Raw genomic sequence first — 46,080 nt, forward strand, 5'->3', positions numbered from 1 at the left:
ATGAACGAGCGTGTGAATGACCGATGAGAGCCGGCTCATGCCCGGCTGATCCATATCGCCGACGTCGAGACCGAAAAAGTCGATCAGGCGCTTGTTGAAGAAGACCGGCTCGCCTTTCGGCGTCAGGCGTCTGATCTGAACCGGGACCATGTCCACGAGCTGCGAGAGTTCGCGTTCCCTTTCGCTGAGCGCTTCCACGCTCTGGCGCAGGGAAAGCACCGCCAGCTGATGCTGACGCGATATGGCGGCGACGATCAGCGCTGAGAAGGCCGAGATCGCCAGGAAAAGCTGCAGCATGACCTGATTGTGTTTCTGGGCCTCCGGATCGCCGGCGAATTGGCTGGCGCCGGTTATCGTGAAGACCGCGGTGATCAGGGCGAGGAGAGCGAGCGACACCGCCGCTCCCTTGAATTCGAAGCGGACCGCGGCCCAGAGAAGAGGCGGCATGATGATATAGGCGAAGGGAAGGTAGCCGCTCAGCGAAAGGGCTGCGACGCCGAGGAAGATCAGCGCCAGGACGGCCGCCTCCACCCATTGCCCGGTCGAAAGCTGGGTCTTGCCGCGCCAGCTGTGGAAGAGGACCAGCGCCAGCGGCGCCACGATCAGCACACCGGTCGCGTCTCCGATCCACCATAAGGGCCAGGCCGTCAGGAAGGATTGCGACTGGATGCTGAACCAGGCAAGCGTGGCGCTTCCGATGGTCGCGCTGACTGCCGGCGCGACTCCGGCGCTGATGACGATGAATGCGGTCACTTCCTGCAGTGTTTCGAGCCGAACCGGGGGCTTCAAGGTCCGGTTGACGAGCCACGCGGCGACCATCGCTTCGAGAGCGTTGCCGACATAGATCAGGAAGGCCGCGGTTTGCGGGCTGTGGAACCACAGGACATTGCTGAACATCTCGCCCAGGCAGCCCGCCAGTATCCACCATGGCCAGCTGGGCCGGGAAGCGAGGACGAGGGTCGCGATGAACAGCCCGCCCGGAGGCCAGATGGAAATGCCGGTTCCCGGCACGATCGCGAGCGACTGGGCGAAGCCGCAGGCGAGCACATAGGCGAGGAAGAAAAGCGCCAGACGCAGGAATGGCGGGCGGTGCGACCAGACCCTCTCTATCAACCGCTCCGGCCGGGCGGGCAAAGCCGGGGGATCGTCAATGTTTCCTGCAGCAGTTGTTTTCCATTTCGGGGCCGGCGCGCTCATGTTGGAACCGTAATCCTGGCGCACCACAACCGCAACTCATGGAAACCCATGCATTGCGCGGGATGTAGCCGGATTTCTCGGCCGCTGGCGGGCTCTTCCGCCTTTCCGATCAGGCATCCTAGACCTTGGGCTGGCTCCGCTATGCCCTGCGTCTCGGACGTCCGACCCCAAGCATGATGGAAGGCGTCCGGCGTTCCGGTCATTCTCCGTCCGCGCGGGTATGCGGACGATGCAACAGAGGAGACTGAGATGAAAATCATGGTAGCGGGAGCAAGCGGCCTCATCGGAACGCAACTGACTTCGGATCTGCGGCGCTCGGGCCACGACGTCACGGCCGCATCTCTGTCGCTCGGCGTCGATACGATGACCGGCAAGGGCCTCGAAGCGGCGATGACAGGCGCTGAAGTTGTCGTCGACGTGACCAATGCCGCATCCTTCGGCGACAATTCGGCGCTCGGTTTTTTCAAGGCTTCGACGAAGAACCTGCTCGCGGCCGCGGCGCAAGCCGGCGTCCGGCACTATCTCGCGCTTTCCGTCGTCGGCACGCCGCGCCTCGTCGAAAGCGATTATTTCCGCGCCAAAGCGGTGCAGGAAAACCTCATCCGGGCTTCGACCCGGCCTTACACGATCCTCCGCTCGACGCAGTTCTATGAATTCATCAACGGCGTGATCGACATCGGCGCCGAAGGCAACCTCTTCCGCTTGCCACCGGCCTCGATGAGGCCGGTCGCGGCTCGGGAAGTCGCGGCATTCCTGGCGGAACTGGCAACCGAAGATCCCTTAGGCGATATCATCGAGATCGGCGGCCCCGAACAGTTCGGCATCGACGAAATCGCCCGGATCTACCTCGCGGCGAACGAAGACCAGCGACAGGTGATAACCGATCCCTTCACCCCGTATTTCGGCGTCGAACTGACCGGCGACGTATTGCTGCCGCATGTCGGGGCGCGCGTGGCGAGGCAGAATCTCTCCGACTGGCTCTATCAGTCGATTGCGGCTTAACGGCCTCCTTGAAACTTGGCGATTGGCTTGGTTGTACCAAACTTCGGTTCTGATGGCGGAGCATGATGTCGTCCATGACAGGCATCCAGCCCGTGCCGCGCCCTCCGGGCGTCTCGCCACTATCGCGGCGCCTGCGCGCCATCGAAGATGTGCCGCGCCTTGGTTCTCGGCGCAGCGACGGAATGACGATCGACGAGCGAGCATTCCAGCTTCGTAATTGGATAGCGCTTGCCGGGAGTGGTCTGCAGGTTGAGATGTTCAATCGCCCACTGACCCATGGCGAGGTGCGGAAGGACCGAAGTGGTCAGCGCCGGTACGAGCTGTCGCGAAATTTCCTCGTCGTCGTAACCGACGACCGACATGTCCTGGGGAATGCGGAGCCCAGCATCTTTGAGCGCTTCGTAGCATCCCACGGCAGTGCGGTCGTTCTGGCAGAAGATGGCGGTCGGCGGTTCTTTCAGCGCAAGCAATTTCATCGTCGCGGCATAGCCGGCGCCGGCCGACCAGTCGCCTTCAATGACTAATTCCGGATCGAAGGGTATATCGGCGGTCGCAAGTGCACGGCGGTATCCCGTCAGGCGGTCTTGCGCAGCCTGCATCCAAATCTCACCGGTGATCGTGCCGATGCGATGGTGGCCGTGCATGATCAGATGCCGGGTGGAGCTCTGGCCCCCCGCGATTTCACTTGGCACCACGGCTGGAAAGGCATGATCAGCTGTGTAGCAGTTCAACAATACTATCGGGATCTTAAGCTCACAGACATAAGAAGGGAGCTGTATCTCCCTGGTATAGATTGTCATGTATATGAGCGCGGATATGCCCCCGCTCGTCAACGCTCTGATTGCTTTGGGCTCCATGACTGGATCACCCAGCGTCTGGGTAACCAGCAACACGTTGCCCGTGTTCCAAGAAGCTTGCCGGGCGCCCTCGATTGCGACGATTGCTTCCGGGCTGGTGGCGAGTTGATCCACGGCGAAACCGATGACGTTGTCGAGTCCCGAATAAGAGGCCTTCATGGTATAGCTTGTCCCCATGTAGCCTAGCGCTCGAGCGGCCTCCAACACGCGGTCACGGGTCTGCTGTGAGATGCGGGTGCCGGGCGTGTCGTTGAGCACGAAGGAGACGGCCGCCTGTGAGCAGCCGGCCGCCGCGGCGATGTCCATCATCGTCACGCGGGCGGGCTTGTCCATTGCAGGCTTCGTTTGGGTCCTAGGCTTTCGCATTCGCGGGAACAATCTCAGTTTGTGGCAGAAACAGCTTCTTGGCTAATTAATATTAGCATTCGTCCGAAAGTGCTGGCAATCGCGTTAATACTCACGTTGAATAACAAATAGTGGCGGAAAACTTCACTCTGATAGCTCCGTGATGAAATGTTTTGATGTGTATTGATAATACTATTTACTAATTAAGATTCTTGTATACCGTCAGGGAGCGATCGGAACCAATGCCACTTGTCGCGTTGCGACGGCCCTAGGAGGGGGCGCGCATTCGGCCGGCCGTGTATCGAAACGGGCTCGCGCGACTGCGGCCCCTCGGGAGGTATGCCATGAAACAGCTGAAACGGAATGCAGCCTTGTTCCTTGCCGGGCTGATACTGACTGCGGCGCCAATTGCAGTAGCCGATGCCGCCGACAAACCGACGCTTGCTTTCGTTGTCAACGGAGCGTCTGACTTCTGGAAAGCCGCCGAAGCGGGCGTGAAGAAGGCCCAGACCGAATTGCCTGACTACCAACTGGAGCTGAAGTACCCTGAGCAGGCATCAGTAGCCATCCAGCAGCGCCTGATGGAAGACCTGGTTAGTGCTGGCGTCAAGGGAATCATGGTTTCCGCGGTCGATCCCAAGACTCAGACTGAGGGCTTGAACAAGATCGGCTCACAGACAGCTCTCTTCACGACCGATAGCGATGCGCCGCAGACCAACCGTGTCGCCTATATCGGTTCATCCAACATCGACGCGGGTTTGCAGGCGGCCGAAATCGCGAAGAAGGCAATGCCGGATGGCGGCAAGTGCATCGGTTTTGTCGGGCTCCTCGGCGCCGATAATGCCAAGGAACGCATCCAGGGCATGAAGGACGGGCTTAAGGGCACGAAGATCGAGCTGACAGATGTGCGCGGCGACGATATCGATCAGACGCGCGCAAAAAAGAATGTCGAAGATGCACTGGTGGCCAGCCCGGACGTGACCTGCATGGTCGGCTTCTACTCTTATAACACGCCACGCATCTATGAGGCACTGCGCGACGCCGGAAAGCTTGGGCAGATCACCGTCGTCGGCTTTGACGACGATCCGATCACGCTCGGCGGCGTCAAGGAAGGCACGGTCGCGGCAACCGTAGTGCAGCAGCCGTTCGAATGGGCTTATCAGGGGATGAAGTTGATGGCCGCCTACCTCAAGGGCGACAAATCAGGCGTTCCCAGCAACGGCTTGATCATCATTCCGACAGTAGTCATCGGCAAGGATGACGTTGACAAATATGCCGCTGACCTGAAGGCCATGGCTGGAAAGTAATCCTCCTTTGCGGCGGGGGTGCTCCCCGCCGCAAAAGACGTTTCATGCCGCAGCACCAGCAGTCATGGACAGGCGATGAACCAGAGCTCAGACATCCCGTCACCGGACCCGCCTGCAACGCCGTTCCTTTCGCTTTCCGGCGTTGGCAAGACTTATCCAGGCGTTGTAGCGCTTGAGGGATTGTCGCTCGACATCGTGCCGGGAGAGGTCATCGGCTTGGTCGGCGAGAACGGCGCCGGAAAGTCGACGCTGATGAAAATCCTCGGCGGCGTGATCGCTCCGGATCGGGGCGTGATCCTGCTCGACGGCGCAGAACATCGCCACCTCACTGTGGAAGCGAGCATTGCATCGGGCATCGCCTTTGTGCATCAAGAGCTCAACCTCTTTGACAATCTCGACGTTGCCGCCAATATCCTTCTAGGCCGAGAGCCGTTGAAGGCAGGACCTTTTAAGTTTGTCGATCGCGCTCGACTTCGAGAGTTGGTGACCCCACTCCTGAAGCGCGTAGGGGCAAATTTTTCAGCCGACACACCTGTAGCCTCACTTTCCCTTGCCGAGCAGCAGATGGTGGAAATTGCCAAGGCGCTGTCCATCAAGGCGAGGCTTGTCATTTTCGACGAACCCACCTCCAGCCTGCCGCTGGCCGAAACCGAGCGGCTCCTGAACATCATCAAGTTGCTGAAGGCGGATGGTATCAGTGTAATCTTCATCTCGCACCGTCTCCACGAGGTCGAGCGGGTTGCGGACCGGGTGGTCGTATTGCGCGATGGCACGCTTGTGGGCACGCTCGCCAAAAAGGACATCGGCCACGACCAGATGGTCAAGCTGATGATCGGCCGGCTGCTCGCGGCCCGGACCGCAAAACCGCAGCGCTCGCCGGGTGCGGTCGCATTGAAGGTCAGCGGCGTGCGCACGGGTGCCTATCCCGGCCGTCCGGTTGACCTGGAAATCAGGTACGGAGAAATCCTGGGGCTTGCAGGCCTCGTTGGCTCAGGCCGCACCGAGCTTGCAAGGATACTTTTCGGCATCGACCGGAGTTACGGCGGAGCCATTCTGCAGGACGGACGCCAAATCAACATCAGTTCTGCTTGGGACGCCGTCGCTCGCGGCATCTTCCTGGTGCCGGAGGATCGCAAGCGCAATGGCATTCTTCTTGACCTCCCGATCGCTCAGAACATAACTCTCGCCGATCTTCCGAGGATTTCCCGCGGTTTCATGCTTTCGGCTGAGCGGGAGACTGCAGCCGCTGAAAAGCAGCGTGTTCGCCTCGGTATCAAGGCGCCTTCCGTGTCGACGCGAACCGGCACCCTGTCCGGTGGCAACCAACAGAAGGTGGTTTTGGCCAAATGGTTGTCGATGAGCCCGAGGGTGATGATCTTCGACGAGCCGACGCGCGGCATCGATGTCGGCGCGAAAAATGAGATCTATGGCCTGATGCGAGCGCTTGCCGATGCCGGTGTCGCCATCCTGATGATCTCCAGCGACATGGAGGAGGTGATTGGCGTTTCTGACCGCATCGCCGTCATGCACGAGGGCCAGATCGCCGGCGTTCTGGAAGAGGACGAATTCAGTCAGGAAAGCGTCCTTTTGCTTGCTGTTGGCAAAAGCGTAAAATAGCGGCTGCGGCCATGAGAAACCGATATCGGGGATGGAATCTCGAATGATCAAAAAAGATCTTGGACTGCTGCTTTTGATCGTCGTCGTCGGCATCGTCGTTGCCATCATCAATCCGCGCTTCTTGCTGCCGATCAACCTTGCGAACACCGCCAACCTGATCGGGCTGTTCGGCATCCTGTCGATGGGGCAGGCCTTTGTCATCATTACCGGCGGTATCGAGCTTTCGGTGGGCTCGCTCGTGGCGCTTCTCGGCGTATTGTTCGTCGATTTCGTTGCGGTACAATATATGCCCTGGGCGCTGGCGCTGCCGCTCATTCTCCTGCTAGGCGCAGTCATAGGCGCCGTGCACGGCTGGCTTATCACCCGGCTCAATCTGCAGCCCTTTGTCGTGACCCTCTGCGGCCTCTTGATCTATCGCGGGGCAGCGCGCTTCTATACGGCCGACGGAACGGCGGGGTTTGCCTTCGGGCAGAGTTTCCCAGAACTCGAATTTCTGACCGCCGGGCGGTTCTATGGCATTCCCGTCACCTTCATTGCTTTGATCATTATTGCCGTCGCCATGTGGCTGGTGCTGCATCGCTCCGTCTTCGGACGTTATCTCTACGCGGTCGGAAAAAACGAAGAGGCTGCTCGCTATTCCGGCATCCGGACCGATCGATTAGTTATGAGCGCCTATGTCATCTGCGGACTGCTTACGGCGCTCTCGGCGATCTATTTCGCTATGTACACGCGCTCGATCTCGCCCGCGAGCCATGGTCAATTCTACGAACTCTACGCGATTGCCGCCGCCGTGCTCGGTGGATTTTCGCTGCGTGGGGGTGAGGGATCGCTCGTCGGCGTCGTGCTAGGCACAGTCCTGTTGCAAGAGCTGCAAAATCTTGTGAACCTGCTCGGCATTCCGTCGTCGCTGAACTTCGCGGTCATGGGCGGCGTGATCCTCATCGGCGTCCTGATAGACCAACAATGGCATGCGATCCGCGCAAAGAGACGCCTCGCGTCCGCCGCACGACAGGTTGAATCCCGTCTTCCAAACGAAGGAAGCTTGCCGATGGTTGCAAACCGCGACTAGGACAGCCGGTGGCTATTTGCGGCTGCTCGTCGAGGATTAGACCATGACCATCAGCATGTTGCCGAGACGGGTATAGCGAGAATTGCTCGGGCCTGTCTGCCCAGCCGAGCTGCGTCGCAAAATCCAATGAATTTCATATGTATAACAAAATGAGGGCCCTTGCCTGCTCGGCATTCCGGGCTGTGCGAATCACCGCCGTCCGGTCGCCAAATCGCCTGGTTTCGGAGCCCCTTTGCCGGGCTTGATGCGTGGTTTTGGTTAAGCATTTGTAATTCAGTCACGAATCGCGGCATATAGTAACTGCGCAACTGAAGCGCTTTCGTTCAAAATTGCGCAGTTACGTGGGAAAGAGATCATGCAGCCGAGTCTTGCTCTTCAAGATGATCAAGAGCACCTTCCGTCGCTTCTGGCAACGGATGCGAGGGAGTTGTCCTATCAGCTTCAGCAGCATCAGGCCAAAATCTTTCCCCCGCTGTCGCAAAAGACGATCAGGACATTTTCTCCGGCGGAGGCCGCGGCTTTCATCGGCATCGGCGAAGGTTATCTCAGGCAGGTTGCGGCCGACGGCCATGGGCCCGATCCGCTGCCGAATGGCCGCAGGCTCTACAGCGCGATGGACATGGACCGGATCCGCCGCGTCCTCGACGAACGGAACGGAACGCCGAAATATGTTCCGTTCCGCAGGCCGGGCGAAAAGCTCCAGATCGTCTCCGTGATGAATTTCAAGGGCGGCTCGGGCAAGACAACGACCGCGGCCCACTTCGCGCAATTCATGGCGCTGCGGGGCTACCGCGTGCTTGCCGTCGACCTCGACCCGCAGGCCTCCTTGTCCGCGCTGTTCGGCCATCAGCCGGAATTCGACGTCGGCGAGGGCGAAACGATCTACGGCGCAATCCGCTATGACAATCCGCGCCCGATCGCCGATATCGTGCGCGCCACCTATACGCCGAACCTGCATCTCATCCCCGGCAATCTCGAACTGATGGAATTCGAGCATGAGACGCCGAAGGCCATGACGTCGGGCACGGCGGAGACCATGTTCTTCGCCCGCATCGGCGAGGTGCTGACCGATATCGAAAGCCTCTACGACGTCGTCGTCATCGACTGCCCGCCCCAGCTCGGCTTCCTGACGATGTCGGCGCTCTGCGCGGCGACCTCGGTGCTGATCACAGTCCATCCGCAGATGCTCGACGTCATGTCGATGTCGCAGTTCCTGACGATGACGAGCGAACTCATGTCCGTCGTCGAGAAAGCCGGCGGGCGCACCAGCTATGACTGGATGCGCTATCTCGTGACGCGGTTCGAACCGAATGACGGGCCGCAAAGCCAGATGACCGGCTTCATGCGGGCGATCTTCGGCAATCGCATGCTCCACAACGCCATGGTGAAATCGACGGCCGTCTCCGACGCTGGTGTCACCAAGCAGACCCTCTATGAGGTCGAGCGGTCGCAGTTCACGCGCGGAACCTATGATCGGGCGCTGGAGTCGCTGAACCTCGTGAATGGTGAGATCGAAGCGCATATTCGCTCCACCTGGGGAAGGAGATAGGATGGCGCGCAAGAACCTCATCGAAATTTCCGCACCGAACCCGGCAAGGGCCGAAGCGGTCGCGCCGCGCGACAATCGTCCGATTGCCGGCTTCGTGCCGCAGGAGCGCAGTGGCGGGCCGGTCGGCGGCATCACCAAGACGCTCGGCAACATCACCGAGAAGATGGAACGCGCCAGCGAGCTGGAACGGCAGCTTGCCGCCGGCCAGATGATCGTCGAACTCGATCCCGGCCTGATCGACGGTTCTTTCGTCAGCGACCGCCTGGCGATCGACGCGGCTGAACTCGCCGAGCTAGTCGAGCAGATCCGCGAGCATGGGCAGCAGGTCCCGATCCTCGTGCGTCCGCATCCGGAAGCCAAGGGCCGCTATCAGGTCGCTTATGGCCATCGTCGCCTGGCGGCCACGAGAGAGATCGGCATCAGGGTGCGCGCGGTCGTCCGCGATCTGACAGACGGCCAGCTGGTCGTCAGCCAGGGGCAGGAAAACAGCGCCCGGACCAATCTCTCCTATGTCGAGCGCGCCCTATTCGCGTCGCGGCTCGAGGAACGCGGCTTCGGCCGCGACGTCATCATGGCGGCGCTGAGCGTCGACAAGGCGGCGCTGTCGAGAATGCTGATCGTGATACGGCAGGTGCCCTTAGCGCTCATCAATGCCATCGGTGCTGCGCCTGATATCGGCCGGCGGCGATGGCTGGAACTGGGCGAGCGGCTGGAAAATGCCGATGCCGACAAGATCATAGCGGAGTTGTCCGCGGACGACGCGCGCAGGATTTCGAGCGACGAGCGGTTTCACCGGGCATTCGTTCTGGCAGCGAAAAAGGCTGCGGCACCGAAGCCGGCCGTGGTCAAATCCGAGGTCAGCGGCGTGCCGGTGACAGTCAAGAAAACAGCGTCCGGCGCCACCTTCGTCTTCGACAGCAAGACCGCGCCCGGTTTCGATCAATTCGTCCAGGAGCGGCTGCAGGGCCTGTTCCAGGAGTTCAAAAAGCACAGAGGAGCGTAGGCGCAAAAGAAAAAGGCCCCCAACGACGCCGTCGTGGAAGCCCTTCTCAGATCTTAAGCACATCGAGAATCGCATTTCCACGAATCACAGTCAAGCGTTCTTAGGCACCAAAGTGGTGGACGGTTTTCTTTTGCCTGAACGAAGGTGAAGGCAATGGAGAGTGGATATGTGACGACGCCCTTTGGGCGGCGGCCGATGTCGCTTGGCATGCTGGCAAGCCAGCAACTGGCCGAGACCATCGAGCCGGGAATGAGACGCAGCAAGTGGAAGCTGTTCAGGGCGATCTGCGAGGCGCGCCCGGCGCTCGGCGTGACCGATCGGGCGTTGACGGTGCTCGATGCGCTTTTGACCTTCTATCCCGATGACGAGATTTCCGAGGAGAAGGGCCTGATCGTCTTTCCCTCGAACGCTCAGTTGTCGCTTCGTGCCCGGGGAATGACGCCGGCGACACTGCGGCGGCATCTTGCCGTGTTGGTCGAGGCCGGCCTGATCCTGCGCAAGGACAGCCCGAACGGAAAACGCTATGCGCGCCGCGACAGGGCAGGGGAGATCGGTGAGGCTTTCGGCTTCAGTGTCGCGCCACTGCTCGCCCGCGCGGTCGAGATTGAAGGTCTGGCCGCCGAGGTGGTTGCCGACCGGGAGCTCATCCGGGCGACCAGAGAACGTCTCACCGTCTGCCGGCGGGATATCTCCAAGCTGATCTCGGCAGCGCTCGATGAAGCCGTACCCGGCGACTGGGAGCAGATGTCGCTGATGTTTCGCGATCTCGTGCGCAGGATTCCGCGCGTGGCAGGGGCCGGGGAATTGGCTTCACTGCTCGACGAGATGGGCCTGCTGCGCGACGAAGCCGTCAACCTGCTGGAAAGACATATAAAATTAAGAAAAATAAACGCCAATGAGTCTCAAATTGAGCGCCACAAACAGAATTCAAACCCCAACTCCACATCTGAACTTGAACCAAGCTTCGAACCGAAGCAGGGCGCGAAGCCGGCGGCCGATAACGACCCGATCGCCGGGCCGCAGGACGAGCAAAGATTGAAACATCCGGCATCTGCCGGCAGGAGATCCGGAGCAGCCGATCCGATGGCGGGTCATACGCTGAAATCCTTCCCGCTCGGCCTCGTTCTCCAGGCCTGCCCGCAAATTCTCGATTATGGGCCGGGTGGAACGATTGGCAATTGGCGCGACCTGATGTCGGCTGCGGTCGTCGTCCGCTCGATGCTCGGCGTCAGCCCCTCGGCTTATGAGGAAGCCTGCGCCGGCATGGGGCCGGAAAATGCCGCGACCGTAATCGCCTGCATTCTGGAAAGGGGCGGACACATCAATTCGCCCGGCGGTTATCTCCGCGATCTCACCCGCAGGACAGAGCGAGGCGAATTTGCGATCGGCCCGATGCTGATGGCGCTGGTGCGTGCAAATGGCGGAGTGCGGCGCGATGCCGGCTGATGGACTTCAGCGGCTACACAGTCGTGCATCGGGAGGTTGCTCTCATCAGCGCGGCGGCGCGGTACTTTCCCGCAGGATCAGTTCGACCGGCCATAATTCGTGGATCTCGTCTGCGGGGCGGCCGGCGATAAGCTGTAGTGTCAGTTCGGCGCAGCGTGTGCCCGCGGCGCGCATGGAGGATCGCGTGGTCGAGAGCGACGGGACCATATTCTCGGCCGTCAGATAGGGAAAGACGTCGTCATGGGCGATGACGGAAACATCCTGCCCCACCGTCATTCCGAGCGAACGGACGGCGCGGTAGACACCAAGCGCTGTCATCGTGGAACCGGCAACGATGGCGGTTGGCGCATTGGTACTCTCCAGAAAAGAGCGGGCATGACGAAAGCCGCTCTCGTCGGAGAATTTATCGCAGGCCATGAGGTTGGGATCTGCGGTGAGCCCGCGCTCCTGATGGGCTAGCCGAAAACCCTGTTCGCGATGGATCGAATAGGTCTTGCCCCGCAGGCCGTTGATCATCGCAATGCGCCGGTGCCCGAGATCGAGCAGGTGTTCGGTCACTCTGCGCACGGCATTTTCATTATCGATATCGAGCCACGCATGCACATGCTCGGTCTCCGAGCGGCCGTGAACCAGAAAAGGCACGCCCAAGCCGTTCAGCATCTCGATCCGCGGGTCTCTGGGGCGAGGCGAATGAATGATCACGGCGTCCACCCGGCGGCTTTCGACCAGGCGCCGGTAAGCCTGTATCTCGTCGTCGTCATTGTGCGCGGTAATCGGCGTGATGAGAATATCCGTGTCGGTCGTTTCCAGCCGCTGCGCCATGCCCGACACGAATTCAGCAAAATGAATTTCTCCCGAGCGCCCCATCATGACGCCTATCGCTCCGGCCCGCCCGGTCTTCAGCCGCACGGCATTGATATCGGGGCGATAGCCGAGCCGCATTGCTTCGCTTGCAACCCGGGCACGCGTGGTTTCGCTCACCTCCGGATAGCCGCTGAGTGCGCGGCTGACCGTCGTCGGAGAAAGACCAAGCTGCTTTGCAAATTCACGAAGTTTCATCGGTGTCTTCTTTGTCCCGGAAATCAATGGACGATGCGTTGGCGATGCGCAACGGCCAAGTGCCAATTCGGTGAAAATTGAAAACGTTTTCAATTATGTGGCTTTGAAACACTAGCTGTTGCTGCGGAATTTATGCCTTTAACCGTGCATTACGGCCGTTTTAATCATATAAATACAACCGGTAGAAGCAGTTTTGATGCCTTGACGTCGCCGAAGCCTTCTGTAATGGTCCGTTCGCCAAATCGATTTCAATTTCTGGGAGGAGATTATGAAAAAGTTTGCTCTGGCCTTGTCGGCGCTTGGCCTCGCTATCGCCGCCGGCCCCATCCATGCCGCCGAAATTTCGTTTGCTGCGAACACCACGGGGAAAAACGTCGAATTCCTGAACAAGCAGCTTGCGATTTTCGAGAAGGAGACCGGCAATCAGGTGAAGCTCGTCACCATGCCGTCATCGAGCAGCGAGCAGTTCTCGCAATATCGCTTGTGGCTTGCCGCGGGAAACAAGGACATCGACGTTTATCAGACCGATGTCATCTGGGCGCCGCAGCTTGCCGACCAGTTCATTGATCTCACGGAGGCCACCAAGGACGTAGCCGGCCAGTTCTTCCCGTCGATCATCGCCTCGCAGACCGTCAATGGCCGGCTCGTGGCGCTGCCGTTGTTTACCGATGCTCCGGCGCTGTTTTATCGAAAGGACCTGCTCGAGAAATACGGCAAGCAGCCGCCGAAGACCTGGGACGAGATGGCAGCAACCGCCAAGGAGATCCAGGACAAGGAACGCCAGGCCGGCCAGAAGGATCTCTGGGGCTACGTCTTCCAGGGCAATTCCTACGAAGGGCTGACCTGCAACGCACTGGAATGGGTGAAGTCGTCGGGAGGGGGCCAGATCGTCGAGCCGGACGGGACGATCTCGATCAACAACGACAAGGCGGCGGCGGCGCTCGAACGCGCCAAGGGCTGGATCGGTACGATCTCGCCGCCCGGCGTGCTCGCCTATCAGGAGGAAGAATCGCGCGGCGTCTGGCAGACCGGCAACGCCGTCTTCATGCGCAACTGGCCCTATGCCTATTCTCTCGGCAACGGCGCCGACAGCGCCGTGAAGGGCAAGTTCGACGTGATGACGCTGCCGGTTGCGGCCGCCGGCGACAAGCCGTCCTCGACACTCGGCGGCTGGAACCTGGCGGTGTCGAAATATTCGGAAAAACAGGAAGCAGCCATCGCGCTCGTGAAATTCCTGGCATCGAAGGACGTGCAAAAGGCTCGCGCCATCGAGCTGTCCAATCTGCCGACACTGACGGACCTTTATGACGACAAGGATGTCGCCGCCGCGCAGCCCTTCATGCCGAACTGGAAACCCATTTTCCAGGACGCGGTGCCGCGTCCTTCGGCGACGGCCAAGGTGAAGTACAACGAAGTGTCCTCGAAGTTCTGGACGGCAGTGCACAATACGCTGTCCGGCAGCGGCTCGGCCGCCGAGAACCTCGAGCTCCTCGAAGCCGACCTGACGACCCTCAAGGGCGACGCCTGGTGAGGAACGGGACCGGCGGCCGGGAGGTCGTCGGTCCAGTCTTCGCAGGGCTAAACGGGAAAGGCGTTTCATGACTGAAATCGTAGTTCCACAAGCAATTGAACCCAAGGTTTCCAAGCTCAGCGCCTCTACGGAGCTGCGATCAGAACGCATCCGATCGGCCTGGGTGTTCCTGGCGCCGACGCTGTTGATTCTCGCTATCGTCGCCGGCTGGCCGCTCTTCAGAACCATCTATTTCAGCTTTACGAATGCGTCGCTCAACGACCTTGGCAATGCTGAGTTCGTCGGCTTTGCCAATTATCTGTCGTGGGTGACGCTGAAGAGCGGAAAGACCGTCTATCGCGGCCTGCTTGCCGATCCAGTCTGGTGGAATGCTGTCTGGAACACGGCCAAATTCACTCTCCTTTCGGTGACGATCGAGACTGTGCTCGGCTTGATCGTGGCGCTGGTGCTGAACGCACAGTTCGTCGGGCGGGGCGTCGTTCGGGCCGCAATCCTCATCCCCTGGGCGATCCCGACCATCGTTTCGGCCAAGATGTGGGCCTGGATGCTCAACGACCAGTTCGGCATTCTGAATGATGTTCTGCTCGGCCTCGGCCTGATCAGCGAGAAGATTGCCTGGACTGCCAATCCGGAAACGGCGATGATCGCCGTGCTGATCGTCGACGTCTGGAAGACGACGCCCTTCATGGCGCTTCTGATCCTTGCCGGGCTTCAGATGGTGCCGGGAGATATTTATGAAGCGGCCAGGATCGATGGCGTCAATCCGGTCAAGGTTTTCTGGCGCCTGACGCTGCCGCTGATCCGGCCTGCCATCATGGTTGCCGTGATCTTCCGGATGCTGGATGCGATGCGCATCTTCGACCTGATCTATGTTCTGACGCCCAACAATGCGCAGACGAAGACCATGTCGGTCATGGCGCGGGAAAACCTGTTCGACTTCGACAAGTTCGCCTATGGCGCTACCGCCTCGACGGTGCTTTTCCTCATCATCGCTTCCGTCACCGTCCTTTATATCTGGCTCGGCCGCGTCAGGCTCGGCGGGGAGGAACGCTGATGCTGCTTTCCATCACCAAGAATACGCTCTTCTACCTGCTCGTCACGATCATCGTGATCATTGCGGTATTTCCGTTCTACTATGCGATCCTTACCAGCCTGAAGACCGGCACGGCCCTTTTCAAAGTCGACTATTGGCCGACCTCGATCTCCTTCGGCAACTATGCTTCCGTAATGGGGCAGGGCGGTTTCGTCCGCAGTCTTGCGAATTCCGCAATGATCGCCTGCGTCGTGGTATCGGCATCGCTGTTGCTTTCGATCACCGCTTCGTTCGCTTTGGCCCGGGTGCATTTCCGCGGACGGGCGCTGTTGATGCTGACAATCCTTTCGGTGTCGATGTTCCCGCAGATTGCCGTTCTTGCGGGCCTCTTCGAACTCATCCGCTGGATCGGCATCTTCAACACGCCCTTCGCGCTGATCTTCTCCTACATGATCTTCACGCTCCCCTTCACCGTCTGGGTGCTGACCACCTTCATGCGGGAATTGCCGATCGAGATCGAGGAGGCGGCGATCGTCGACGGCGCCTCGCCATGGGTCATCGTCACCCAGGTGTTCATGCCGATGATGTGGCCGGCGCTGGTGACGACCGGGCTGCTTGCCTTCATCACCGCCTGGAACGAGTTCCTTTTCGCACTGACGTTCACATCGTCCGATACGCAGCGGACCGTCCCCGTAGCCATCGCCCTGCTTTCGGGCAACAGCGAATTCGAAATCCCCTGGGGCAACATCATGGCGGCTTCGGTGATCGTCACCGTGCCGGTCGTCGTGCTTGTTTTGATATTCCAGCGCCGGATCATTTCGGGGCTGACCGCCGGTGGCGTGAAGGGTTGAGGGAGTAGGACATGGCAGAAATCCGACTGGAAAATATCCGCAAGAGCTTCGGCGCTTTCGAGGTGATCAAGGGCGTAACGATGGACATCCGCCGAGGCGAGTTCATGGTGTTCGTCGGGCCTTCGGGATGCGGCAAGTCCACGCTGCTGCGGCTTATCTCTGGCCTCGAGGACATTACCTCGGGAAACCTCTCCTTCGACAATGAGACCGTGAACCGGTACGCGCCTTCCAAGAGAGGGATCGCCATGGTGTTCCAGTCCTATGCGCTCTACCCGCATATGACGGTGTTCGACAATATGGCTTTCGGCATGAAGCTTTCCGGGAGCAACAGAGACGAATGCCGCCGGCGCGTCGAACAGGCCGCCGGCATGCTGCAGCTCTCACCCTACCTGGACCGTCTGCCGCGACAGCTTTCCGGCGGTCAGCGTCAGCGCGTCGCCATCGGCCGGGCGATCGTGCGCGATCCTAAGGTCTTTCTCTTCGACGAGCCGCTTTCCAACCTCGATGCGGCGCTTCGCGTCGCGACGCGGCTCGAGATCGCGAAGCTTCATCGCAGCATGCACGGCACGACGATGATCTATGTGACGCATGATCAGGTCGAGGCCATGACGCTGGCCGATCGGATCTGCGTGCTGAGAGACGGCGTCGTCGAGCAGATCGGCACGCCGCTGGAACTTTACGAAAGCCCGAATTCGCTCTTCGTCGCCGGCTTCATCGGTTCGCCGAAAATGAATTTCCTGTCCGGCGGGCTGGCGCAGCCCTATGACAGCCATACGATCGGTGTGCGCGCGGAGCATGTTCGCATCACGGCCGAAGCGCCGGTTTGGAGTGGCACGGTCATCCATTCGGAAATCCTCGGCTCCGACAGCTTCGTCTATGTGGACATCGGGGCGGATGAGCCGCTCATCGTGCGGGAGACGGGCGTCTCCCGTCACGAGCCGGGGCAGGCGCTTGGCCTTGCGCCGCTTGCCGGCCATGTCCACCGTTTCGACGGGTCCGGCCGGGCGCTGGAGCGGACAACGATGCAGGCCGCCTGATCTTCCCAAGATCGTATTCCTCACAAGACCCGATCCATCTAACTGCCAGGAGTGAACGACGTGACCATTCGCACCATCGTCTGGGGTGAAAACATCCACGAAAATATCAATGAGATCGTCCGGGGCATCTATCCCGAAGGCATGCACACGACGATCGCCAACGCGCTGAATACCGATCCCGCCATCTCCGCGACCACCGCGACGCTGCAGGAGCCGGAGCATGGGCTGAGCGAGGTCCGCCTTGCCGAAACCGACGTGCTGACCTGGTGGGGCCATAAGGATCATGGTGCCGTGTCCGATGTCGTCGTCGAGCGCGTCGCCAAGCGCGTCTGGGAGGGCATGGGCCTTCTCGTTCTGCATTCCGGCCATTTCTCCAAGATCTTCAAGCGGCTGATGGGCACGCCCTGCGCGCTGAAATGGCGCGAGGCGGGTGAGCGCGAGCGGCTGTGGACCATCAATCCGCGCCATCCGATCGCCGCCGGCATCGGCGAGCATTTCGAACTCGAGAACGAGGAAATGTATGGCGAGCAGTTCTCCGTGCCGGAGCCGCTCGAAACGGTGTTCATCTCCTGGTTCCAGGGCGGGGAAGTGTTCCGCTCGGGCCTGACCTGGCGGCGCGGCGCCGGCAACATCTTCTATTTCCGCCCCGGCCACGAGACCTATCCGACCTATCACGATGCCACGGTGCAGAAGGTGCTGATCAACGGCGTCAAGTGGGCCTATAACCCGCAAGGCGCGTTGACTGGTATTACCGACGCTCCAAATGTGCCGGTAGAGAAGGCACTGGAGCCGATCGTCGAACGCGGCCCGAAACTGCACCAGGCCGGCGAAGCCGGTTACCGCTGAATTCGATAAACGACCATGAGGACAGAAATGCGCTTGATCATTCTCGGAACCGGAGGATGGGCAAATACCCATGCCATGAATTTCTCGGAAATCGCCGGCGTCAAAATTGTTGCCGCCGTCGATACGGACGAGGTCCGGCTGCGGGCCTTCGCGCTCAGGCATGGCATCCCGCTCACCTTCACATCGCTCGATGACGCCCTTGCCTGGGGGGAGTTTGACGCCGTGACCAATGTCACGCCGGATCGCGCGCATTATTCCACGACGATGAAGATACTCGGCGCCGGCAAGCATGTCCTCTGCGAGAAGCCGCTTGCGGTCAATTATCGCGAGGCCAAGGAGATGGCCGACGCCGCGGCGGCATCCGGTAAGGTCACGATGGTGAACCTGACCTATCGCAACGTGGCGCCGCTTCAGGCAGCGCGAAAAATGGTGCTGGACGGCCGTCTTGGTGCGATCCGCCATTTCGAAGCCTCGTATCTGCAAAGCTGGCTGGTCTCCAAGGCCTGGGGCGATTGGACCAAAGAGTCGCAATGGCTTTGGCGCCTGTCGACGAAGCACGGTTCCAATGGCGTGCTGGGCGATGTCGGTATCCACATTCTCGACTTCGCGGTCTTTGCCGCAGGCAGCGACGTCAAGGCGGCGGCGTCGCATCTCAAGGTTTTCGACAAAAGCCCCGGGAACCGGATCGGGGAATACGACCTCGATGCGAATGACAGTTTCCTGATGATGGCCGAGCTGGAAAACGGCGCGGCTGGTGTCATCCATGCCACGCGCTGGGCGACCGGTCATCTGAACGAATTGCGCCTGCGCCTGCATGGAGACAAGGGTGCGCTGGAGGTGGTGCATACGCCCGAGGGTTCGACACTCAGGACCTGCGAAGGCGCCGACGCCGACAAGGCAATCTGGCGCAAGATCGAGGTCGAACCGGTCATCACTAATTTCCAGCGATTTGCAAATGCCGTGCGAGAAGGGCAGGCGGATGAGCCGGGTTTCGGCCACGCCGCCAAGCTGCAATTCGTTCTTGATCACGCAGTAAAGACGGCCGGCGCTTTGACCGAGCTTTAGAGCAATTCCAGGAAAAGTGCGAAGCGGTTTTCCGTCCGGAATTGCGTAAATCCAAAAGGTTAGAGCGGTTCTGCGCTTCCGTGAAAAGCTGAACCGCTCTAGACGGAGCCTCTAGCTGCGCGCCGGTCCAATTCGTCTTCGCTGATGCCGAAGTGTTCGAGGATGATGCCGACGTTGCGGCGATGTGACTTGAAATAGACGTCGAAGACATCGCCGATCAGCGGAACCGTCCCGCCGGCCGCATCGATGCCGAGATTGACGGCCATGCGCGCGAGCTTGTGATTGGGAACGCCGAGACGCCTGGCTTCATTGAGGATGTAGAGACCGATGAGCGAGGTGGCGACGTCGCCGACGGCGGGAAGGAGGCCGAGCACGGAATCCGCGCCGATCCGCACGCCGACGACGGGCAGCCTGACCGCCGTGTCCATCAGCCGGGCGATGCGGACGGCGCGCTGGATTCTTTCGCGCTCGATCGACGTGAGGCGTTTCGTGTTGGCGGAAGTCGGCATCAAATCCCCGCGGCTTCGGAGATCGTTGCCGCGGGAGGCTGGTGCAGCGAAGCTGCGGGTGTCACGATCATGATTTCCATTGCCGTGAAACGCCGCAGGCTCGATAAGGTTCGTCCGCGGCGTGAATCCGTCACGCCGCAACCGCCATCAGGCAGCTCTTTGCGATTTTGATCCGCTGACCGGCGCATCGATCTGAAAACGGCCGACCACCCCTTCCAGCGTCTGCGTCTGACCGCCGAGCGCGCGGCAGGCGGAGACGGTTTCCACGGCCATGGCGGCGTTGCGTTGGGTGACCTCATCGAGCGCGCTGACGGAGGCATTGATCTCGCCGATCGCTACGGCCTGCTCGGAGGAGACGGAAACGATGCGGGCGATGAGGCTGGACACCTGTTCGACCTGGCCTTCGATCTCCAGAAGCGCCTTGCCGGTGCGGTTGACGAGCTCCACCCCGGTGGACACCTGGGTCGAGGAGGTTGATATCAGCGCCCGGATTTCCTTGGCGGCATTGGCCGAGCGCAGGGCGAGTTCGCGGACTTCCTGTGCGACGACTGCAAAACCCTTGCCGGCCTCGCCGGCGCGGGCGGCTTCGACGCCGGCATTCAGCGCCAGGAGATTGGTCTGGAAGGCGATTTCATCGATGACGTTGACGATTTCGCCGATCTGGGCGGACGAGCCTTCGATCCTCTCCATGGCGGCGATCGCATCGCGAACGACGGCGGCCGAATGTTCGGCGCTGCTGCGGGTCTCGGCCATCATCCCGGTCGCCCTGCCGGCATGGTGCGAGGCGTCCTTGGTCTTGGCGTTCATCTCCTTCAGCGCAGCGGTGGCCTCTTCGAGCATCGCTGCCTGCTGCTCGGTGCGCGAGGCGAGGCTATCGGCCGCATTGGTGATGCCGGTCGAGGAAGTGCCGACCTGCCTGGAGGTATTGGCGATCTCGGCCATCGAGGCGGAAAGCGCGTTCATGCTGTCGTTGAACTTCGCGCGCAGGGTCTCGTAGGCGGCGGCAAAGGGTGTCGTGATCCGGCAATCGAGATTGCCGTGCGACAGCTGGTCCAGGCCGTATGTCAGCTCGTCGATAACGGTTTCGCGTGTCTGCTCCTCGGCCGCCTTTTCGGCCATCTGGCTGCGCTCGCGCTCGAATTCGGCATTGCGAAGCGCCGTTTCACGCTTCTGCGCGTCCTGGCGTTCCAGCGCATTGCGGCGGAAGACCGCGACCGCCTTGGACATGGCGCCGATTTCGTCGGAACGGTTGGCATAGGGAACTTCGGTCGAAAAATCGCCCTCGGCGAGATTGCCCATATAGGCCTTCATACCGTCGAGCGGCACGATTGCGCGGCGGCGCAGGAGATAGAGCCCCACCAGCAGCAGCGCGAAGGAGCCGAAGCCGGCCGCACCCGCATAGATCGTCCAAGTCACGATTTCCGAGGCTGCGTTCTTTTCCTCGCCCTTCAGGAAGGCGTCGGAATTGGCGACGAGTTTCTCCACGGCATCCTGGTGCGCATGGAAGGCGACGCGCAATTGCTCGATTGCACCGTGCGCCTTGTCTTCATCCTTTGCATTCAGCGCCGGGATGATCTCGCGGTTCATCACGTCCCAGAATGCGTCACCCTTGGCCAGCACGTCGTTTTCGAGTTCGTCCTTCAAAGCCTGCGGCAGCCGGGTGGTTTTCCAATAGGCGCGACGGTCGTCGTAAGCGGCCTTCAGATTTGCGATCTTCGCCAGGTTGGTTTCGCTGAGTTCGGGAAACTTGCTGGCTTCGAAGGAGAGCATGTAGGATTCGACCACGAAGAGCGGCGGCGGCAGAATATCGGCGATGAGATCCTTGCCGTAGACGACCTGCTCGTAGACCGGGCCGTTGACCTTCAGCCGTTCGAGCGCCGATTGCTGCAATCCGATCGACATGAAAAGACCTGCTGAAACGGCGACGCCGAACGCCACCAGGCTACGGGCAATAGTAAAAGACAAGGTCGACTCCGAATAATTTGTGGCGCCTGCGTGTTGAGAGGCCTGATTTACGTAGAGCATTATTTCGGAAGAACGCTGAGATATGGTTAATTCTTCTGACGTCAGAGCTCGGCAGGTTTTCCCAGCTTGCGGATAATCGTCCAAAATTGGGGTGGTTGGTGAATTCTCGAAGCCGTTTGTGGTATCAAGCCACCAATTGCCATCGTATGGCATGCGGCGAGGGCGCTATATCTGATTGCAGAGGAGATGAGTATGGCTGAACCTCAGCTTTCGGTCCGAAGCGCAAGGGCGCGTGATTTACGCGAGGCCGGTCATGAGCCGGCATCATCTTTCTACGCCAGGCTTTCACAGCAAAGCGGGGCGGATATTGACCTTGAGGCCGTCCACAAGGAGGGCCGGCAGGCGCATGAGGGCGTCGAGCTTTGATTTTTTCGATACCAACATTGTTTCGGAGATTTTGAGCAAATCGCCGATGAAGCGGTGATCGCGTGGCTCGTTCGTCATGACGCTGAATTGGCTTTGCCGAGGAGTTTTAATCCACGGCGCATTGGAAGCAGGAACCTAAATCCGGGCGGACGGGGTTTGTAAATTGCCGACGGCGCCTATCAGGCCAATCGCAGCAGCATGTCGTTGAGATTGCCGATCTCTCGCAGCAGTTCGACCAGCCTGTCGGTATCGCCCTGGCTGAGCCGGCCCGTTCCGCCGCTGGTGTTCCAGAGATCCTGAAATTCTTGGCTCATGGTGCGTGCGCTGCCCATGATGTCGATGATCTGGGCGCGGTTTTCCCAGGTTGCGACGACGACCGGTTCGTCCATTTCCACCGGCATGTCGGTTTCACGTTCCAGCAAAAACAATTCCTGCTTCCTTTTGCGCGATGACGGCTTGGTTTGGATGGCGCCATCGAAGCTGAGGGATGGGCCATTGCTGTAATTACTCAGGAACATGGGTTTGACAGTCTCAGAACGATTGAAAATCAAACGATTGGCTAGCGGGTATGGGGCGGAACCCGTTAGCCAATCGGCAAACCCTTCCCGGAATCACCCGAAGCAGGGGTCGCAGGAATAATAAATGGGAAATTTTCCCATTTGTCAACGCTTGTGATAGCGGTTTCAGCGCGGAGGCGGAGCCGGCGGCGGTGACCCGGGAGACGGTGATCCGGGAGGCGGGGCGCTCGGCGGTGGTGGCGGGCTAGCCCCGTCCGGAGGCGGAAAGCTGCCATCCGGTCCACCTCGACCGAAGGGCGAACCATTCGGCGGCGGCCGGTCCGGTAGGCCTTGCGGCGGTCGCGAACCAAATCCGTCAGGAACGCGTCCGCCCTGAAAACCCGTCATCCTGCTCGAATCGCGGACCGAGACATCGAAGAAGCCATGACCATCGGGAGACGGCGGCATCGAGCCGGAAGGCGAGGCGCCTCCGGTTCCAGAGCCTTGCCCGCTCCTGTCCGTGGGCCGGAAGGTCTCGACGTTGACGATGCCGTATTTGAGGCCCGGCACCACGGCTTCGGCCTCGATGCGCGTAATGATCAATCGGTCGGCAACCGCCTTCAGACGCACCAGCGTCTGTTTGTTGGCGAGATATCCATGGGTGCTTCCAAAGGAAAGCCGGCCGATCATCAGGCTCTTGCCGCTCTTCACCGGGACGCCGCGGACATGGGCGCCATCGGAAACGGAGCGGGGCTCGATGCGCCGAGCGACGATCGTGCCGTCAGGTTTGCGGATGCCGAAGACGGCGACATGCTTGCCCTTTCTGAGCCCCTTTGTCGCGACGCCGGTCGTGTCGATCGTCTGCGCCAATATGGTCAAGCTGGTCTTGCCCATCCTGTCGATGCGGCCCTGGACCTCGCTGACGATCGTGATGCGGGCGGCGCGCTTTCCTGTCAGCAGCACGCGCGCGACATGGCCGACCTTCATCGCGCTTGCGGGAACACGCCGCCCGTCGATCTCGACCGGCGTCGTCGCGCTGAACGGTATGTGGATGCCGTTGACGATGATGCTGCCAAAGCCCTGGATGGTGCCGACGATGCCGGTGCCGCCGATACCGTGGTCTTCATTCTCCCCGCCGCCCTGGATGGAGGTGCCGGACCCGCCGATCCCGTGGTCGTAAGCGCCGGTCGACTGCGCGGCGGCAGATCCCGGCTTCAGGATCTGAAGCGCTATGCCGGCCAGCAGAAACTGCCTTCTCGAGATCATCGGCGGGCTCATTCGTCCGCCTCCGTCTTGGAAGCAGCGTCTGCTTGGGAATCCGTCTCAACCTCTTCGGTCATGACATAGAGACCGGCGATCCAGCGGCTGCTGCCGCCGGGATCGTCCTTGATCGCCTGATGGGCGACCTTGTTGAGCTTCAGGAGCAGCGCCATGCTTTCCTCGCGCGCAAGCGCGTCGAGCCGGGCGGCGAGCGCCGGAGATATGCCGTCATAATGAACCGCACGCTCGAAATAGGGCGGAGGGTCGTTCAGCAGGTTGGTGACGGCCGCCTGCACGTGGTCGCGAAGGTTGCGGGTGAAATAATGCCGGCGGGCATCGTCGCCGGCATTCGGAACGATCGATGAGAGGTCGAGCCGGACCCGGCCCTCCTCATCGAGAACGACGATGCCTCGGTCCAGCCAGTCGTCCAGGATGGAGCGGGGGTGGACGTCCTTGGTGATGTCGCTCACCAGGCTCTCGAAGGACGGGCTGCCGTCGCTTGTGGTGCGGGGCAGGGCGCTCGGCCTGTCCTCGGCATCGCAATAGAGCGGGTCGGCCAGCCACCGGGCAAGGATGCGGCTCGTCTGCGAAACGCCGACGGTCAGCAGCGATTCCGAAATCTCCTGCCCGCGCAGCCGGTTGACGTCCTTGCGGTGGACGCCTGTCAGAAGCGAAATGCGGCTGTCCGTCTGCTGCTTGTTCGGCAGCGCGAATTCCTTCTCGGCGACCTCGATATAGAGACGGCGAAGAATGGCCGAAAAGGCGGTGAAGTTGAAGCCGGAGGCAAGCGCGAGCTTGACCAGCGGGCGCAGCACGCGGATGAGCATGGCCTGCAGGGTCTCTTCGGAGAAGGGTAGCTTCGCGCGCGGCTTCGACATCAAGAACACACTCGGTCTCGCAAAGACCATTGCCGGCAGACTTCGGTAGCCGCCTTCATTCTCCCTATGGCAAAGTCCGGAATGCCGCAACGGACAAGCCATATGCGAGACCAGCCTATGCCATAATCCCTCACGGCGCTGCCGCGATCGTGCCGCCATTGGAAAGTTATTTCGCCCCTTCTGTCAATGCGTTACCGGATGCGGCTCGGGTGACAGCACCGCCCCCTGGCTCCAGTCGATCAGCCGGTCGATCCGCGCAATCTTGTGGAAAACCTCGAAGACGTCGAATGCCGCGCCCCGCTCGATATGGCCTGCCAGGAGCTCGCAAAGCTCGAATATTTCAGGAGGGGTGCCCGTCATTTCGACGCCGTCATCCGTAAAGACGCCCGATCGCGGCCAGGCCCGCATCTGCCCGTCATCGAGTTTGCTGCCGATGAAGGGGATCGTATCGATGATGCCGGAGGCGAGCGCAAAGGCCGCCTCCGCCACGATTTCGGAACAGGTCGTGCCGGGGTCCCGCGTCAGGGCCGGTATCTGCAACCGCTTGAGTTCGCGCATTTTCAATCCGTCAGAGATAGTTGACCAGGCTGAGGCTCTGGAGTTTCGAGACGAGCGTGTAAGCCGTTTCCAACTGCGTCTGCAGCTGGTTGACGAGGGTCGAAGCCCCGTAGGTATCCACGCCCTGGAGATCGACGAGCTTTCCCTGGAGCAGGGTCGATTGAGCGTCGAGGGCGTCGTTCGCCTTTTCGAGCCGCTCCTGCGACAGGCCGAGCTGGCTTTGCTGCGTCACGATGCCGGAGGTCGCCTGGGCGGCATAACCGATCGCTTTGGAGGCGACGGTGCTCTGCGCGTCTGAGCTGAGATCCTGGCCGAACAGGGCGGAGACGACGACGGAGGCGAGTGCGAGGTAACGCATGCCTTCGGAATTGGCATTGGTCGACGAAGTGATGGTCTCCGATCCGCTGATCCGGCTCGTCATGTCGGTGCTCGATGCGGTCGACCAGCCGCTCGAAGCGTCCGTCCAGCTGCTTTCGGAAAACATCGGCTCGACCGTATCGGTGATGAAGCTGCCGATTTCCTCGCCCGTCAACTCGCTGACGTCCTTGCCGAGACCGCTCGCGTAGTCGTTCAGGGCCGAGACGATCGTATCCGAGACCGCCGTGGATTGATCGGTCAGCGGCTGGCTGTCGAGGTTCGTTCCGCCGAACAGGTATTCGCCATTGACCGATGTGTTTGCCGTCGAGATCAGCTGCGAAATCGTGGAGCCGGCCGATTGCAGGGCAACGGCGATGCTCGTCGTATCCTGGCTTGCCTGGAGCGCGGTCAGGTTGGTGACAAGGCTGTCGCCGGCATCCTTGAGGCTCGAAAGAGCGGTCTGCGATGCTTCCATGCGCAGCGCGACGACGGAATTGCTCGTCTTGAACGAGTCCGCCTGGGCGATGGCGCTGGTGAGATTGATCGACTTTGCGGCGCCGGCGCCGAGGGAGACGCCGATATCGGCGTAGGTTCCCGTCGTCGCTTCGGTCGAAGCCTGCTGCAGCTTGTTTTGCGACTGGCTGATGGTGAGCCTGAGAACGCTCTGCATCGCCGATGATGAGACAAAAGAGGCTTTCATGATTAGCTCGCTATGTCGAGGAGCGACTGGAACATCTCGTCGATGACGTTCAGGATCTTCGTCGCCGCCTTGTAGGATTGTTCGATGTCGAGAAGCAGCGTCAGCTCCTCGTCGAGGTTGACGCCCGTTTCGTTGGAATAGGCTTCGTCGGAACGCGACAGCGCCGCGGCCGTGTTTTCGGAAGCCGATGTCGCATCGCTGCGATATTGTTCGAGCCAGCCGATCGAGGCGCTGGCATAGTCCGTCAGGCTCTGCGTCGTGGAGAGGCCGGCGTCGGCGGAGAAGGAACGCTGCTCCGTCAATGCCTGATAGAGGGCGTCGAGATTGTCCGAGAAGCCGCTGTCGCCCGAGGTGTTGAGATCGGTAATGCCGCTGATCGTTCCGTCGCGCAGCTTCGTCGCGTCGCCGCCTTCGCTGGTGACGACTGTTGTATTGACGGAAATGCTGCCGGCGATCCCTGTTGCGTCGTCGGAAGCGGCAGGGGTTCCGCCTGTCGTCCCCGACGCCGTCGTCCAGACGAAGAGCCCCGGCGCGCTCGTGCTGCCGTCGCTTTCCGAGAACACCTGGACGAGCGATTTGGCGATCTCGTCGAGCTGGTTCTGGAAGGTCGGGGCGATCTCGTCGCGCAGCTGCAGCAGCGCCTGCAGGCTGCCGGAGGCGCTCGTCGTCGATCCCTCGCCGGCGTCGAGAGCCACGCCGTCGATATAGATGGAATTCCCCTCGGTTCCCGCGACGTAAGTTGTCGTCGCGGAGAAGGTGACGGTGCGGGGGATGGTCTCGAACAGCACGGTGCCATCCGAGGTGTAGAGCGCCATGTCGTTATTATTGCGCACGACGGAGGTGACGCCGACGATCGAGGAGATCTGCTTCAGGAGCTTCTCCCGTTCGTCGAGCGCCGAGGACGTATCGGCGCCGGTCGCTGTCGCGAGCTTGACGGCATTGTTCGCCGTCTCGAACTGCGACAGCAGCGTATTCAGCGAGGAGACCTGTGTGGCGATCTCCGCATCGGCCTCGGCCCTGATCGACTGGACGCCGTCGCTGGCCGTATTCAGCGAATTGGCGAGATCCTGCGCGGCGGTGACGGCCGATTGCGCCGCGGTCGTATTGCTCGGCGACGTCGCGTAGGTCTGGAGCGCCTCCTGGAACGCCGCGAGATAGGTGCTCGGCGACGTCTCGTAGTCGTTGCCGCCCATCAGCGACTGCAGGCTTTCGAGACCGGTCACGAGCGTCTGCTGGGCGCTGTCCTTGGCGTTGGATTGCAGATACTGGGCGAGCAGCGCAGTTTCCTGCGCCCGGCTGATGCTGACGACCTGGGCGCCGGAAAGAGACGTCGTGATCGACGCCTCCCGCCTGACATAGTTGGAATTTCCGACATTGGCGATGTTGGTCGAGACGACGCTGCTCTGCTGGCCGGTATTGTTGAAAATACTCTGCACGCTGTTCAAGGCTGACGTGAGCGACATCCGGGCGTTCCTTCTATCGCTTCAGGTTGACGAGGACATCCATGATGTCGGAGCCGGTCTGGAACACCTTCGAATTGGCGGTGTAGCTGCGTTGCGCCTCGATCATCTCCGTCAATTCGCCGGCGAGATCGACATTCGAGCTTTCGAGCGCGCCGGACTGGATGGAGCCGAGCCCGTTCGTCTGCGGAAAGCCGGTGACGGTGACGCCGGACATGCCGTTGGCGGTGTAGACGTTGCCGCTGAGCAGGGTCAGATTGTCGGGGCTTGCGACCGTCGCGAGAGGGATCTGGTAGAGCGCCTTCGTCGTGCCGTTGGCATAGGAGACCGACACCACGCCGTCCGTGCCGATCGAGACCGAGCTCACCGCGCTTGCGGCCTGGCCGTCGGCCGAGCCCGTCGCCGAGAAATCGGAGGCGAGCTGGGTGAAGTCGGAATAGTCCATGGTGATCGTCTTTGCCGTGACCGGATCGACGATGTCGGTGTCGGTCGCGGACGTCAGCTGGCCGTCGGCGTCGAAGGAGAGTGTGGCGACGCTGACCGCGCTGGAGGAGTAGGGGAAGGAGGTCGTGCCGCCGGTCGCGGCATCGGCATTGCGATAGACCGCGACTTCCCAGGTGCTGCCGGTGACCGCGCCGCTCGCATCGGTCGTGACATCAGTCTTGGTGAAGTAATAGTCGTACTGCACGGTGGCGCCGAGGCTGTCATAGGCGACCAGCGACATCTTCTGCGTATCGTCGGTGACGCCTGACGTGTTGGCGCTCGGCAGCGTCGTCGTATCGGTGACGACGGTCGCCTCGGAATTCAGGTTGCCGCTGAAATAGGCGCTGGTCGAAGCGATCGCGCTCAGGCCCGATTGGGAGACGTTGACCGGCACCAGCCCGTCGAAGCCATTGACGACGACCGCCGGCACGCCTGAATCATAGGAATATCCCATCAGCGTGTAGCCGGCGCTGTTGACGAGGTTGCCGTCGCTATCGACTGAGAAATCGCCGGCGCGGGTGAGCACCGGCGTGCCGTCGGCGCTTTCGACGATGAAGAACCCGTCTCCGGAGATCGCGAGATCATAGGCCGAGGTCGTATAGGAAATGTCGCCCTGCTCAGAAATCGCCTGGCGCACGGATGTCTGGACGCCGCCGGAATTGTAATTACCGGAGGAAGAGGGCAGGACCAGCGACGAAAAGGAGGTGGAAACGGCCTTGTAGCCGGTGGTGTTGGCATTGGCGATGTTGTCGGACACCGTGCTCAGCCGGTTTGCCTGCGCGCTCATGCCGGAGACGGCGGTTTTCATGCTTCCAAAAATGCTCATGGCTCGATCCTTCAAAGGTTTGGGAACATGCCATGTGACGACAGGCTTCCAGGGCCCGGATTGCGGGCGCAAGACATCGCCGGGCGCCGGGCGAAGGCCGGCACCGGTCGATGATCTGATTGTCTGGACTGACCCCGTGATGGCTCTCGGCGCGTCGGTTCATCCGAGCGTGTGACATCGTGCGCCCGATACCGCGCACCATTCGAATCATAAGAAGCGGCCCGGCCGAAGGCTCTGCCGGCGCAACTGCCGGGCCGCTTCAGACCGTCGCCATTGCAGTTCCTCCAGAAACCGCAACGGCGACGATGTCTTGCCGGCGTCAGGCCGCGGACTGCGCGGACAATGAGCCGGCGCCTGAGGTGTCGAGCAGATCGAAGAGCTGGCTCGCCTGGCTTTCGCTGACATCGTCAGGCTTGCCGGCCATGAATTCCTCCAGGCTCACCACTCCATCTCCATTCGTATCGAGATCGGAAAGCAGGGAGGTGAACTGGTCATCGTCCTCGGACGGAGGCGGCCCCTGGGGACCTTCCGACTGCTGGGCGGACATGGCCTCAACAAGCGCATCGACCGACAGCGAACCGGCGCCCTCGCTGTCGAAGCCGTCGAACAGCGTTCCGGCCTGGTCCTCGCTGACGTCGGTCGGCCTGCCTGCGACGAATTCGGCCTTGCTGACGAGCCCGTCGCCGTCGGTATCGAGCTCGGAAAGCATGGATGCCAGCTGGTCATCGTCGCCCGGCGGCGGCCCATCGGGGCGCTCCGGCCGCTGGGCGGACATGGCCTCGGCGAGTTCATCGACCGACAATGATCCCGCGCCTTCGCTGTCGAAGCTGTCGAAAAGCGTTCCAGCCTGATCCTCGCTGACATCGGACGGCCGGGCTGCGACGAACTCGGCCTTGCTCACATAGCCGTCGCCGTCGGTGTCCAGCTCGGAGACGTCCATGCCTTCGCCGCCATCCTCTTCGCCGGCGGAGCCGGACTGGTCGAAGCGGTTCATCGCCAGCGTCATCAGCTGGGCCATCAGTTTGTCGGCGCTGCTGGACGTGTCTTCGTCGAGCTGCCCGCTTGTGGTTGATTTTTTCGCTGAAACCGTACTACAGGATAGCATGTCCTGGGATGCGGATGTCGAGCTCTTGCTATAGGAATAGGAAGAGACTGACGCGGCGGCCGAAATGGTCGTCATAAGCGCTCCATCGCTAGAGGGTGGGGATGCAACGCATTACAGAACTTATGAGTTCTCTAAATCGAAATCGCTAATGCCACAACCGAAAAAATCATCCCTCAGAAATAACAGGCTGCTTTTCAGGGTCGTCGGCATGCGCTTCGGCAAAGCGGTCTGATCGTCATGGATATCGTCGACGAACCCGCAGATGAGCCGCGCAAAAGAGGCCGGCCGAAAGTCTCCAGCGATGAAGACAAGCGCACGCATATCGTCGAAGTCGCCCGCCGCGTTTTCGTAAAATACGGTTATGCCGGAAGCACGACCGCGGTCGTCGCTTCGGAGGCGGGTGTTTCCAAGCAGACGCTCTACAAGCTGTTTCAGAGCAAGGAAGAGCTGTTTGCGGCCGTCGTCGGCGCGCATCGGCGGCTGATGCTCGACCTGCCGAGGCCCGCCGAAGAGATCTCGATCGCCGAGAGCCTCGAACGTATCTTCATGATCGACATGGACGAGGAGATGGATGCGGAACGCGCCGGCTTCCTGCAGCTCGTCTTTCGCGAAGCCGCACAGTTTCCCGAGCTTATCGATATTCTCCAGCGCGAAGGCATACTCGCCAGCCGGCAGCATCTCGCCGACTGGCTGAGCGATCGCCGGGCGGAAGGCAGGCTGTCGCTGGATGATCCGGAAAGCGGCGCGCGCATGCTGATGGACATGATCTTCGGCGGCATGGGCCCGCCGGAAGGCCGCGTGCAGGCCTGGCCCGACCGGGCCCTGATGCTTGCCCACCTTCGCCACTGTATCGCGGTCTTCGCCGCCGGCGTGGGGGCCACTTGAAACGGGTCAAGCGGTGCGGCAGCAATTGCCGCGTCATCCCGCTGCTCGACCCGGCAAAGGCTAGGGTGAGGGCAACCCTCCATTTCAAGCTTCCAATTCCCGATTGAATGATTTATAGAACTATATAGTTCCATTAAGTCGATTCGGCCGCATGTACGTGGCTGTGCTTCGCCATGACCGGCGACGATATCCCAGCAAAGATCAGAAGCTCACCCGTGGCTGCCGGCAGGCTTTCGCGCGGTACGGCCGTGCCTATTGGAAGGGACAGACGTTGGTTTCCACCTATGTAAGCTATCTCGCGGTCGCGCGGAATCTGAATGCCAGTCTCGCCAGCGTCGCGTCCCAGGCCACGGTTGCCCGCGACAGCGCCTATTACAAGGAAAACATCGGCAAGGTCACGACCGTCGATGAGTTCATGGGTGATTACAAGCTTTATTCCTACGCGATGAAGGCCTACGGCCTTGAGGACATGACCTATGCCAAGGCCTTCATGAAGAAGGTGCTGGAGAGTGACCTCAGCGATTCATCGAGCTTTGCCAACAGCTTGAGTGACGGCCGCTATGCCGAGTTCGCCGCAGCCTTCAAATTCTCCGGCGAAACGAAGACGGCGCAATCGGACGTGCAGCGCGACAGCCTGCTCGACGCTTACGAGGGCTCCTTCGATACCGAGGCCGAGAATATCGAGGATGAGACCGATTACTTCGAGGAGAATATCTCGTCGATCACCTCGGTCGACGATCTTCTGTCGAGTTCGTGGCTGAAGAACTATGTGCTGACGGCTTTCGGCCTCAGCACCGAATATACGTCGACCAGCTTTCTGAAGGATGTTCTGACGAGCGATCTCGACGATGCCGACAGCTTCGTCAACCAGCTCGACGACGATGTCTATGTCAGCCTGGCGAGGGCCTTCAACTTCAGCGAGAACGGCTCGGTCGACGGCGAGGTGATGTCGGAAGACCAGCTCTCGCTGGTGACGAGCGCCTATGCGGTGGCCTCGTCGACGATCGCTTCCACCGAGACCGGGGAGGCTTATGACACTTATTTCGCTGCTGAGATCGGAAACATCACCTCCGTCGACCAGTTGATGAGCGACGACAAGCTGGTGTCCTATCTCAGAACGGCTTACGGTCTTTCCGACAGCGAAACCGATAACTTCATCTCCGCGGCCCTGAAAAGCGCCGACCTCGCCGAGGCGATCGGCTTGTCCGACCTGCACGACGCCTTCAATTTCGACGAGGACGGCGCGCTTGCCGACGGCGACACGGCCCAGACGTCGGAGCAGACGGCCGCGACCACGGCGGCCTTCGATGAAAACTACCAGGCGCTAATCGCCAACACCGACACGGAAGATGCGGTCGACAACTATACGACGCGCATTGCCAGCGTCACCTCGATCGACGATTTCCTGGTGTCGAACGCCGATGACGACGATGACGACAACGACGACCTTCCGGAAATGTGGGAAATGGCGCTGCGCGCTTTTGGCATAGACTCCGGCGAGGTTTCGAAAAGCGAAGTCCGGAAAATACTGGAAAGCGATCCCTTGGACTCGAAAAGCTATGTCAACAGCCTCGATGATGATCGGCTCGTCGCCTTTCGCAAGGCATTCAATTTCGACAGCGATGGCGACGTGACCGTTCCCCTGCAGGCCATGTCGGAATCCGTCGTCGACGACTATGCCGCCTATTACAAGCAGAACAAGATCCGATATCTCGAAGGCGAGGAACTGACCGAGGCGACCGACGCCGCGGACGAGGAGATCACCTATTTCCGCGATCAGATGGCGACGATCACCTCTGTCAGCGAATTTCTCGCCGACGACCGGCTGGTCGCCTTTGCGCTTGAAGCCAAGGGCCTGGACCCTGAGGACGTCACGTCGGACCAGTTGGAGAAGATGTTTTCCTCCGATCTCGACGACGAGGACAGCTATGTCAACAAGCTTGACGACAATCGCTACGCGGAGCTCGTCGGCGCGTTCAATTTCGATCAGGACGGCAATATCTCGGCCGATCCCATCGGGACGGTGCAGCAGCGCGGCGACGTGCTGGAGACGATCGACGCCTATGTCCGCCTGACGCTCGAAGACGACCAGGGCGACAGCAATACCGGCGTGCGCCTGGCGCTCTACTTCGGACGCAAGGCACCCGAGATTTCGAGCGCCTACGACATTCTGGGCGACAGCGCGCTCTTCGAGTTCTTCACGACGAGCTTCAATCTCTCCAGCTACGTCTCGAACATGGACGTCGACAAGCAGGCCGAGATGATCGAGAATTTCATCGACATCAAGGATCTTTCCGACCCTGACAAGGTCGAGGATCTGATCAAGCGCTTTACCGCCATGTACGATGTGGCGAACGGCACCGGCACCACCTCGACGGCGCTTTCCATCCTCACCGGCTCGGCCTCGATCAGCGCCGACACGCTGCTGGCCGTGGCGCAATTGAAAAGCGGGTGAGGGGCGGATTGACGTCGTACCGCCTAAGGTAGTGGCAGGCGCATTGAGTTGTATGAACTCCGGAGTCGTGCCATAGCACCCTGATGCATCGGAGGTGAGGGCGCATGAGCATTGACACAGGTAAAGCCCTGCTTGCCCTATTCTTCCTGACGACTACCGGTCTTGCGACGGCATTCGGCTCAGACATGGAATCGCGCGCTCTCTGGGCGGCATCGGCGATGGCGGAAGCCGATTATCATCGCGGCAATCCATGCGCCCATTGGAAGGTCGACGAGGAGGCGGTGAAAAAGGTCATTGCCTGGAGCGGCCGAACGCTCGAGGAATTGCGCGCATCCGAGGACTACCGCGAGCAGCATGACGCCATAAAAGGTCTCGTTCAGCTATACGGCCTCGAGAAGACCTGCGACGCGAGCGGGGCAACTTTCGACGTCGATGAAAAGGACTATGGCGTCCTGCGCTTCCGCTGAGGCGACGGCTTCGACGCAGTGACGGGTCGTAAGAGATGAAGACAGCGCATTTTTGCATGCACCTTCAGCCCGTTTTCGAGGCGGAGTTACAAGCGGGCAACCGTTATTCCTCCTCGCCGCACATTGCCGACTGGCCTGAGGCCGGGTCGGTCTTCGCAGCGCTCGTCCACGCGCTGCGCACGCGCGGCTATGAAAGCGTTCCGGAGCTGGAACACCGGATTTGCACCGATCCCCATTATGGCTGGCATGACGAGCTCTATTGCACCGCCTGCGGCGACCTGCTCGTTGCCGGAGAGACGCGGCTTCCCAACGCGCGATAGAAGCGACGTTCAGTCCGTGGTCGAGCCAATGCTTTTCAGTCAAGGAATTGCCTAGGCAGATGCTCGGCACAAGGCCAAGCATGACGGAGGAGATCTTGTCCAAAAACTGAGCGCCGCGCGTCCGAAAGACACGCGGCGCTGTAAAAGCAGCTTTCTCAGTCGTTCGCCGTCACCTTGACGCCGAGCACGGACGGAATGGTATTCGGCGCACCCATGGCCGCGCCCACGATCATCGGGAAGGGCACCGGCTTTTCAGGCGCGGCGCTGATCGTCAGGCTCTTCGGGCCGTCGAGATAGGTGTTGACGGCGGCCGAGATCTGGTTCTGCAGTTCCGGCATTTTGAGCTGGGCCAGCATGACAGGCACGAGGCCCTTCAGCGACTGCGCCAGCTCGTCTCCCGTCACGCCCTGCTGCGAACCGGCATAGTCGAGCGCCTTCTTGGTGATGGAGGCGTCGTCGAAGCGCAGCTCGGCGCTGTTGAACGTCAGCTGCTGCATCATGCCCATCATGGCTAGGCCCATCGCCTGGTTTGCCTCTTCCTTGTTCGGGTTGGCTTCGGCGGTCTTCACCGCTTCCTGCAGCGCCTTGATGAATTCGAGCGTGTAGCCGGAGAAATCGACGGCGATGTTCAGCCGGCCGACATTCTCGAAATCGAAGGCATATTCGTCGACCGCGATCTTGCCGCTTTCGACTTCCCAGCTGCCCTTCATCGTGACGGCGCCGTCGAGCGTCGTCAGGCCCAGCTTCTCGATCGCGTCTTTCGAAGCGGCATCCTCGACCTGCGAGAGATCGATCTTCAGGCCAGTGACGTTGGCGTCATAGGTGAAGCCGCTATCCTCGCGGCCGAGGTCGGACTCGGTGCTTTCGATCGAGACGATGTCCTTGCCCTTGACGTTAAGAGCGATCGGGCCGGTGCTGACGACCTCATAGAGCATCATGTCGTCCAGCGTCGCGCCGCCGGCATTGGCGGGGATGGTGAGACCCTGGATCAGGATGTCCTTCGCGGTAAAATGCCCCTCTTCCTGCTTCATGTCGACGTCGGGGAAGGCGACCGATTTGGCGTAGTAGCCGCCGCCGTCGGTCTCCTTCACGCCCTCGAAGGTGACGTCGCCGATATCGAGCGTGTTGCCGGGCACACTTGCAAATCCGACCTTGACGCCCGATGCCTTGACCGTGTCGCCGTCGACTTCGGCCTTCTCGAAGGTGATGACCGTGCCGCCGGCGCTGGTGGCCGCATTGAACTTCTTCATCATGTCGGCGCCGTCAAGGGCGAAGGCCGGGCCGGCAAGCGTCAGGAAAGCAGCGCTTGCCGTCATCAGGTGGAGATTGCGTATATGTTTCATCGAAAGGTCCTTATGGAGAAAATGAATGGAGAGGCAGGTCTGTCGCTCTCCGGTCGAAGAGGCTGCGAGGCGACACGTTCAAGGACCGTGTGCTGCGGCATCATCTGTTGGCTTGATTGCGGGGGAAAGTTCGGGCTGAAGAAGTGTGATCATACGGCCGCGGGGAGGGCGGCATCTCATTCGTATATCTCCGCGAATCTTGCAACCTTTTGCATATAGAATTCCAATTCGGAATCAATCACCCCGCATCCGTTTGGACTGTGCCGGGCCGCTCTTCCCCATGGATCTGGTTTAAGCGGCGTTAATAACCTTTCGCCTGAGGATTGAAAATCGAAGCAGGTCGCGCTTATGTCGCGCTGGAAGAAACAAGATGCGTCCATGTTCTTCGCAATCGGTACGCAGCAGGAGCAGGGAAAGATCTATGCGTATGTTCAGCAGCTTGACCCTGGTTGCCGCGCTGATGGGTGCCCCGGTGCATGCCCAACAGCAAACGGAGACGATTATCCTGTCGGTGTCGGCAAAAACGGTGCGATGGGCGGATGTGTACAAAACCACCGGGCGGCCCGACGATCCGTATTTTCACGTGCGTGTTATCGAGAAGGAAAAGGGCACAGAGCCTTGGGTCTTCAAGGAACTGGCCCATCATTTGGTCGTTACGCCGCAAGCCTTGGACGCCAGCCGGATCAAACGGAAGGCGAAGACCTACGCCTATAAGGACGTGGAGTTTCTTGGAAGCTATCGTCGATGGCTCGACGATCCGGCAATCCGCGCCGCAACGCCGATTTGCGGCACGGATATTTTGAGTTGCGTGAAGAGAGGCGGCTCCCAGTGAGAGGCAACGCCTTTGGGTAGCGAAATACAATCTTTTGGTGCAAAAATGGCATAAGATAGCTTATGGAACTCCAGTGATTCTCCTGGGCCGAATTTGACGATTTCTCATTGGATACAATAACATCGCCCGCAGCCATGATTAGTTCCCCGATAAAGGCAGCGATCGTTTCTGGCCTTTCACGCTCGATCAGGCTTCGAATTCCCTCACGAGCCGATTTTCGCATAAAGCCGGCAGCATGATCATTGGTGTCGGACATCACTTTCCTCCTTGGTGATGCCGTTAAATGCTGCCCTGTTCATTTGGATGTGTGCAGGCGTTTTATTTCCCGTTCAGTGGTGCCCTCGCGTCACCACTCCAAGATGAACAGCCGACATCAGACGGCTCCGCGCGTCGTGGGGCGTCCGACGATCACGCCCCGTTCATACACCGCCGATGCAGAGATATTTTAGTTCCAGATAATCGTCGGCTCCGTGGCGTGAGCCCTCGCGGCCGAGGCCGGATTGCTTGATGCCGCCGAAGGGCGCCGTCTCGGACGACATCAGGCCGGTATTGATGCCGATCATGCCGTATTCGAGCGCTTCCGCCACCCGCCAGACCTTCTTCAGGTCGCCGGCAAAGAAATAGGCGGCGAGGCCGAATTCCGTGTCGTTGGCCTGGGCGATGACATCCTCCACCGTTTCGAAGCGGAAGAGAGGGGCCACCGGCCCGAAGGTTTCCTCGCGCGCCACCTTCATGCCGGGGGCAACCCCGGTCAGAACCGTCGGCGCAAAGAAGGTGCCGGCGCCGTCGAGGCGCTTGCCGCCGGTCAGCACCTTGGCGCCCTTGGCGAGCGCGTCGCTGACATGGTCTTCCACCTTGGCAAGGCCCTGCTCGTCGATCAGCGGCCCGATCACGACGCCGGCCTCGAAGCCGTCGCCGACCGGCATCTCGGCGACTTTTGCGGCAAGCTTGGCCGCGAAGGCGTCATAGACGTTCGACTGGACATAGAGCCGGTTGGCGCAGACGCAGGTCTGGCCGGCATTGCGATATTTCGAAGCGATCGCACCCTCGACGGCGGCGTCGAGATCGGCATCATCAAAGACAATGAATGGCGCGTTGCCGCCGAGCTCCAGGCTCACTTTCTTGATCTGGTCGGCGCACTGCCGCATCAGGATGCGGCCGACCTCGGTCGAGCCGGTGAAGCTGATCTTGCGCACCTTTTCGTTGCCGCAGAGCTCGCGGCCGATCGCCGGGCCGTCGACGCCGACGATGATGTTGAAGACCCCGGCCGGAACGCCTGCCTGCTTGGCGAGCACGGCAAGCGCGATCGCCGTCAGCGGCGTCTGTTCGGCGGGCTTCGATACCACGGTGCAGCCGACGGCAAGTGCGGGAGCGATCTTGCGGGCGATCATCGCCGCCGGGAAATTCCACGGCGTAATCGTGCCGACGACGCCGACCGGCTGCTTGATGACGATCATGCGTTTGTCGTTGGACGGCGCGGGGATCGTCTCGCCGTAGATGCGCTTGGCCTCTTCCGCATACCATTCGATATAGGAGGCGGCATAAAGGGTCTCGCCGCGCGCTTCCGGGAACGGCTTGCCCATTTCGGCCGTCAGGATGGCGGCGAGCTCGTCTGAGTTGGCGACCATCAGGTCGAACCATTTGCGCAGGATGACGCTGCGCTCCTTGGCTGGGCGGGCAGCCCAGGCCGGCTGGGCGGCATAAGCCGCATCGATTGCCCTCTTCGTCTCGGCAGCGCCCATATCGGGCAGCGAGGCGAGCAGCTCGCCGGTTGCGGGGTTCAGCACGTCGAAGGTCTTTTCGGCATCGCCCGATGTCCAGACGCCGTCGATATAGCCGGCATCGCGCAGCAAGGGCGAGGAAAAGGGAACGTGCCTGGTCAGTGCGGCGGTGAAAGCCATGTCATATCTCCTGGGAGTGTGGCTGCCGGCTGGCGGCAGCCATTGAAATGCGGTTCCGCTGCGCCTTAGCGCGTGGCGCTTGCTTCCAGCATCGAGGCTTCGAGAATGTCGAGCGCTTCGCCGAGGACCTCGTCCTGAATGGTGATCGGCGCGAGGAAGCGGATGACGTTGCCGTGGATGCCGCAGGTGAGCAGGATCAGGCCCTTGTCGAGCGCGGCCAGCCGCACCCGGTTGGCGAATTCCGCACTCGGCAATCCGGTCGTCCGGTCGTTGAACTCGACGGCGTTCATGAATCCCGGCCCACGGATATCGGCAATCTCCGGCACCTTCTCACGCAGGGATTCCAGCCGCTGCTTCAATCGTGCCCCGAGCTGGTTGGCGCGGTTGCAGAGATCTTCGTCCGCGATGACGTCGAGGACGGCATGGGCGGCTGCGATGCCGAGCGGATTGCCGCCATATGTGCCGCCGAGCCCGCCCGGTCCCGGCGCGTCCATGATTTCGGCGCGGCCGGTGACGGCGGCGAGCGGGAAGCCGCCGGCAAGGCTTTTCGCCATCGTCGTCAGGTCGGCGGCGACCTCATGATGATCCATCGCGAACATTCTGCCGGTGCGGGCAAAACCGGTCTGCACCTCGTCGGCGATCAAGAGGATGCCGTGCTGGTCGCAAAGTTCGCGCAGCGCCTTCATGAAGGCGGCAGGCGCCGGGTAGAAGCCACCTTCGCCCTGCACCGGTTCGAGGATGATGGCTGCGACGCGCTGTGGGTCGACATCGGCGGCGAAGAGTTTCTTCAGCGCCGCAAGCGACTGGTCGACGGAGACGCCGTGCAGCTCGACCGGGAAAGGAACATGGAACACATCGCCGGGCATCGCGCCGAAGCCGACCTTGTAGGGCACGACCTTGCCGGTCAGCGCCATGCCCATGAAGGTACGGCCATGGAAACCGCCGCCGAAGGCGATGACGGCCGAGCGGCCGGTCGCCGCACGCGCGATCTTGACGGCGTTCTCGACCGCTTCGGCGCCCGTGGTGACGAAGACCGTCTTCTTCTGGAAATCGCCCGGCACCAGCGCATTCAGCCGTTCGGCGAGATGCACATAGCTCTCGTAGGGCACGACCTGATGGCAGGTATGGGTGAAATGCTCGAGCTGCTCCTTGACGGCCGCGATGACGCGGGGATGGCGGTGCCCGGTGTTGAGAACGGCGATGCCGGCGGCGAAATCGATGTAGCGGCGGCCCTCCTTGTCCCAGATTTCGGCATTCTCGGCGCGCTCTGCATAGATCTGGGTTGTCATGCCAACCCCACGAGCGATGGCTGTATTCTTACGATCGGTAAGCGAGGTGGAGCTCACGATATCCTCCTGATGTTCATTTTCTGACGTGTTTTGTCTTGGTTGCTTGTGCGGTCGTCCCCAAAGGGGATCGGGATCTCAGCCTGCGGCCACGAGGCGGGCCCGCTTGTGTACGGCGGCCAGCAGGCCGCCAAGAAGGACCGTTCCGACGATGAACAGGAATGCGGCGGCGACGATGGCCGGGCTGATGTTCTCGCGGATAGAGGAGAACATCTGACGCGCGAGTGTCAACTGGTTCGGTCCGGCAACGAAAAGCGTCAGCACGACCTCGTCCAGCGATGTGGCGAAGGCGAGCACTGCGCCCGACAGCACGCCCGGCACGGCAAGCGGCAGCGTTATTTTCCAGAAAACCCGCCGGGGCGACGCGCCGAGGCTCGCCGCCGCGCGCTCGACCCGATAATCGATGCCTTCGAGCGATGCGGTGATGCTCACCAGCACGAAGGGCACGGCGACAACGGTGTGGGCCACGATGACGGCTGCAAAGGTATTCGCAAATCCGAGCCGGGCAAACAGGATCTGGAGGCCGACGCCGAGGACGACCGCCGGAACGACCATGGGCAGGAGGAAGATCGTTCGCAATGCCGAACCGAAGACGATGCGCCTGCGCAATGCGAGCGCCGCCAACATGCCGAGCACCGTCGACAGCAGCGTGGTTCCCGTGCCGATCAGCAAGCTGTTGACGATCGATCGCCGCCAGGCTTCGGTATTTGCAAGCTCCGCAAACCAGCGGGTCGAGAAGGCCGGAATGGGATAGGCCAGGAAGCTGCTTGACGTAAATGCGATCGGAAGGATCGCCAAAAGCGGAGCCAGCAGGAAAACGACCGCTGCCGCGCCGAACGCGAATTTGAATAAGCGCGCCATCATCTCATGCCCCCGTCGTCTTCATGGAAAGCCGCCCATAGATGCCGTAAAGCACGATCGTGACGGCGAGCAGCACGATGCCGAGCGCCCCTGCCATGCCCCAATTGGCGGAGCCGGTGGCGTAGAAGGCAATGACCGAACTGATCATTTGGTCTTTCGGTCCGCCGATGAGCGCGGGTGTGATGTAATAGCCGAGCGCCGCCATGAAAACGAGCAGGCCGCCGGAGGCGATGCCACGCAGCGTCAAAGGCAGCAGAACATGCAGGAAGGCTCTGATCGGCCTTGCGCCGAGGGAAGCGGCCGCCGGCATGAGATTTCGCGGGATGGCGATGAGAACGCTGTAGATCGGCAGAACCATGAAAGGCAGCAATACATGCGTCATGGCGATGATGACCCCCGTCCTGTTGAAGAGCAGCGGCAAGGGGCCGCTGACGAGGCCGAGCGACATCAGCACCGAGTTGATGAGGCCCTTATCCTGAAGAAGAATATACCAGGCCGCGGTGCGCACCAGAAGCGACGTCCACAGCGGCAGCAGCACCGCGGCCAGGAGAAGCTGGCGTCGCCAGCCGTTCGAGGCGGCGGCCAGCATCGCGTATGGCAGCCCGATGAGGCCGGTCGCCAAGGTCACGACGGCAGCCACGGCGAAGGTTCTCAGAAGTATAGCCTGATTGGCCGACTCCTCGGCCGGCATCGCCACGATCGCCCCCGCGGCATCATGTTGAAGATCGACGGCGGCAAGAAGATTGCGATCTGTATAAGGGCTGATGGCGTCGGCAATGGCCCGCCAGAACGCTGTATCGTTCCATCGCGGATCGACCTCTCCAAGGACGAGCGGCTGCGTGCCGTCTCTCACGGCCGTTACGGTCTTCCTCATCAGCGTGCGGAAACCCGGCTGGGCACTGTTCAACCGTCTGACCACCTCGCCGAGGCTCTGGTCGTCCTCGATCAGTTTCAGATCGTCGACAAGCGCGGCCTGCATGGTGTCCGAAGGCGCGGAGATACGGTCCCAGCTGGAAACAGCGGCTGTCGTGCGCGGCAGGTTCTGGCTGACGACCGGATCTGACACTGCTTGGCCCAGCACGGTCAGGAGCGGCCAGATAAAGAAGACGCTCAGAAACAAGGCGAGCGGAAGCACGAGGGCCAAGGTGCCGAGACGTTGACGGAAAGCGCTCATGCGGCAATCACCCAGCAGTCGTCCGGCGAGAAATGCGCCACCACGTCGGATCCCGGCGCCCACTCCGCCGACCGCCTGTCGGTTCGAACCACGAAGCGGAAGGCATTCTCGTCGAGCTGCACCCTGAGGTGATCGCCCTGGTATACGCTGTCGAGTATCTTCGTCGGCAGGGCATTGGCTGGCGAGCCTTGTCCCCGTGCCGCCAGAGAAATCCGCTCGGGACGGACAGAAATGTGGACACGGCTTCCGACAGAGAGGGAGCGGCCGCCCGATACGACCACGTGCCGCCCGTCAACGATCTCGACTGCCGTCCCCGTCGGGTCGGTCGCCTTGACCGTTCCTTCTATGAGATTGGTTTCCCCTATGAATTCGGCGACGACGCGCGTTCGCGGGCGGTCGTAGATCTCACGCGGCGAGCCGATCTGTTCGATTTTGCCATGGTTGAAGACCGCAATCCGGTCCGACATGGTCAGCGCCTCGGACTGATCGTGGGTTACGAACACCACGGTCAGTTCCAGGCGTTTGTGAAGGTCGCGGATGTCGAGCTGCATCTGTTCGCGCAGGTGTTTGTCGAGCGCCCCGAGCGGTTCGTCCATCAGCACCACGGTGGGCTCGAAGACCAGCGCGCGGGCAAGCGCCACACGCTGCTGCTGACCGCCGGAAAGCTGGGCCGGCTTTCGGCCGCTCATTGCCGACAGTTGCACCATGTCGAGCGCACGCGTCACCCGATCTTCGATCTCGCTGCGTCCGATGCCGCGCATCCTGAGCGGAAAGGCGATGTTGTCGGCGATCGACATGTGCGGAAAGAGGGCGTAGTTCTGGAAGACGACGCCCATTTCGCGCCGGTGCGGCGGCAGGTGGTCGATACGGCGATCATCGAGAAAGATGCCGCCGCTGGTCGGATTTTCAAATCCCGCAAGCATCATCAGCAAAGTCGTCTTGCCCGAGCCCGAGGGTCCCAGCAGGCTGACGAATTCGCCCTTGTCGATATCGAGCGACAGGTCCTTGACGACCTGAAATGTGCCAAAGGATTTGGAGATTCTGTCAAAGCGTATGCGCGGCGTAGCCACGATGGCCCTCCGTTCGGGTCGTCAGTTCTCAAGGAATGCGGGAACCCCACGAATGGCTCCTTGGAGCGATCCGTGGGGAGAAGATAGCGTTGCTACTGAGCCAGCCACGCATCGAACCTCTTCGTCAGGGCTTCCGAATTGTCGATCCAGAAGTCCGTATCGAGGCTGAGCGCTCCCTCCATGTTGGCGGCCGCGGTCGGCAGGTCCGCGAGCTGGTCCGGTGGCAGGTCCTTGTCCGCTGCCTTGTTCGTGAGGCCGTAGGCGATATATTGCGGCAGTTTCGCCTGGTTTTCCGGCTTGCTGGCGAAGGCCACGAAGTCGAAGGCCGCGTCCTTGTTTTCAGCACCCTTCAGCACGACCCAGCTGTCCACCGCGTAGATGCTGCCGGGCCAGACGACCTTGAACGCCCTGCCTTCGGAGCGGTTGATGCCGGTGATGCGGCCGTTATAGGCGCTGGTCATGGCGACTTCGCCGGAAGCAAGCAGTTGCAGCGGCTGAGCGCCCGATGTCCACCAGACGAGGTTCGGCTTGAGGGCATCGAGTTTAGCGAAGGCACGATCGACGCCCTCCGGCGTCGCCAGGACGTCGTAAACCTTGTCGGCCGGAACGCCATCGGCCATCAGCGCGAATTCGAGCGTGTATTTCGGCCCCTTGCGAAGGGCGCGCTTGCCGGGAAATTTCGTCACGTCCCAAAAATCGGCCCACGACTTGGGACCATCGGCAATCTTGGCGCCGTCATAGGCGATCGCCGTCGACCAGACGATGGCGCCCACGCCGCAATCACTGACGGCTGAAGGCAGGAATGCATCCTTGCCGCCAAGCTTGTTCCAGTCCACCTTTTCGAAAAGCCCGTCGGCGCAGCCGAGCGCCAGTTCATCCGCTTCGACCTCCACGACATCCCAGGAAGGGCTGCCTGCCTTGACCTTCGCCTGGAGAACACCGATGCCGCCATCCCATCCTTCATCCAGGAGCGGCTTGCCGGCCTGTTGGGAGAAGGGCTTGAAGTAGATCTCCCGCTGGGCATCCTGAAAGTTCCCGCCCCAGGACGCCACGGTGAGATCCCTGGCCATGCCCGGCGCGGCCGCAAGCGTCAGCGACAACAGGCCCAAGGCTGCAATCGTCGAGGTTTTGTTGAGGTTCATTCTTCTTCCCCTGTTTGTTTAGTGATGCGGCAATGCTGTCCTATGTCCCGGCAGGCGAGAAGGCGCTTTTTCTTGACCGCGGTGGGACCGTGGATGCACCACTCCAGACCAGCCGCCGCCGGTCTTCAAACCGGCCCTGCCCGGAATCCACCTGCTTATGATCGAAAAATCCGGAATTCCATTCGAGGAATGAGTGGTGCATTATATGCACCACGGTGCGCCACTCTTCATTACACAGGCCGTTTGCGTTCTGTGGCATAACGGGCTGTGCACAGCAGTCTGACTTTGGTTCGATCACAGCCCATTTCAGTGGGGGATACGCTTGCGCAGAGGGAAATCAGAAGCAACCGAGCTGGATGGCGATCCGCCGCGTGGGCGTTTGCCGCCCTTGTCCATGGTCCGCGCCTTCGAAGCGGTCAGCCGATTGGGCTCGATGCGCAAGGCCGCCGACGATCTCAATCTCAGCCATACGGTCATATCCCGGCATGTCCGAAATCTCGAAGCATGGCTCGGCACGCGGCTTGTCGATGCCGGCCCGCGCGGCATCAGGCTGACGGTGGAAGGCAGGCTTTTTGCCGAGACTGTGGGAACGGCCTTCGACCTCATCGCCAAATCGACCGCCGAACTGCGGCCCGCCATCAGCCGCACCGTCCTGCGCGTCTGGTGCGTCCCCGGCCTCGCAACACGCTGGCTGACGCCGCGCTTCAACCAGCTCCAGCTGGCCTTGCCCGGCATCGACTTCGTCATGCGCGCCACCGACCTCGAGCCGGATTTCAGCCGCTATGAGGCCGATGTCGACATCCGCTATTCGGAGGAGCCAAGAGGAAATGTCCGCTGGATCCTGCTGGAAAGGCCCCGGATGTTCCCGGTCGCGAGCCCCGATTGGATCAGCAGGAATGCGCCCATCCGCACCCTTGACGATTTGGTCCGCCAGCCGCTCATTCACGAGGAAAGCCGCGATCAATGGCGACAGTGGTTCCGCAAGGCTGGTTTCGAACATGAGGTCGTCTTGAACGGACCGCGATTGTGGTCAGCCAATCTCACGGTGGACGCGGCCGTCACGGGCCAGGGGGTAGCGCTGGCCACACGCCTGATCGCCGCAGACGATCTTCGCGCCGGCCGGCTCGTCGAACTGCTCGAAACCGACGTCCGGCTCGGCGGCTATTATTTCGTCGGAGCGCGTGAACGCTGGAACGAGGTGACACAGGCGCGCTTCCGAACGTGGATACAGCAGGCGATAACCGCAACGACGGGCGGCCATTCGCCGAGCGGAGGTGCTGCGGGATAATCCAGGCACAGCGCAGCCCCGCGCGCGTTTCATCCCGTCAAAATGCGCTGACGGTTAGCGCGGCGGAGAATATGAAGAGAGTTGCGGAGCTGCAGCGCCGGGCAAACAAGGGTAACTGCTTTCCACCTCCCAGCACGATCCTGCCCATCGACAGCCAGATGGAGGAGGCCAGAAGCACCATGGATGCGAGAACGGCGACAATGGCTATCGACGATGCCTGCTGCGCGGGAGGGATTATCGTCAGCCCGATTATGAACCCCTTGGGATTCAACAGGGTGGTCACGGCCAGCTGTCGTACTCTTACGACCACGACAGGGCTCGCTCCGACACCCCAGAGCCGGAGTGCGAGGTAGAAAACCCAAGTCGCCGAAGCAAGTTTGACGGCCTGCGAAACCGCGGGATGATCACGGAGAATGGGAGCGGCCAGACCTGAGACCGAAAGAACAATCGCAAGATAGGCGAAGACGACCGTTGCAAGAAGCATGATCGCCCGCCTGGAGGTCAGCCCCTGAGATGCGATCGCCAATATCGCATTGGTTGGTCCCGGCAAAATGAGAAGCGTGAAAACACTCGCTGCAAAAGGGAGAAGATGCACCGTTCTAAATCCTTCGGTCGATAAAGATCATTTGCGGCCGGAACATTCTCGGTTGCTTGCCGTTTACCTCAGTCAAACTTGAGGTTTCCCCATGCCTCGCATGATCAGCTTCATGCTCACTCAATTGGCCACGGGCTTTGCAATTGGATGCGCCGTGGGTTTTCTGATTTGGCAGAACGGCTTTTTACCCTTCGGCTCCGCGCCAGGGGAGTTTCAGAACTATATCGCTCAGGGCCTGTTCATCTATCTCTTCGCGAGCACGATAAGCATGGGCTATCTCGCCACGGCTCTTCTGCTGGAAGCGGAGTAGTCCGGTTATTTTCATCAAGGTCGCGGCACGTATTCTCAGGCCACCATCCTTGCCAGCGCGCAACGCGACCAGAGCGAATGCAGGGCGTCGACGAGATGGGCGATATCGGCGTCGGAATGCAGCGGCGTCGGGGTGATGCGCAGCCGCTCGGTCTTCTTCGGCACGGTGGGATAGTTGATCGGCTGGACATAGACGCCGCAATTGTCGAGCAGCAGATCGGAGATCCACTTGCACTTGGCCGCATCGCCGACCA

43 protein-coding genes (1 of these 43 cut by a window edge) are annotated in these 46,080 nt (G+C 60.9%); 20 read left to right on the forward strand and 23 right to left on the reverse strand.

Annotation, left to right across the window (positions count from 1 at the left end; translation table 11 throughout):
- Positions 1 to 1,110 carry the 5' end (the start) of an MASE1 domain-containing protein gene (locus ATY78_RS21090; protein ID WP_088684298.1) on the reverse strand. 1,728 nt of this gene lie to the left of the window's left edge, so only the first 1,110 of its 2,838 coding nucleotides appear in the window; the start codon lies at positions 1,108 to 1,110; its stop codon lies beyond the left edge, outside the window.
- Positions 1,111 to 1,446: 336 nt separating this feature from the next.
- Here ATY78_RS21090 and ATY78_RS21095 point away from each other — a divergent pair, with 336 nt between their 5' ends.
- Positions 1,447 to 2,199 (forward strand): NAD(P)H-binding protein, encoded by a 753-nt coding sequence (locus ATY78_RS21095; protein WP_088684238.1) that lies wholly within the window; start codon positions 1,447 to 1,449, stop codon positions 2,197 to 2,199.
- Positions 2,200 to 2,318: 119 nt separating this feature from the next.
- Here the strand turns inward: ATY78_RS21095 and ATY78_RS21100 are convergent, their stop codons facing one another.
- On the reverse strand, positions 2,319 to 3,422 hold the full coding sequence (locus ATY78_RS21100; protein WP_088684239.1) for a LacI family DNA-binding transcriptional regulator: 1,104 nt from the start codon (positions 3,420 to 3,422) through the stop codon (positions 2,319 to 2,321).
- A gap of 323 nt (positions 3,423 to 3,745) precedes the next feature.
- Here ATY78_RS21100 and ATY78_RS21105 point away from each other — a divergent pair, with 323 nt between their 5' ends.
- The 6 genes from ATY78_RS21105 (at position 3,746) to repC (ending at position 11,392) form a co-directional block, all read left to right on the forward strand.
- Positions 3,746 to 4,708, forward strand: a complete 963-nt coding sequence (locus ATY78_RS21105) for a sugar-binding protein (RefSeq protein ID WP_088684240.1) — start codon at positions 3,746 to 3,748, stop codon at positions 4,706 to 4,708.
- A gap of 75 nt (positions 4,709 to 4,783) precedes the next feature.
- Positions 4,784 to 6,325, forward strand: coding sequence for a sugar ABC transporter ATP-binding protein (locus ATY78_RS21110; protein WP_088684241.1), 1,542 nt, complete (start codon positions 4,784 to 4,786; stop codon positions 6,323 to 6,325).
- Positions 6,326 to 6,368: 43 nt separating this feature from the next.
- On the forward strand, positions 6,369 to 7,394 hold the full coding sequence (locus ATY78_RS21115; protein WP_088684242.1) for an ABC transporter permease: 1,026 nt from the start codon (positions 6,369 to 6,371) through the stop codon (positions 7,392 to 7,394).
- A gap of 355 nt (positions 7,395 to 7,749) precedes the next feature.
- On the forward strand, positions 7,750 to 8,943 hold the full coding sequence (repA, locus tag ATY78_RS21120) for a plasmid partitioning protein RepA (RefSeq protein WP_088684243.1): 1,194 nt from the start codon (positions 7,750 to 7,752) through the stop codon (positions 8,941 to 8,943).
- 1 nt (position 8,944) lies between these two features.
- The gene (gene repB / locus ATY78_RS21125) at positions 8,945 to 9,946 is read left to right on the forward strand and encodes a plasmid partitioning protein RepB (RefSeq protein ID WP_088684244.1); all 1,002 of its coding nucleotides are present in this window, start codon (positions 8,945 to 8,947) and stop codon (positions 9,944 to 9,946) included.
- A 153-nt stretch (positions 9,947 to 10,099) separates the two neighbouring features.
- Positions 10,100 to 11,392, forward strand: a complete 1,293-nt coding sequence (repC, locus tag ATY78_RS21130; RefSeq protein WP_088684245.1) for a plasmid replication protein RepC — start codon at positions 10,100 to 10,102, stop codon at positions 11,390 to 11,392.
- A gap of 45 nt (positions 11,393 to 11,437) precedes the next feature.
- Here repC and ATY78_RS21135 read toward each other — a convergent pair whose 3' ends face one another.
- Positions 11,438 to 12,451, reverse strand: a complete 1,014-nt coding sequence (locus ATY78_RS21135) for a substrate-binding domain-containing protein (RefSeq protein ID WP_088684246.1) — start codon at positions 12,449 to 12,451, stop codon at positions 11,438 to 11,440.
- Positions 12,452 to 12,719: 268 nt separating this feature from the next.
- Between ATY78_RS21135 and ATY78_RS21140 the strand changes: the two genes are divergently transcribed.
- The 6 genes from ATY78_RS21140 (at position 12,720) to ATY78_RS21165 (ending at position 18,814) form a co-directional block, all read left to right on the forward strand.
- On the forward strand, positions 12,720 to 13,982 hold the full coding sequence (locus tag ATY78_RS21140; RefSeq protein ID WP_088684247.1) for an ABC transporter substrate-binding protein: 1,263 nt from the start codon (positions 12,720 to 12,722) through the stop codon (positions 13,980 to 13,982).
- Positions 13,983 to 14,049: 67 nt separating this feature from the next.
- Complete coding sequence (locus ATY78_RS21145) at positions 14,050 to 15,036, forward strand: sugar ABC transporter permease (RefSeq protein ID WP_088684248.1); 987 nt, start codon at positions 14,050 to 14,052, stop codon at positions 15,034 to 15,036.
- Positions 15,036 to 15,866, forward strand: a complete 831-nt coding sequence (locus tag ATY78_RS21150) for a carbohydrate ABC transporter permease (protein WP_088684249.1) — start codon at positions 15,036 to 15,038, stop codon at positions 15,864 to 15,866. Before ATY78_RS21145 ends, ATY78_RS21150 begins: the two co-directional genes overlap by 1 nt.
- An 11-nt stretch (positions 15,867 to 15,877) precedes the next feature.
- A complete protein-coding gene (locus tag ATY78_RS21155) occupies positions 15,878 to 16,903 on the forward strand; it encodes an ABC transporter ATP-binding protein (RefSeq protein ID WP_088684250.1) in 1,026 nt (341 codons plus the stop codon).
- Positions 16,904 to 16,963: 60 nt separating this feature from the next.
- The gene (locus tag ATY78_RS21160) at positions 16,964 to 17,749 is read left to right on the forward strand and encodes a ThuA domain-containing protein (protein WP_088684251.1); all 786 of its coding nucleotides are present in this window, start codon (positions 16,964 to 16,966) and stop codon (positions 17,747 to 17,749) included.
- Positions 17,750 to 17,776: 27 nt separating this feature from the next.
- Positions 17,777 to 18,814 carry a Gfo/Idh/MocA family oxidoreductase gene (locus ATY78_RS21165; RefSeq protein ID WP_088684252.1) on the forward strand — a complete coding sequence of 346 codons (1,038 nt, stop codon included), beginning with the start codon at positions 17,777 to 17,779 and terminating at the stop codon, positions 18,812 to 18,814.
- A gap of 98 nt (positions 18,815 to 18,912) precedes the next feature.
- Here the strand turns inward: ATY78_RS21165 and ATY78_RS21170 are convergent, their stop codons facing one another.
- The 11 genes from ATY78_RS21170 to ATY78_RS21215 form a co-directional block, all read right to left on the reverse strand.
- The gene (locus tag ATY78_RS21170; RefSeq protein ID WP_088684253.1) at positions 18,913 to 19,323 is read right to left on the reverse strand and encodes a DUF4112 domain-containing protein; all 411 of its coding nucleotides are present in this window, start codon (positions 19,321 to 19,323) and stop codon (positions 18,913 to 18,915) included.
- Positions 19,324 to 19,470: 147 nt separating this feature from the next.
- On the reverse strand, positions 19,471 to 21,288 hold the full coding sequence (locus ATY78_RS21175) for a HAMP domain-containing methyl-accepting chemotaxis protein (protein ID WP_088684299.1): 1,818 nt from the start codon (positions 21,286 to 21,288) through the stop codon (positions 19,471 to 19,473).
- Between the two features lie 345 nt (positions 21,289 to 21,633).
- Positions 21,634 to 21,792, reverse strand: a complete 159-nt coding sequence (locus tag ATY78_RS28630; protein WP_190237500.1) for a hypothetical protein — start codon at positions 21,790 to 21,792, stop codon at positions 21,634 to 21,636.
- Between the two features lie 101 nt (positions 21,793 to 21,893).
- Positions 21,894 to 22,142 carry a hypothetical protein gene (locus ATY78_RS21180; RefSeq protein WP_088684300.1) on the reverse strand — a complete coding sequence of 83 codons (249 nt, stop codon included), beginning with the start codon at positions 22,140 to 22,142 and terminating at the stop codon, positions 21,894 to 21,896.
- Positions 22,143 to 22,397: 255 nt separating this feature from the next.
- Positions 22,398 to 23,489: a DUF5666 domain-containing protein gene (locus ATY78_RS21185; protein WP_088684254.1), complete on the reverse strand. Its 1,092-nt coding sequence runs from the start codon at positions 23,487 to 23,489 to the stop codon at positions 22,398 to 22,400.
- On the reverse strand, positions 23,486 to 24,379 hold the full coding sequence (locus tag ATY78_RS21190) for a DUF6502 family protein (protein WP_088684255.1): 894 nt from the start codon (positions 24,377 to 24,379) through the stop codon (positions 23,486 to 23,488). Before ATY78_RS21190 ends, ATY78_RS21185 begins: the two co-directional genes overlap by 4 nt.
- A 153-nt stretch (positions 24,380 to 24,532) precedes the next feature.
- Positions 24,533 to 24,907: a hypothetical protein gene (locus tag ATY78_RS21195; protein WP_088684256.1), complete on the reverse strand. Its 375-nt coding sequence runs from the start codon at positions 24,905 to 24,907 to the stop codon at positions 24,533 to 24,535.
- 10 nt (positions 24,908 to 24,917) lie between these two features.
- On the reverse strand, positions 24,918 to 25,964 hold the full coding sequence (locus tag ATY78_RS21200) for a flagellar hook-associated family protein (RefSeq protein ID WP_088684257.1): 1,047 nt from the start codon (positions 25,962 to 25,964) through the stop codon (positions 24,918 to 24,920).
- A 2-nt stretch (positions 25,965 to 25,966) separates the two neighbouring features.
- Positions 25,967 to 27,427: a flagellar hook-associated protein FlgK gene (gene flgK / locus ATY78_RS21205; RefSeq protein WP_088684258.1), complete on the reverse strand. Its 1,461-nt coding sequence runs from the start codon at positions 27,425 to 27,427 to the stop codon at positions 25,967 to 25,969.
- Between the two features lie 13 nt (positions 27,428 to 27,440).
- Positions 27,441 to 28,733, reverse strand: a complete 1,293-nt coding sequence (locus tag ATY78_RS21210; RefSeq protein WP_088684259.1) for a flagellar hook protein FlgE — start codon at positions 28,731 to 28,733, stop codon at positions 27,441 to 27,443.
- 319 nt (positions 28,734 to 29,052) lie between these two features.
- Complete coding sequence (locus ATY78_RS21215) at positions 29,053 to 29,913, reverse strand: EF-hand domain-containing protein (protein WP_088684260.1); 861 nt, start codon at positions 29,911 to 29,913, stop codon at positions 29,053 to 29,055.
- A gap of 162 nt (positions 29,914 to 30,075) precedes the next feature.
- Here ATY78_RS21215 and ATY78_RS21220 point away from each other — a divergent pair, with 162 nt between their 5' ends.
- From ATY78_RS21220 to ATY78_RS21235, 4 genes are all read left to right on the forward strand, one after another.
- The gene (locus tag ATY78_RS21220; RefSeq protein ID WP_088684261.1) at positions 30,076 to 30,723 is read left to right on the forward strand and encodes a TetR/AcrR family transcriptional regulator; all 648 of its coding nucleotides are present in this window, start codon (positions 30,076 to 30,078) and stop codon (positions 30,721 to 30,723) included.
- Between the two features lie 271 nt (positions 30,724 to 30,994).
- A complete protein-coding gene (locus ATY78_RS21225) occupies positions 30,995 to 33,178 on the forward strand; it encodes a DUF1217 domain-containing protein (RefSeq protein ID WP_088684262.1) in 2,184 nt (727 codons plus the stop codon).
- 104 nt (positions 33,179 to 33,282) lie between these two features.
- Positions 33,283 to 33,645, forward strand: a complete 363-nt coding sequence (locus ATY78_RS21230; RefSeq protein ID WP_245313611.1) for a hypothetical protein — start codon at positions 33,283 to 33,285, stop codon at positions 33,643 to 33,645.
- A 56-nt stretch (positions 33,646 to 33,701) separates the two neighbouring features.
- Positions 33,702 to 33,965 carry a hypothetical protein gene (locus ATY78_RS21235; protein WP_210191811.1) on the forward strand — a complete coding sequence of 88 codons (264 nt, stop codon included), beginning with the start codon at positions 33,702 to 33,704 and terminating at the stop codon, positions 33,963 to 33,965.
- Between the two features lie 155 nt (positions 33,966 to 34,120).
- Here ATY78_RS21235 and ATY78_RS21240 read toward each other — a convergent pair whose 3' ends face one another.
- Positions 34,121 to 35,308 (reverse strand): hypothetical protein, encoded by a 1,188-nt coding sequence (locus ATY78_RS21240; protein WP_088684264.1) that lies wholly within the window; start codon positions 35,306 to 35,308, stop codon positions 34,121 to 34,123.
- A 421-nt stretch (positions 35,309 to 35,729) separates the two neighbouring features.
- Here ATY78_RS21240 and ATY78_RS21245 point away from each other — a divergent pair, with 421 nt between their 5' ends.
- Positions 35,730 to 36,140: a DUF5086 family protein gene (locus ATY78_RS21245; protein WP_088684265.1), complete on the forward strand. Its 411-nt coding sequence runs from the start codon at positions 35,730 to 35,732 to the stop codon at positions 36,138 to 36,140.
- A 419-nt stretch (positions 36,141 to 36,559) separates the two neighbouring features.
- Here the strand turns inward: ATY78_RS21245 and ATY78_RS21250 are convergent, their stop codons facing one another.
- The 6 genes from ATY78_RS21250 to ATY78_RS21275 form a co-directional block, all read right to left on the reverse strand.
- Positions 36,560 to 38,041: an NAD-dependent succinate-semialdehyde dehydrogenase gene (locus ATY78_RS21250; RefSeq protein ID WP_088684266.1), complete on the reverse strand. Its 1,482-nt coding sequence runs from the start codon at positions 38,039 to 38,041 to the stop codon at positions 36,560 to 36,562.
- Between the two features lie 65 nt (positions 38,042 to 38,106).
- On the reverse strand, positions 38,107 to 39,387 hold the full coding sequence (locus tag ATY78_RS21255; RefSeq protein ID WP_088684267.1) for a 4-aminobutyrate--2-oxoglutarate transaminase: 1,281 nt from the start codon (positions 39,385 to 39,387) through the stop codon (positions 38,107 to 38,109).
- Positions 39,388 to 39,465: 78 nt separating this feature from the next.
- A complete protein-coding gene (locus tag ATY78_RS21260; RefSeq protein ID WP_210191812.1) occupies positions 39,466 to 40,248 on the reverse strand; it encodes an ABC transporter permease in 783 nt (260 codons plus the stop codon).
- A 4-nt stretch (positions 40,249 to 40,252) separates the two neighbouring features.
- Positions 40,253 to 41,422: an ABC transporter permease gene (locus ATY78_RS21265; RefSeq protein ID WP_088684269.1), complete on the reverse strand. Its 1,170-nt coding sequence runs from the start codon at positions 41,420 to 41,422 to the stop codon at positions 40,253 to 40,255.
- Positions 41,419 to 42,492: an ABC transporter ATP-binding protein gene (locus ATY78_RS21270; RefSeq protein WP_088684270.1), complete on the reverse strand. Its 1,074-nt coding sequence runs from the start codon at positions 42,490 to 42,492 to the stop codon at positions 41,419 to 41,421. Before ATY78_RS21270 ends, ATY78_RS21265 begins: the two co-directional genes overlap by 4 nt.
- A 92-nt stretch (positions 42,493 to 42,584) precedes the next feature.
- A complete protein-coding gene (locus tag ATY78_RS21275; RefSeq protein ID WP_088684271.1) occupies positions 42,585 to 43,634 on the reverse strand; it encodes an ABC transporter substrate-binding protein in 1,050 nt (349 codons plus the stop codon).
- A gap of 394 nt (positions 43,635 to 44,028) precedes the next feature.
- On the opposite strand from ATY78_RS21275, the gene ATY78_RS21280 reads away from it, so the two are divergent.
- Positions 44,029 to 44,922 (forward strand): LysR substrate-binding domain-containing protein, encoded by an 894-nt coding sequence (locus ATY78_RS21280; protein WP_088684272.1) that lies wholly within the window; start codon positions 44,029 to 44,031, stop codon positions 44,920 to 44,922.
- A gap of 37 nt (positions 44,923 to 44,959) precedes the next feature.
- Here ATY78_RS21280 and ATY78_RS21285 read toward each other — a convergent pair whose 3' ends face one another.
- Complete coding sequence (locus ATY78_RS21285; protein ID WP_088684273.1) at positions 44,960 to 45,517, reverse strand: threonine transporter RhtB; 558 nt, start codon at positions 45,515 to 45,517, stop codon at positions 44,960 to 44,962.
- A 91-nt stretch (positions 45,518 to 45,608) separates the two neighbouring features.
- On the opposite strand from ATY78_RS21285, the gene ATY78_RS21290 reads away from it, so the two are divergent.
- Positions 45,609 to 45,827 carry a hypothetical protein gene (locus tag ATY78_RS21290; protein WP_088684274.1) on the forward strand — a complete coding sequence of 73 codons (219 nt, stop codon included), beginning with the start codon at positions 45,609 to 45,611 and terminating at the stop codon, positions 45,825 to 45,827.
- 35 nt (positions 45,828 to 45,862) lie between these two features.
- On the opposite strand, the gene ATY78_RS21295 is transcribed toward ATY78_RS21290, so the two are convergent.
- Positions 45,863 to 46,080 (reverse strand): aminotransferase class I/II-fold pyridoxal phosphate-dependent enzyme (locus tag ATY78_RS21295; RefSeq protein ID WP_141105659.1); only part of this gene is annotated, 218 nt, incomplete at its 5' end.

Source organism: Rhizobium sp. R635 (assembly GCF_002211285.1).
Lineage (GTDB): Bacteria > Pseudomonadota > Alphaproteobacteria > Rhizobiales > Rhizobiaceae > Rhizobium.

Bases quoted from the DNA above. Each gene is read 5' to 3' on its own strand.
- ATY78_RS21095 (WP_088684238.1), top strand. From the start codon at position 1,447: ATGAAAATCATGGTAGCGGGAGCAAGCGGCCTCATCGGAACGCAACTG.
- ATY78_RS21100 (WP_088684239.1), bottom strand. From the start codon at position 3,422: ATGCGAAAGCCTAGGACCCAAACGAAGCCTGCAATGGACAAGCCCGCC.
- ATY78_RS21105 (WP_088684240.1), top strand. From the start codon at position 3,746: ATGAAACAGCTGAAACGGAATGCAGCCTTGTTCCTTGCCGGGCTGATA.
- ATY78_RS21110 (WP_088684241.1), top strand. From the start codon at position 4,784: ATGAACCAGAGCTCAGACATCCCGTCACCGGACCCGCCTGCAACGCCG.
- ATY78_RS21115 (WP_088684242.1), top strand. From the start codon at position 6,369: ATGATCAAAAAAGATCTTGGACTGCTGCTTTTGATCGTCGTCGTCGGC.
- repA (WP_088684243.1), top strand. From the start codon at position 7,750: ATGCAGCCGAGTCTTGCTCTTCAAGATGATCAAGAGCACCTTCCGTCG.
- repB (WP_088684244.1), top strand. From the start codon at position 8,945: ATGGCGCGCAAGAACCTCATCGAAATTTCCGCACCGAACCCGGCAAGG.
- repC (WP_088684245.1), top strand. From the start codon at position 10,100: ATGGAGAGTGGATATGTGACGACGCCCTTTGGGCGGCGGCCGATGTCG.
- ATY78_RS21135 (WP_088684246.1), bottom strand. From the start codon at position 12,451: ATGAAACTTCGTGAATTTGCAAAGCAGCTTGGTCTTTCTCCGACGACG.
- ATY78_RS21140 (WP_088684247.1), top strand. From the start codon at position 12,720: ATGAAAAAGTTTGCTCTGGCCTTGTCGGCGCTTGGCCTCGCTATCGCC.
- ATY78_RS21145 (WP_088684248.1), top strand. From the start codon at position 14,050: ATGACTGAAATCGTAGTTCCACAAGCAATTGAACCCAAGGTTTCCAAG.
- ATY78_RS21150 (WP_088684249.1), top strand. From the start codon at position 15,036: ATGCTGCTTTCCATCACCAAGAATACGCTCTTCTACCTGCTCGTCACG.
- ATY78_RS21155 (WP_088684250.1), top strand. From the start codon at position 15,878: ATGGCAGAAATCCGACTGGAAAATATCCGCAAGAGCTTCGGCGCTTTC.
- ATY78_RS21165 (WP_088684252.1), top strand. From the start codon at position 17,777: ATGCGCTTGATCATTCTCGGAACCGGAGGATGGGCAAATACCCATGCC.
- ATY78_RS21170 (WP_088684253.1), bottom strand. From the start codon at position 19,323: ATGCCGACTTCCGCCAACACGAAACGCCTCACGTCGATCGAGCGCGAA.
- ATY78_RS28630 (WP_190237500.1), bottom strand. From the start codon at position 21,792: ATGACGAACGAGCCACGCGATCACCGCTTCATCGGCGATTTGCTCAAA.
- ATY78_RS21185 (WP_088684254.1), bottom strand. From the start codon at position 23,489: ATGAGCCCGCCGATGATCTCGAGAAGGCAGTTTCTGCTGGCCGGCATA.
- ATY78_RS21190 (WP_088684255.1), bottom strand. From the start codon at position 24,379: ATGGTCTTTGCGAGACCGAGTGTGTTCTTGATGTCGAAGCCGCGCGCG.
- ATY78_RS21195 (WP_088684256.1), bottom strand. From the start codon at position 24,907: ATGCGCGAACTCAAGCGGTTGCAGATACCGGCCCTGACGCGGGACCCC.
- ATY78_RS21200 (WP_088684257.1), bottom strand. From the start codon at position 25,964: ATGAAAGCCTCTTTTGTCTCATCATCGGCGATGCAGAGCGTTCTCAGG.
- flgK (WP_088684258.1), bottom strand. From the start codon at position 27,427: ATGTCGCTCACGTCAGCCTTGAACAGCGTGCAGAGTATTTTCAACAAT.
- ATY78_RS21210 (WP_088684259.1), bottom strand. From the start codon at position 28,733: ATGAGCATTTTTGGAAGCATGAAAACCGCCGTCTCCGGCATGAGCGCG.
- ATY78_RS21215 (WP_088684260.1), bottom strand. From the start codon at position 29,913: ATGACGACCATTTCGGCCGCCGCGTCAGTCTCTTCCTATTCCTATAGC.
- ATY78_RS21220 (WP_088684261.1), top strand. From the start codon at position 30,076: ATGGATATCGTCGACGAACCCGCAGATGAGCCGCGCAAAAGAGGCCGG.
- ATY78_RS21230 (WP_245313611.1), top strand. From the start codon at position 33,283: ATGAGCATTGACACAGGTAAAGCCCTGCTTGCCCTATTCTTCCTGACG.
- ATY78_RS21235 (WP_210191811.1), top strand. From the start codon at position 33,702: ATGCACCTTCAGCCCGTTTTCGAGGCGGAGTTACAAGCGGGCAACCGT.
- ATY78_RS21240 (WP_088684264.1), bottom strand. From the start codon at position 35,308: ATGAAACATATACGCAATCTCCACCTGATGACGGCAAGCGCTGCTTTC.
- ATY78_RS21245 (WP_088684265.1), top strand. From the start codon at position 35,730: ATGCGTATGTTCAGCAGCTTGACCCTGGTTGCCGCGCTGATGGGTGCC.
- ATY78_RS21250 (WP_088684266.1), bottom strand. From the start codon at position 38,041: ATGGCTTTCACCGCCGCACTGACCAGGCACGTTCCCTTTTCCTCGCCC.
- ATY78_RS21260 (WP_210191812.1), bottom strand. From the start codon at position 40,248: ATGGCGCGCTTATTCAAATTCGCGTTCGGCGCGGCAGCGGTCGTTTTC.
- ATY78_RS21265 (WP_088684269.1), bottom strand. From the start codon at position 41,422: ATGAGCGCTTTCCGTCAACGTCTCGGCACCTTGGCCCTCGTGCTTCCG.
- ATY78_RS21275 (WP_088684271.1), bottom strand. From the start codon at position 43,634: ATGAACCTCAACAAAACCTCGACGATTGCAGCCTTGGGCCTGTTGTCG.
- ATY78_RS21280 (WP_088684272.1), top strand. From the start codon at position 44,029: ATGGTCCGCGCCTTCGAAGCGGTCAGCCGATTGGGCTCGATGCGCAAG.
- ATY78_RS21290 (WP_088684274.1), top strand. From the start codon at position 45,609: ATGCCTCGCATGATCAGCTTCATGCTCACTCAATTGGCCACGGGCTTT.